The organism is Wenyingzhuangia sp. IMCC45533 (genome assembly GCF_054111225.1).
In genome coordinates this window covers 903186-960856 of sequence record NZ_CM134197.1, presented here as the reverse complement: position 1 = coordinate 960856, position 57671 = coordinate 903186, and the positions used below count along the sequence as shown (strand labels likewise).

At 33.8% G+C, this 57671-nt stretch carries 46 protein-coding genes and 5 tRNA genes (2 of these 51 cut by a window edge); 32 read left to right on the top strand and 19 right to left on the bottom strand.

Annotated features, from left to right (window positions below; all coding sequences use genetic code 11):
• The 5 genes from ACXGQW_RS04260 to lepA form a co-directional block, all read right to left on the bottom strand.
• Positions 1-2131: the 5' portion of a glycoside hydrolase family 31 protein gene (locus ACXGQW_RS04260; protein WP_457823857.1), read on the bottom strand. Its footprint begins 266 nt before the window's first position; only the first 2131 of its 2397 coding nucleotides appear in the window; it begins with the start codon at positions 2129-2131; its stop codon lies off the left edge, out of view.
• 201 nt (positions 2132-2332) lie between these two features.
• Positions 2333-4243 (bottom strand): 1,4-alpha-glucan branching protein GlgB, encoded by a 1911-nt coding sequence (gene glgB, locus ACXGQW_RS04255; RefSeq protein ID WP_457823856.1) that lies wholly within the window; start codon positions 4241-4243, stop codon positions 2333-2335.
• Positions 4244-4320: 77 nt separating this feature from the next.
• Complete coding sequence (locus tag ACXGQW_RS04250) at positions 4321-5592, bottom strand: glucose-1-phosphate adenylyltransferase (RefSeq protein ID WP_457823855.1); 1272 nt, start codon at positions 5590-5592, stop codon at positions 4321-4323.
• A gap of 25 nt (positions 5593-5617) precedes the next feature.
• Entirely contained in the window at positions 5618-7036 is a 1419-nt protein-coding gene (locus ACXGQW_RS04245) for a glycogen synthase (RefSeq protein WP_457823854.1), read from the bottom strand.
• 156 nt (positions 7037-7192) lie between these two features.
• Positions 7193-8989, bottom strand: coding sequence for a translation elongation factor 4 (gene lepA / locus ACXGQW_RS04240; protein WP_457823853.1), 1797 nt, complete (start codon positions 8987-8989; stop codon positions 7193-7195).
• 141 nt (positions 8990-9130) lie between these two features.
• On the opposite strand from lepA, the gene ACXGQW_RS04235 reads away from it, so the two are divergent.
• The 4 genes from ACXGQW_RS04235 (at position 9131) to ACXGQW_RS04220 (ending at position 15045) form a co-directional block, all read left to right on the top strand.
• Complete coding sequence (locus ACXGQW_RS04235) at positions 9131-9667, top strand: DUF2911 domain-containing protein (protein ID WP_457823852.1); 537 nt, start codon at positions 9131-9133, stop codon at positions 9665-9667.
• A 140-nt stretch (positions 9668-9807) separates the two neighbouring features.
• Entirely contained in the window at positions 9808-12618 is a 2811-nt protein-coding gene (gene leuS, locus ACXGQW_RS04230; protein WP_457823851.1) for a leucine--tRNA ligase, read from the top strand.
• Between the two features lie 176 nt (positions 12619-12794).
• The gene (locus tag ACXGQW_RS04225) at positions 12795-14237 is read left to right on the top strand and encodes a sensor histidine kinase (RefSeq protein ID WP_457823850.1); all 1443 of its coding nucleotides are present in this window, start codon (positions 12795-12797) and stop codon (positions 14235-14237) included.
• Positions 14238-14271: 34 nt separating this feature from the next.
• Positions 14272-15045: an enoyl-CoA hydratase/isomerase family protein gene (locus tag ACXGQW_RS04220; protein WP_457823849.1), complete on the top strand. Its 774-nt coding sequence runs from the start codon at positions 14272-14274 to the stop codon at positions 15043-15045.
• A 3-nt stretch (positions 15046-15048) separates the two neighbouring features.
• Here the strand turns inward: ACXGQW_RS04220 and ACXGQW_RS04215 are convergent, their stop codons facing one another.
• Positions 15049-15507 carry a T9SS type A sorting domain-containing protein gene (locus ACXGQW_RS04215; RefSeq protein WP_457823848.1) on the bottom strand — a complete coding sequence of 153 codons (459 nt, stop codon included), beginning with the start codon at positions 15505-15507 and terminating at the stop codon, positions 15049-15051.
• Positions 15508-15678: 171 nt separating this feature from the next.
• Between ACXGQW_RS04215 and ACXGQW_RS04210 the strand changes: the two genes are divergently transcribed.
• Positions 15679-15993 carry a DUF4286 family protein gene (locus ACXGQW_RS04210; protein WP_457823847.1) on the top strand — a complete coding sequence of 105 codons (315 nt, stop codon included), beginning with the start codon at positions 15679-15681 and terminating at the stop codon, positions 15991-15993.
• 149 nt (positions 15994-16142) lie between these two features.
• Here ACXGQW_RS04210 and ilvA read toward each other — a convergent pair whose 3' ends face one another.
• The 5 genes from ilvA to ilvD form a co-directional block, all read right to left on the bottom strand.
• On the bottom strand, positions 16143-17384 hold the full coding sequence (ilvA, locus tag ACXGQW_RS04205) for a threonine ammonia-lyase IlvA (protein ID WP_457823846.1): 1242 nt from the start codon (positions 17382-17384) through the stop codon (positions 16143-16145).
• Between the two features lie 214 nt (positions 17385-17598).
• The gene (ilvC, locus tag ACXGQW_RS04200; protein WP_457823845.1) at positions 17599-19071 is read right to left on the bottom strand and encodes a ketol-acid reductoisomerase; all 1473 of its coding nucleotides are present in this window, start codon (positions 19069-19071) and stop codon (positions 17599-17601) included.
• Between the two features lie 117 nt (positions 19072-19188).
• Positions 19189-19713: an acetolactate synthase small subunit gene (gene ilvN, locus ACXGQW_RS04195; RefSeq protein WP_457823844.1), complete on the bottom strand. Its 525-nt coding sequence runs from the start codon at positions 19711-19713 to the stop codon at positions 19189-19191.
• Between the two features lie 10 nt (positions 19714-19723).
• Positions 19724-21424, bottom strand: a complete 1701-nt coding sequence (ilvB, locus tag ACXGQW_RS04190) for a biosynthetic-type acetolactate synthase large subunit (RefSeq protein ID WP_457823843.1) — start codon at positions 21422-21424, stop codon at positions 19724-19726.
• A 98-nt stretch (positions 21425-21522) separates the two neighbouring features.
• Positions 21523-23202, bottom strand: a complete 1680-nt coding sequence (ilvD, locus tag ACXGQW_RS04185; RefSeq protein WP_457823842.1) for a dihydroxy-acid dehydratase — start codon at positions 23200-23202, stop codon at positions 21523-21525.
• 351 nt (positions 23203-23553) lie between these two features.
• On the opposite strand from ilvD, the gene ACXGQW_RS04180 reads away from it, so the two are divergent.
• On the top strand, positions 23554-24840 hold the full coding sequence (locus ACXGQW_RS04180) for a citrate synthase (RefSeq protein WP_457823841.1): 1287 nt from the start codon (positions 23554-23556) through the stop codon (positions 24838-24840).
• A gap of 428 nt (positions 24841-25268) precedes the next feature.
• On the opposite strand, the gene accD is transcribed toward ACXGQW_RS04180, so the two are convergent.
• The 3 genes from accD to tamL form a co-directional block, all read right to left on the bottom strand.
• Positions 25269-26138 (bottom strand): acetyl-CoA carboxylase, carboxyltransferase subunit beta, encoded by an 870-nt coding sequence (gene accD / locus ACXGQW_RS04175; protein ID WP_457823840.1) that lies wholly within the window; start codon positions 26136-26138, stop codon positions 25269-25271.
• 105 nt (positions 26139-26243) lie between these two features.
• Positions 26244-27311, bottom strand: a complete 1068-nt coding sequence (fbaA, locus tag ACXGQW_RS04170) for a class II fructose-bisphosphate aldolase (RefSeq protein WP_457823839.1) — start codon at positions 27309-27311, stop codon at positions 26244-26246.
• Between the two features lie 99 nt (positions 27312-27410).
• Positions 27411-29900: a translocation and assembly module lipoprotein TamL gene (gene tamL, locus ACXGQW_RS04165; protein ID WP_457823838.1), complete on the bottom strand. Its 2490-nt coding sequence runs from the start codon at positions 29898-29900 to the stop codon at positions 27411-27413.
• 97 nt (positions 29901-29997) lie between these two features.
• Here tamL and ACXGQW_RS04160 point away from each other — a divergent pair, with 97 nt between their 5' ends.
• Positions 29998-30741: a TrmH family RNA methyltransferase gene (locus ACXGQW_RS04160; RefSeq protein ID WP_457823837.1), complete on the top strand. Its 744-nt coding sequence runs from the start codon at positions 29998-30000 to the stop codon at positions 30739-30741.
• On the opposite strand, the gene porT is transcribed toward ACXGQW_RS04160, so the two are convergent.
• From porT to ACXGQW_RS04135, 5 genes are all read right to left on the bottom strand, one after another.
• A complete protein-coding gene (gene porT / locus ACXGQW_RS04155) occupies positions 30722-31381 on the bottom strand; it encodes a type IX secretion/gliding motility protein PorT/SprT (RefSeq protein WP_457823836.1) in 660 nt (219 codons plus the stop codon). The two genes, ACXGQW_RS04160 and porT, sit on opposite strands and share 20 nt — an antisense overlap.
• Positions 31381-32112: a bifunctional demethylmenaquinone methyltransferase/2-methoxy-6-polyprenyl-1,4-benzoquinol methylase UbiE gene (gene ubiE / locus ACXGQW_RS04150; RefSeq protein WP_457823835.1), complete on the bottom strand. Its 732-nt coding sequence runs from the start codon at positions 32110-32112 to the stop codon at positions 31381-31383. Before ubiE ends, porT begins: the two co-directional genes overlap by 1 nt.
• A gap of 10 nt (positions 32113-32122) precedes the next feature.
• Complete coding sequence (locus ACXGQW_RS04145) at positions 32123-33016, bottom strand: NifU family protein (protein ID WP_457823834.1); 894 nt, start codon at positions 33014-33016, stop codon at positions 32123-32125.
• Positions 33017-33112: 96 nt separating this feature from the next.
• Positions 33113-34600, bottom strand: coding sequence for an OmpP1/FadL family transporter (locus ACXGQW_RS04140; RefSeq protein ID WP_457823833.1), 1488 nt, complete (start codon positions 34598-34600; stop codon positions 33113-33115).
• An 11-nt stretch (positions 34601-34611) separates the two neighbouring features.
• Positions 34612-35466 carry a hypothetical protein gene (locus ACXGQW_RS04135; protein ID WP_457823832.1) on the bottom strand — a complete coding sequence of 285 codons (855 nt, stop codon included), beginning with the start codon at positions 35464-35466 and terminating at the stop codon, positions 34612-34614.
• Positions 35467-35578: 112 nt separating this feature from the next.
• Between ACXGQW_RS04135 and proS the strand changes: the two genes are divergently transcribed.
• From proS to ACXGQW_RS04010, 25 genes are all read left to right on the top strand, one after another.
• Complete coding sequence (proS, locus tag ACXGQW_RS04130) at positions 35579-37057, top strand: proline--tRNA ligase (protein WP_457823831.1); 1479 nt, start codon at positions 35579-35581, stop codon at positions 37055-37057.
• Positions 37058-37167: 110 nt separating this feature from the next.
• A tRNA-Glu gene (locus ACXGQW_RS04125) sits at positions 37168-37239 on the top strand.
• Between the two features lie 34 nt (positions 37240-37273).
• Positions 37274-37525 (top strand): 30S ribosomal protein S20, encoded by a 252-nt coding sequence (rpsT, locus tag ACXGQW_RS04120; RefSeq protein WP_457823830.1) that lies wholly within the window; start codon positions 37274-37276, stop codon positions 37523-37525.
• A 13-nt stretch (positions 37526-37538) separates the two neighbouring features.
• Positions 37539-37610, top strand: a tRNA-Glu gene (locus ACXGQW_RS04115).
• Positions 37611-37660: 50 nt separating this feature from the next.
• Positions 37661-38716 (top strand): anhydro-N-acetylmuramic acid kinase, encoded by a 1056-nt coding sequence (locus ACXGQW_RS04110; protein ID WP_457823829.1) that lies wholly within the window; start codon positions 37661-37663, stop codon positions 38714-38716.
• 123 nt (positions 38717-38839) lie between these two features.
• Complete coding sequence (gene nhaB / locus ACXGQW_RS04105) at positions 38840-40303, top strand: sodium/proton antiporter NhaB (RefSeq protein ID WP_457823828.1); 1464 nt, start codon at positions 38840-38842, stop codon at positions 40301-40303.
• A 113-nt stretch (positions 40304-40416) separates the two neighbouring features.
• Positions 40417-41100, top strand: a complete 684-nt coding sequence (locus ACXGQW_RS04100) for a MotA/TolQ/ExbB proton channel family protein (RefSeq protein WP_457823827.1) — start codon at positions 40417-40419, stop codon at positions 41098-41100.
• 3 nt (positions 41101-41103) lie between these two features.
• Complete coding sequence (locus ACXGQW_RS04095) at positions 41104-41493, top strand: ExbD/TolR family protein (RefSeq protein WP_457823826.1); 390 nt, start codon at positions 41104-41106, stop codon at positions 41491-41493.
• Positions 41494-41550: 57 nt separating this feature from the next.
• The gene (locus ACXGQW_RS04090) at positions 41551-42318 is read left to right on the top strand and encodes an energy transducer TonB (RefSeq protein WP_457823825.1); all 768 of its coding nucleotides are present in this window, start codon (positions 41551-41553) and stop codon (positions 42316-42318) included.
• A gap of 2 nt (positions 42319-42320) precedes the next feature.
• Complete coding sequence (locus ACXGQW_RS04085; RefSeq protein WP_457823824.1) at positions 42321-43553, top strand: bifunctional folylpolyglutamate synthase/dihydrofolate synthase; 1233 nt, start codon at positions 42321-42323, stop codon at positions 43551-43553.
• A 61-nt stretch (positions 43554-43614) separates the two neighbouring features.
• Positions 43615-44640, top strand: a complete 1026-nt coding sequence (locus ACXGQW_RS04080; RefSeq protein ID WP_457823823.1) for an NAD-dependent epimerase — start codon at positions 43615-43617, stop codon at positions 44638-44640.
• Positions 44641-44651: 11 nt separating this feature from the next.
• A complete protein-coding gene (locus ACXGQW_RS04075) occupies positions 44652-45674 on the top strand; it encodes a mannose-1-phosphate guanylyltransferase (RefSeq protein ID WP_457823822.1) in 1023 nt (340 codons plus the stop codon).
• A gap of 57 nt (positions 45675-45731) precedes the next feature.
• Positions 45732-45806 (top strand) — tRNA-Val (locus tag ACXGQW_RS04070).
• 31 nt (positions 45807-45837) lie between these two features.
• A tRNA-Val gene (locus ACXGQW_RS04065) sits at positions 45838-45912 on the top strand.
• Between the two features lie 16 nt (positions 45913-45928).
• Positions 45929-46003: transfer RNA gene (locus ACXGQW_RS04060), tRNA-Val, on the top strand.
• A gap of 103 nt (positions 46004-46106) precedes the next feature.
• Positions 46107-47075, top strand: coding sequence for a Gfo/Idh/MocA family protein (locus ACXGQW_RS04055; protein ID WP_457823821.1), 969 nt, complete (start codon positions 46107-46109; stop codon positions 47073-47075).
• Between the two features lie 68 nt (positions 47076-47143).
• Entirely contained in the window at positions 47144-48427 is a 1284-nt protein-coding gene (locus ACXGQW_RS04050) for a nucleotide sugar dehydrogenase (RefSeq protein WP_457823820.1), read from the top strand.
• Positions 48427-49752 (top strand): UDP-glucose dehydrogenase family protein, encoded by a 1326-nt coding sequence (locus ACXGQW_RS04045; RefSeq protein ID WP_457823819.1) that lies wholly within the window; start codon positions 48427-48429, stop codon positions 49750-49752. Before ACXGQW_RS04050 ends, ACXGQW_RS04045 begins: the two co-directional genes overlap by 1 nt.
• Before the next feature lie 147 nt (positions 49753-49899).
• The gene (locus ACXGQW_RS04040) at positions 49900-51309 is read left to right on the top strand and encodes a lipopolysaccharide biosynthesis protein (protein WP_457823818.1); all 1410 of its coding nucleotides are present in this window, start codon (positions 49900-49902) and stop codon (positions 51307-51309) included.
• Complete coding sequence (locus ACXGQW_RS04035; RefSeq protein ID WP_457823817.1) at positions 51306-52379, top strand: DegT/DnrJ/EryC1/StrS family aminotransferase; 1074 nt, start codon at positions 51306-51308, stop codon at positions 52377-52379. Before ACXGQW_RS04040 ends, ACXGQW_RS04035 begins: the two co-directional genes overlap by 4 nt.
• Before the next feature lie 3 nt (positions 52380-52382).
• Positions 52383-53015, top strand: a complete 633-nt coding sequence (locus ACXGQW_RS04030; RefSeq protein WP_457823816.1) for a NeuD/PglB/VioB family sugar acetyltransferase — start codon at positions 52383-52385, stop codon at positions 53013-53015.
• A gap of 955 nt (positions 53016-53970) precedes the next feature.
• Positions 53971-55104, top strand: a complete 1134-nt coding sequence (locus ACXGQW_RS04025) for a hypothetical protein (RefSeq protein ID WP_457823815.1) — start codon at positions 53971-53973, stop codon at positions 55102-55104.
• A gap of 12 nt (positions 55105-55116) precedes the next feature.
• Entirely contained in the window at positions 55117-56202 is a 1086-nt protein-coding gene (gene wecB / locus ACXGQW_RS04020; protein ID WP_457823814.1) for a non-hydrolyzing UDP-N-acetylglucosamine 2-epimerase, read from the top strand.
• Positions 56202-57311, top strand: coding sequence for a hypothetical protein (locus ACXGQW_RS04015; protein WP_457823813.1), 1110 nt, complete (start codon positions 56202-56204; stop codon positions 57309-57311). The genes wecB and ACXGQW_RS04015 overlap by 1 nt, the downstream gene beginning before the upstream one ends.
• Positions 57312-57322: 11 nt before the next feature.
• Positions 57323-57671 carry the 5' portion of a hypothetical protein gene (locus ACXGQW_RS04010; protein WP_457823812.1) on the top strand. Its footprint extends 890 nt past the window's final position, so only the first 349 of its 1239 coding nucleotides appear in the window; it begins with the start codon at positions 57323-57325; its stop codon lies beyond the right edge, outside the window.

Here is a 57671-nt window from a genome sequence, read left to right as displayed (position 1 = left end):
TAGCATCTTCAAAAACATCAGAAACCTCCTTACCTTCTTTGTAGTAAACATCTAAAGTTAGGTGTTCAATTTCTATCTCTCCAACATATTGCTGTACAGGGTAAATAGGAAGTATTGCCCCTTCTTTCACAAAAATAGGCATACTATCTAAATCAGCATCCACCCACTTTTCATCACCTCCTTTAACCAATTCATGAGTCCAGTAGTTGTACCAACTTCCGTTAGGGATATACATTCTACGTCCTTTAGAATTTGGTTCCCCAATAGGACAAGCTAAGATGTGCTCTCCAGCTAAAAATTCATCAGTTCTGTGATGTGTTTGAGGATCTTCCTGATCGTATAAAACCAAAGATTTTAACATTGGAATACCTTCTTCAATATACTTGTAAAAAGTAGTATATAAATACGGTAATAATTTATAACGCAGTTCAATAAATTTACGAACAACGTCCGTAATTTCTTGACCAAATGTCCATGGTTCTTGATCTCCGTGATCTCCAGATGAGTGAGTTCTACAAAACGGATGAAAGATTCCTAATTGTATCCATCTTGCGTATAGCTCTCCGTTGGGTTGCTCGGCAAATCCACCAATATCTGAACCTACAAAAGAAAATCCAGACATAGCCATACGTTGTGCTTGTACATTGGCAATCCATAAATGCTCCCAAGTTGCTACGTTATCCCCAAGCCAAGTAGAGGTATACCTTTGAGTACCAGAGTAAGCGGAACGAGTAATTACAAATGGTCTTAATGGGTAATTGTATTTTTTCAAACCTTGGTACGTAGCCTTAGCCATTTGTCCTCCATAAATATTATGTGCTTTTCTGTGAGAACAAGGATTTCCGTCATAATCATGTCTTACGTCATCTGGGAAAGATTTACCAGGAACATCCATGACAGCAGGTTCATTCATATCATTCCAAACACCTTGTACACCTGTATCTGCAATTAAACCTTTAAATAATCCGGCCCACCAGTCACGTACTTCTTCTCTAGTAAAGTCTGGAAAATAACACTCTCCAGGCCATACTTTACCTTTCATGTAAGGACCATCAGCACGCTTACAAAAATAATCTTTTTCCAAACCTTCACGGAATACGTCGTATTCCATGTCAATTTTAATTCCTGGGTCAATAATAACTACGGTTTTAAAACCATCTTCTTTTAATTCTTTGACCATTCTCTTAGGTTCAGGAAAATATTCCTTACTCCAAGTAAAACAACGGAATCCTTCCATGTAATCAATATCTAAGTAGATGGCATCACAAGGAATTTTTAAATCTCTAAATTTTTGAGTAATCTCTTTTACATTAGATTCTGGATAGTAAGACCATTTACACTGATGATAACCTAAAGCCCATAGTGGCGGTAATTCAGGAGTACCCGTTAAGTTGGTGTAAGATGCTACCACGTCCTGCATTTTTGGTCCGTAAATAAAATAATAGTTCATTTCACCACCCTCGGCCCAAAAACTAGTTACATTTCTTCTTTCAGAACAAAAATCAAAATGAGAACGGAAAGAATTGTCAAAAAATACTCCGTAAGATTTTTTGTTATGAATAGCGGTATAGAATGGGATAGCCTTGTATATAGGATCAGTATATCTACCGAAAGCATAGGAGTCAGTTGCCCAATTTTGGAATCTTCTCCCTTTTAAGTTTGTATGTTCGGGTTTGTCACCTAAACCATAAAAACTTTCTCCGTTAGGAGAACTTTTGGTCATTTTTACAATGTTACCTCCTAGTTCGTAACTTTCTTCCCAGTGAAAACCTAACTCATCTTCACTAATTAAAGTTTGGTCAACGGCATCGTAAATTCTAGTTCTTAAATCTGCTTTTGAAATATAGCAGATAAGTTTAGAAGTAGTGATGATATATTTTTCAAGGTCTTCAGTAATCTCTAACTTGTTATATCCTCTTGCAGAATCTTCTGAGATAGCATAAGAAAAATCGTTTTCAAATTTAGCACCAGTTGCATATCTAAAACGAAACATACTATCTCTTAAAATAGTCATTTGTAGAATAACACCATTTTCACAATTAAAATATAGTGTATCTACATCTTTACTAAAATCAACTATTTTATTGGGGAAAATATTTCCTTTTTGTTCTATTTGTTCGTTTAAAATCATAAATTTTAGCGGTTTGTTTTGTTTCTATCTCTCTAAAATAAAAAAAAATGTTTGGATAACCTTTGTTGGTTTTCTTTTTTATAAATTCCCCTTACTTCGAGTTTATTTTTGTTTAAATCTCAACGATTTGCTTGAATAACTAAGATTTAATCAATAAAAAAATGCTCTTAATTTACTTTGTTTTCAAGAGCATTGTGATGATTATTCTATTTTAAAAATAGTAATAGACAATGGAGGCAAATTAACTTCTGCCGAATGATTTTTCCAGTTCCAAGGTTTGTCACTAATTGTAATGGATTGACTGTTTTTTAGGTCACTACCACCATATTTTTCCAAATCAGAATTGAAAACCTCTTTTAGTGTTCCATTTCGGTGTACTCCAACTAAATAACTATGATGTGGAGTAGGGGTGTTATTACAAATAACAATCATATCATTCTTAGGTTCATGCCCTTTTCTGATATAGCTGATAATTGAGTTGTTGTCATCATTGTAGTCAATCCACTCAAAACCTTCAGGGGAAAAGCTTTTTTCGTATAAGGCGGGTGTTTCTTTTAAAAATGTATTCAGATCTTTCATATAAGTCTGCACAGATTTGTGCCCTTCATCTTCCAATAAATGCCAATCCAAACTTTTAGCGTAATCCCACTCTTTTTCCTGTCCAAATTCAGCTCCCATAAAGAGTAAATTGCTTCCAGGATGCGTGTACATACTTCCGTATAACAATCTCAAGTTGGCTAATTTTTGCCATTTGTCTCCAGGCATTCTTTCTATAATGGATCCTTTACCATATACAACCTCATCGTGAGATAGAGGTAGCATGAATCTTTCCGTAAAGGCATAAGCCAAACTAAACGTAATTTCGTTGTGATGGTGTTTTCTGTATAGAGGATCCCTTTTAAAATATCCCAAAGTGTCGTGCATCCAACCCATCATCCATTTCATACCAAATCCAAGTCCTCCGTGTTCAACAGATTTAGTAACACCAGAAAAAGCAGTAGATTCTTCAGCAATGGTTTGCACCCCTGGGAAACTTTCGTAAACCTCTTTATTAAAGTCTTGTAAGAAAGAGATGGCTTCTAGATTTTCATTTCCTCCGAACTCGTTGGGTTCCCATTCTCCATCCTCTCTAGAATAATCTAAGTACAGCATAGAAGCAACGGCATCTACTCTCAATCCATCTATATGATATTTGTCTAGCCAAAAGCAAGCGTTGGAAATTAGGAATGAACGGATTTCGTTTCTTCCGTAATTAAAAATTAAACTTTTCCAATCTTTGTGATATCCCTTTTTTTTATCTGGATGTTCGTATAAGTGAGATCCATCAAAAAAACCTAAACCATGATCGTCTGAAGGAAAATGAGAAGGAACCCAGTCTAATATAACACCAATGTCGTTTTTATGAAATTCATCGATTAAATTCATAAATTCTTTAGGGTGGCCAAATCTACAACTAGGAGCAAAGTAGCCTGTTAGTTGGTATCCCCATGATTGATCAAATGGATATTCCATAATAGGCATAAATTCAATATGAGTGAAGTTCATCTCTTTCACATACTTAACCAATTCTTGAGAAGCTTCCCAATAGCTAAGCGATCTATTTTCTTCTACTTTTTTCATCCAAGACTCAAAATGCACTTCGTAAACAGAATAGGGTTTGTCTAAACCGTTTTTATCTTTACGGTAATTCATCCATTCCTCATCTTGCCATTGATATCCTTCTAAATCGTAAGTAACGGAAGCAGTTTTGGGCGGATGTTCTGTGTGATACCCATAAGGATCACACTTTTCCGTAACGATACCGTTGTTGTTAGAGTGAATTTTATATTTGTAGACTTCTCCGCTTTTAATATTTGGTATAAATCCTTCCCAAATTCCAGAACTATCCCATCTAACATTTAAGACGTGTTCATTATCGTTCCAAAAATTAAAATCTCCTACTACAGAAACTCTATTGGCAGTAGGTGCCCAAACAGAGAAATACATCCCCTCTACATCATCAACTACAGCTGGGTGTGCACCAAATTTTTCGTAAAGCCTGTAATGTTTTCCTGATTTAAAAAGATAGATATCAAAGTCTGTAAATAGACTATAAGATTTTACATGGTTCATATGCAAATTATTGAGTTTTAAAACACCCAAGTGAAATAACTTGGGTGCCAATTTTTAGTGTGGTATGTATAAAAGTATTAAACAATGCTAGTTCCACTAGGAACAACTACTCCGTTCTTAATAACAACAATACCATTTCTAACGGTGTATAAGTCCGTTTCGGTGTCTTGTAAATGTTCTCCTCCATTAATTTTAACATCGTTACCAATAGAGGAATTTTTGTCAATAATACAGTTGTTGATATAGCAACGTTCGCCAATACCTCTTAAAGGAATATTGTTGTATTGCTTATGAGCAATTTCTTCAGCACTTTCATATTTATCGTTACCCATTAAGTAGCAATTAGAAACTGTGGTACCTACACCTACTCTAGATCTAATCCCAACAATAGATCTTTGAATTCTACTTGCATTGATAATTCCACCTTCTGCAATTAGTGTTTTTTCAAGTGTAGTTCCTGATATTTTAGTTGGAGGTAAGAAACGAGGACGAGTTAATACGTTATAATCATTGTCAAATAAGTCAAATTCAGGAATATCATCAGTCAATCCTAAGTTTGCATCAAAGAAAGAACCAATGGTACCAATATCTGTCCAATATCCGTGATACTGGTAACTTACAACTTTATTAGTCTTAATCGCTTCGGGTATAATTTCTCCCCCAAAATCCATAGTTTCTTTGTTAGACATTAAATCTTCCAAAAGACTTCTATTAAAAATGTAAATACCCATAGAAGCCAGGTATTCTTTTCCTTGAGATTTCATGTCATCCGCTACTTCCGATTTCCAATCAGGTAAATCGTCTAAAGAAGGTTTTTCGGTGAATGAAGTAATATTTTCTTCGTTATCGGTTTTTAATATTCCAAATCCAGTAGCATCGCTAGCATTTACAGGTAACGTAGCAATAGAGATTTCTGCTTTGCTTTTTTCGTGCGCTTTAACCATTTTGTTAAAGTCCATTTGATATAATTGATCTCCTGATAAAATTAAAGCATAATCCCAATCATATGCTAAGAAATGTTGCATGGATTGCCTAACAGCATCTGCGGTTCCTTGAAACCATCCATCATTTTCAGGAGTCTGCTCAGCGGCTAAAATATCCACAAACGCACCCGAGAAATTACCGAATGAGTAAGTGTTTTTTATATGTTTGTTTAAAGAAGCTGAGTTAAATTGTGTTAAAACAAAAATTCTGTTAATTCCAGAATGTAAACAGTTAGAAATCGGTATATCTACTAATCTATATTTACCAGCAATGGGAACTGCTGGTTTTGATCTAGTAGACGTTAAAGGTTTAAGTCTAGATCCTTGTCCTCCTCCAAGTATGATTCCTAATACTTTTTTTTTCATAATTATATGGTGTATGTTGAGTTATTTATTGAGAAATTAGGTCGTATAATTCGATATATTCTGCAGCTGAATTTTCCCAAGAATTGTCTATTTTCATAATTTCTTTTCTAATTCTCTTAAATTCAGAAGTATCGTTATACAGTTTGTTTGCACGCGTAATGGCCAATGCTACATCATCAACAGAAACGTGTTCGTGTCTAATACCAAAACCTCCTTTTTCTCCAATATCAGTAACGGTATCTTTTAGCCCACCAGTAGCTCTTACTACGGGAATTGTTCCATATCTCAACGCGTATAGTTGATTTAAACCACAAGGTTCAAATCTTGATGGCATGATTAGAAAGTCTGCACCAGCATATATTAAATGAGATAGAGCCTCATCGTACCCAATAAACGTGTTGTATCTACCAGGATATTTGTCTTTTAATTCGTTAAGTAGATACTCTGCGTGAGAATCTCCAGAACCTAATACCAATCCATTAATATCGTTTGCATCCATGGCTCTATCAAAAATACCAGCCATAATATCGGCACCTTTTTGGTAAACCAATCTACCAATAAAGGCTACTAACGGTTTGTCAGGATCTAAGTTAAATTTCTCACAGATTTCTGCCTTGTTGGCTTTTTTTCCAGCAGCTACTGTTTTTACGTTATAGTTTTTTGCAATCATGGTGTCTGTAGAAGGATTCCATACATCCGTATCAATACCATTTAGTATTCCTACTGATTTTTCTCTTTCCGTATCAAATAACCAGTCCAATCCAGTAGAGGCATGTGGTAGTTCGTTCATATAGTTTGGAGAAACGGTAGTGTATCTCCAACAAGCTTTAATAGCAGCTGCCATAGGATTGATAGCATAGTCCCATTCTAATATACCTGATTGTTCAAGATTGTATTCGGGTAAATAAGCTAATTTTTCAAAGGAAAATTCTCCTTGGTATTGTGCGTTGTGAATAGTAAAAATAGTCGGTATCCCTCTCAGAGATTCATATTTTACGCATTGGGTAAGCATAAAAGGAATTAAACCTGTATGATGATCGTGACAGTGGATTATTTTAGGAGCATTGATGAATTGCAAAATCCAATCTAACGTTACTTTTTGAAAAGCGATAAATCTTTCGGTATCATCCTCATAACCATAAACATTTTCTCTGTCTAATAGTTTTTCAATTTTTATCTGATACAAGTGGTATCCTAAATCTTTAAAACTATTCTTAACTTTAAGAACTTTGGCTTTAAAAGAGTTTTCAGCCAAGTCTACAGTAGATTCAAAGTCTGTAGTGTACTTTGCCGATTTAGAGTATTTGTTGTCATAAAATGGCATAACAACTGCTGCTTCATATCCTAAATTTGTTTGATATTTAGGTAGGGCACCCACAACGTCTGCAAGTCCACCCACCTTTGCTGCGGGGTAACCTTCAGCGCTAACATGTATTACTTTCATTTCGATTATTTTAATTCACCCTTAAACTTAGTAAAAAAAAACCGTTAACATATATTAATGCCGTGAGAAGTTGATAATAATCAATCTGGTATTTACCGGTAGCTAAATTCAAATATTAGCCACAAAAAAAGACCTTGTGTTACAAGGTCTTTACTGTTAGTCGTTTAGCTTTAAAACTGCCATAAATGCTTCTTGAGGTATTTCTACATTACCCACTTGTCTCATTCTCTTTTTTCCTTTCTTCTGCTTTTCTAAAAGTTTACGTTTTCTGGAGATATCTCCCCCATAGCATTTTGCAGTAACATCTTTACGCAATGCTTTGGTCGTTTCTCGAGAAATAATTTTGGCACCAATGGCTGCTTGAATAGGAATATCAAATTGTTGACGTGGGATTAGCTCTTTTAACTTCTCACACATTTTTTTTCCTATGTGATAAGCATTATCCGCATGTATTAACGCAGATAAAGCATCTACAGAATCTCCGTTTAGCAAAATATCTACTTTCACCAATTTAGAAGTTCTCATTCCAATAGGGTAGTAGTCAAAAGAAGCGTAGCCTTTAGATACCGTTTTTAAACGATCGTAAAAGTCAAAAACAATCTCTGCCAAAGGCATATCAAAAATTAACTCTACACGCTGGGGAGTTAAATAAGTTTGATTGACAATTTCTCCACGTTTTTCAATACACAAGCCCATGACTTGTCCCACAAAATCTGCTTTGGTAATGATAGAAGCTTTGATATAAGGTTCCTCAACCCTGTCCATACTAGAAGGATCTGGCAAATCAGTAGGGTTGTTAACTAGTATTTGCTCATCAGGATCTTTTTTGGTGTAAGCAAAGTATGATACGTTGGGTACGGTAGTAATTACCGTCATGTTGAATTCACGCTCCAAACGCTCTTGGATAATTTCCATGTGCAACATTCCCAAAAATCCACATCGAAAACCAAAGCCTAAAGCAGCCGAACTTTCTGGTTGAAAAACTAAAGAAGCATCGTTCAATTGCAGCTTTTCCATGGAAGCTCTCAATTCTTCATAATCTTCAGTATCCACAGGATAAATACCTGCGTAAACCATAGGTTTTACATCTTCAAAACCATCGATATTATCTGTAGTAGGATTTACAAAATCAGTAATGGTATCTCCCACCTTAACCTCAGAAGCTGTTTTAATTCCTGTAATTAAATATCCAACATCTCCTGTTTTTATTTCTTTTTTAGCTACTTGATTTAGCTTAAGAGTACCTACTTCATCAGCAAAGTAATCGTTACCCGTAGCCATAAATTTAATTTTCTGACCTTTTTTAATGGTACCATCTATAATTCTAAAATAGGTTTCTACTCCTCTGTATGAGTTGTAAACAGAATCAAAAATTAAAGCTTTTAGCGGGGCTTCGGGATTTCCTTTTGGGGCTGGAACTTTGTCTATAATTGCTTTTAAAATATTATCTACCCCAAAACCTGTTTTTCCACTTGCGTGTATAACGTCTTCAGGTTCACAACCTAATAAATCAACAATATCGTCAGTTACCTCTTCTGGATTGGCACTTGGCAAATCCACCTTATTTAATACAGGGATAATTTCTAAGTCGTTTTCTAACGCTAAATATAAGTTAGAAATGGTTTGCGCTTGTATACTTTGAGCAGCATCTACAATCAACAAAGCTCCTTCGCAAGCCGCAATAGATCTAGATACTTCATAAGAAAAATCAACGTGACCAGGAGTGTCAATTAAATTTAAAATGTATTCCTCTCCTTCGAAAGTATAGTCCATTTGGATGGCATGAGACTTAATGGTGATACCACGTTCTCGCTCTAAATCCATATTATCCAAAAGCTGAGCTTGTTCCTCTCTTTGCGATACAGTATCTGTAAAACTTAATAATCTATCGGCTAAAGTACTTTTACCGTGATCAATATGTGCAATAATGCAAAAGTTTCTTATGTTCTTCATCTATCCTTTTAATACTAGCGTGTTCATCGCACAAATATAGATGATTCAGTTGGGATATTAATCTCTTGCAAATAAATTAGTTGTTAAACGTAATTTTGATGATTTATTTAAGACTTTTATAAAAACATAAAAATTAGGAAGATGAAAAAACTACTATTTATACTATCCTTAGTACTGATTTGTATTGATGCAAATGCTCAAGAATTTAAAGGAATTGACAAAAGTCCATTAGACGTTATTTTGTTGAAACAGACAAGAAATGCAGAGGCATTGGTTAAAATTTATTACAGTAGGCCTCAAAAAAACGGAAGGGAACTATTTGGGGAGTTAGTTCCTTTTGATAAAGTGTGGAGATTGGGGGCAAACGAAGCAACAGAGATAAAAGTGACCAAAGATATTGCTTTTGGAAACAAGAAGTTACCAATAGGAAATTATACAATGTATGCAATTCCTTCTAACAACTATTGGACGGTGATTATCAACAAAAAAGTGGATACCTGGGGAGCTTACACTTACGATAAGAGTTTAGATGTTTTGAGAGTAAAAGTTCCTGTAGAAAAAACAGAAGCATCCGTAGAACATTTTTCTATGAAGTTCAGCAAAATTAATTCTAAAAAAGAAGCGAGTTTGGTAATGGCATGGGGAACTACAAAAATTACTGTACCCATTAAGCTATAAGTTTTACCATAGTGCATCTACAAAGGAACCCAGCTCGACTCATTGAGCTAGGTTCCTTTTTTTTGATAGAAGCAATTATTTAAAGTGAGCTTGGTTTCCTAATCTCAAAAAAGTTAAATTTGCCACTCAAAATTAATCAAATGGAATATAACTTTAACGAGATAGAAGCCAAGTGGCAAAAATACTGGGCAGAAAACCAAACCTTTAAAGCAGAAAATAATTCTGATAAACCAAAATTTTATGCTTTAGATATGTTTCCTTATCCTTCAGGGGCAGGTTTGCATGTTGGGCATCCGTTAGGGTATATTGCTTCGGATATTTTTTCTCGTTATAAACGTCATCAAGGATACAACGTATTGCACCCACAAGGATATGATTCATTTGGTTTACCCGCAGAGCAATACGCAATTCAAACAGGGCAACACCCCGCGGTAACTACGGAAACTAATATCAATACTTATAGAAAACAGTTAGATAAAATTGGCTTTTCTTTTGATTGGTCTCGTGAAATTAGAACTTCAACTCCAGAATATTACAAACATACACAGTGGATATTTACGCAGCTGTTCAACAGCTGGTACAATAGCACTGATGATAAAGCTCAAAAAATCGAAACCTTAATTGCGTTGTTTGAAGCTAATGGAACTACAAACGTAAAGGCAGTTTGCGATGAAGAGGCAACTGAGTTTACAGCAGCAGAGTGGAAATCTTATTCTGAAAAAGAACAAGAGCAAATTTTAGCAAAATATAGATTAACTTATTTGTCGGAAACAGAAGTGAATTGGTGTCCGGCATTAGGTACTGTTTTGGCAAACGATGAAATTATTAACGGATTATCAGAACGTGGAGGTCATCCTGTGGTTCGTAAAAGAATGATGCAATGGTCTATGCGTATTTCAGCCTATGCACAACGCTTGCTAGATGGTTTGAATACCATTGATTGGCCACAGCCTTTAAAAGATTCACAAACCAATTGGATTGGTCGTTCTCAAGGAGCGAGCGTGTTTTTTGATGTTGATGGTTTTGAAGATCAAATAGAAGTTTTTACGACTCGCCCCGATACTATTTTTGGCGTTACGTTTATGACGTTAGCTCCAGAACACGAATTGGTATCACAAATAGTGACTCCAGAGCAAAAAGAGATAGTTGATAATTACATTGAAGCGACAGCCAAACGTTCTGAAAGAGATAGGATGGCCGATGTAAAAACCATTTCTGGTGCTTTTACAGGAGCCTATGCAATTCACCCTTTTACGGGAGAAAAAATTCAGATATGGATTGGGGATTATGTACTGGCTAGCTACGGAACGGGAGCTGTCATGGCAGTACCGTGTGGAGATCAACGAGATTGGGATTTTGCCAATCATTTTGACATAGAAATTAAAAATATTTTTGAGGGTGTTGATGTTTCTGAAAAGGCTTGCGAAGATAAAACGGCGAAAATCACTAATTCTGATTTCTTATCAGGGTTAAATGTAAAAAAGGCAGCCAAGCTGGCTATTTATGAAATGGAGCAGCGCGGTTTTGGGCGAGGAAAAATTAATTACCGTTTGCGTGATGCTGTTTTTAGTCGTCAGCGTTACTGGGGAGAACCTTTTCCTGTGTACTATGTGGATGGAATGCCAAAAATGATTGAAGCTAAGCATCTACCAATATTATTACCAGAAGTAGAAAAATATTTACCTACAGAAGATGGGCAGCCACCGCTTGGAAATGCTGAGGTTTGGGCATGGTGTACAGAATCAAACTCAGTAGTAAGTAACGACAAAATTAACAATGAAACAGTGTTTCCTCTTGAATTGAATACCATGCCAGGTTGGGCTGGGTCTTCGTGGTACTTTAACCGTTATATGGATGCGAACAATCCAAACGAATTTGCTAGTAGAGAAGCGTTAGATTATTGGAAAGAAGTTGATTTATATTTGGGAGGTTCTGAGCATGCAACGGGACATTTGTTATATGCTCGTTTCTGGCAAAAGTTTTTGTTTGATTTAGAATATGTTCCTGTCGATGAGTTTGCTAAAAAACTAATCAACCAAGGAATGATTTTAGGAACTTCTGCTTTTGTGTATCGATTAGAGGGAACTCAAACTTATTTATCAAAAGGACTTATTGGAGATCAAAAGGTACAACCCATCCATGTAGATGTTTCTTTTGTAAATGCATCCAACGAATTAGATACTGAAGCTTTTAAAGTGTGGAGAGAAGAGTATAAGAATGCTGAGTTTATTTTAGAAGATGATAAATATATGGTGGGGCGTGAAGTGGAAAAAATGTCCAAATCTAAATTTAACGTCGTTAATCCCGATAGTATTTGTGAAGAGTACGGAGCAGATAGTTTGCGTTTATTCGAAATGTTCTTAGGGCCTTTAGAACAATCTAAGCCATGGAATACTGCTGGTATTTCCGGATCACATTCTTTCCTTAAAAAACTTTGGAGATTATATGCCAACGCAAATAATTTTAAAGGGGTGGAAGGAGAGCCGTCCAAAGAAGCATTAAAAGTGTTGCATAAAACCATAAAAAAAGTGCAAGAGGATATAGAGAATTTTTCTTTTAATACCTCCGTAAGTACTTTTATGATTGCGGTAAATGAGTTGTCCTCTTTAAAATGTAGTCATAAAGAAATATTAGAACCATTGTTAGTCTTAATATCTCCATACGCACCGCACATTACAGAAGAGTTGTGGGAGAAATTAGGACATACCCAGTCTATTTCTACAGCTCCTTTTCCAATTTTTGATGGAACTCATTTGGTGGAGAGTTCCAAAGAATATCCTGTTTCTTTCAATGGAAAAATGAGATTTAAGTTAGAGTTACCTTTAGATATGTCTAAAGAAGAGATAGAAAAAACAGTCATGGCTCATGAAAAAACCGAAGCTCAGTTGCAAGGAAGAACTCCTAAGAAAGTAATTATTGTGCCCGGTAAAATCATTAATATTGTAGGATAAATCATTAAGAAGTTAGATAATAAAAGGGAAATACATAATTGTATTTCCCTTTTATTGTTTAAAGAAGCTTTATTAGTTAAATTGGCTTAAGGTTTGATACTTGGGTAATTCATCAATAAATACTTTAAAGAGGTTGCGAATTTTCCTCTTGCTGGTACAATACATTAGAGATAAACATGAACAAAGTCTCCTTAAGAATTAGAATATTTTTAGCCATGCTTTTGTTGGTAGGATTAGCTTCAGTCCTAATTGCTGTGGTTACTGTAAAGCAATACAAAAAACAAACCAAGGAATATTATTATTCTAGATTTGATAGAAAGGAAAGAGCCGCACAAAAGAACATCAATTACGAATTAGAAAACACTATTTATCCAGCTGCACAGCAATTTTTAGGGTTTATTTTTAGAGAACGTATCTACGAGATTGCTACTGTTCATAAAATGAAAATGAGTATCTACGATTTAAATGGAAGACTTCAAATCAACTCCTACGAGCCGTGGTTCAGAGTTTTTCAAGAAAAAATATCTCAAGAAGTTCTAAATCAACTAAAAAGAGGGGAGAAGTATGAAGAGTCCACACCTCTAGAAAGTGGTAATATAGCTCAGTTGTCCTATTCCTATATCAACGATAGGCATATGAACAAAGTAGGGATTTTAAAAGTAGAATATGTACAAGACAATACCCAGGAACAAGAACAACTCTCTTTCTTTTTAAATAGATTGTTTTTAGTATATGGAATTATGTTTTTGTTGGCTATAGTGTTTGCCTATTTTTTATCCAGTTATATTACAAGTTCATTGCAATCCATCTCTAGTAAATTACAAAAAACCAAGCTACTAAAGAAAAATGAGAAAATTAATACAGAAGGTGTTACACCGGAGATAGCCTCTATCGTGGGAGCTTACAATTTAATGATAGATGAGCTGGAGGAGAGTGCGAATAAATTAGCTAAGAGCGAAAGAGAACAAGCGTGGAGAGAGATGGCAAAGCAAGTGGCTCATGAAATTAAAAACCCTTTGACTCCCATGAAGCTTACGGTACAAAGCTTTGAGAGAACTTTTGATCCCAACGAAGAAGGAATTAGGGAAAAAGTGAAAGACTATGCAGAAATGTTAACCCAACAAATTGATGTGATGTCATCCATAGCTACTTCTTTTTCTGATTTTGCTAGAATGCCACAAAAAAATATTGAGACTATTGAATTGATTAGTGTTGTGAAAAATGCTATTGATATTTTTTACGAAAAAGACATCAAGTTGACGACCAACGCAGATGAGGTCCTTATTGATTTGGATAAAAATCAAATGACCAGAGTTTTAAATAACTTAGTTAAAAATTCTATCCAAGCAACGGAATTTTCAACCTCTCCTGAAATAAAGGTTTCGGTAACCGATGAGGTAAGTCAAGTTATTATTACAGTTGAAGATAACGGAAAAGGAATTCAAGAAAAAGATAAAGAACACATATTTGAGCCTAAATTTACAACTAAGTCTAGCGGTATGGGACTCGGATTGCCGATGGTCAAAAATATAGTAGAAACTTACGGAGGAACTATTTCTTTTGAGTCGATTTTAAACAAAGGCACTATTTTTAAAATCAAGCTACCTAAGAACAGTTAATAGAATTTAATTCATACCAAAATTATATGAGACGATGAAAACATACGAATCTTTAACGGTAACCATTGAACACAAAATAGCACTCATTACTATTAATGCTCCTAAGACTTTAAATGCTTTAAATAGCAAAATAATAAAAGCTTTGCATGATGTTTTGTATGATTTTAAATACGATGATAACGTAAGAGTTGTCATAATCACAGGAGCAGGGGAAAAAGCTTTTGTGGCGGGTGCGGATATCAAAGAGTTTGCTAGTTTTTCTAAAAAGCAAGGAGAAGAACTTTCGCAAAAAGGCCATGACTTGCTATTTAATAAAATAGCTAAATATTCTAAACCCGTAATAGCTGCCGTGAATGGTTTTGCTTTGGGTGGTGGATTAGAACTAGCTATGGCATGTCATTTAAGGGTGATTTCTGATAGTGCAAATATGGGGCAGCCAGAAGTAAGTCTAGGTCTAATACCTGGGTATGGAGGCACGCAAAGATTAACTCAATTAGTAGGAAAAGGAAAAGCTTTTGAAATGATTTTAACTGGCCAAATGATTGGAGCCAATGAAGCATTGAGCTTAGGTTTAGCAAATTATGTGGTTTCTCAAGAAAAGTTGTTGAGTAAAGCTACTGATTTAGCTTACAAAATGATAGCCAACTCACCAAACGCAATAAAAAATAGCATAAAGGCCATCAATAATACCTACGGAAATATTGGTCTACAAAATGAAGTAGAATTATTTGGACAATGTTTCGGAACCAAAGATTTTGAAGAAGGTGTTGCTGCTTTTTTAGAAAAAAGAAAACCTAATTTTAATTAGTGCTTATTTAATTTCTAGTTTTTTTACAACAGTCTTAGTGTCCGGTTCGGCAATTGTAATGTAGTAAATACCTTTAATTAAATCTCTAGTATCAATATAGCTTTCACCAAAAGAGTTATTGTATGTTTTAATTACTTTACCACGCTTATTATAAATTTTGATTGTGGAGTTTGAGATTGTTTTGATACTAATATAATCTTCGGTAGTATCTGATTCAACAACCAAATGTTCGTTAAAGCACTTGTCTGAGTGTTTATTTTTGATAAGACTATGCGTTGTTTTATTTGAGTTTTGAGGACTCTTTTTTTCAGGGGTTGGGTTTGATATACCTTTAAGGAAGTTATTCGAGTATGTGTTCGGACTAACATTCATGTTGTCAGCAACAATCATCTTATTTTCTTGAGCATTAGAAATATGAAATAGAGAAAACAACAAAGGGGTAATTAAAAGAAGTTTTTTCATGGGGCAGTGATATTTATTCACCATAATTTACGTCTAAATTATGTATTATGAGTAATCATTTCAATTTTTTTTATTTTTTTATTCATATGTTAATAACATTTAGTTAATGTTAAATTAACGTATACAGATTGATTTTAAAGGCTATTTTTGCATTATTAAATTTATTAGAAAATGTACATATATAACGTAACAACAAATGTAGAAGTTGAAATAGAACAAGAATGGTTGAGTTACATTCAAGGTAATCAAATACCAGAAATGATTGCTACTGGTTGTTTTACTGGAGCAAAACTATCTAGAGTGATGGTTAATGAAGAAAAGGGTGGTAAAACTTACGCTATTCAATATTCGGTGCCAGACAAAGAAACATTCAAAGGTTATTATGTTGCCTATGCTGCTGATATGAATACCAGATTACAGAAAAAGTTTGCAGGAAAATTTGTTTCTTTCCAAACTGAATTAGAGGTGTTAGGAGATTTTTATTAAGAGCAATTTATGTATCAAAAGATAGTAGGCTATCCACTTTTATAGTTCCTAAAAGACTGCTCAATATATATCAAAAGGCATTTGACACTAAAACCAAGTTTCAATGAATATAATTACAAAGATTGGTCTCTTAGTAAATTCTTGCTTTTTTAAATAAGGTGATTAAACAACTCTGGTTTCTCATTTAGGTACTCACCAAAAAATCCTCTTTCCTTCATTCTGTTAATTAAGGGAATAAAATCATTTTTTTCTTTTAGTTCTATGCCCACTACGGCAGATGCTGTGCTTCTACTATTCTTTTTGGTATATTCAAAATGAACAATATCATCAGTGTCTGATAAAACATGACCAACAAATTCTTTTAGTGCACCAGCACGTTGCGGAAACTTTACAATAAAATAATGTTTTAAGCCTTCATATAACAAAGCTCTTTCCTTCATTTCCTCCATTCGGGTAATGTCGTTATTACCACCACTTAAAATACAAACTACATTTTTATCTTTGATTTCATCTTTGTAATGATCTAGAGCAGAAATCGCCAAAGCACCAGCGGGCTCTGCAACAATAGCGTTTTCGTTATAGAGTTTGAGAATTGTTTTACAAATGTGACCTTCATCAATTAAGGTAACTTCAAATAAGTAGTCTTTGCAGATTGGAAATGTGTGATCACCCATTTTCTGAACTGCAGCTCCATCAACAAATTTATTGATGTTTTCAATCTTGGTATTCACTCCTTTCTCTATAGATGTTTTAAGAGAAGGAGCTCCTTTAGGCTCTAAGCCTATAATTTTAGTATTTGGGCTCAAATTTTTAAACACAGTAATTACACCAGAGGCCAGTCCACCTCCACCCACGGGTAAAAATAAATAATCAATAGGTTGGTCAATAGCATCTAGTATTTCTAAGCCTACAGTACCTTGTCCAGACATTACGTCCCAGTCGTTAAAAGGATGAACGTAAATAGCATTGTTTTCTTTTTGATACTGCTCAGCCGCCAAAGAACTCTCATCAAAGGTATCGCCAACAAGTTCTATGCTAGTGTAATTTCCTCCAAACATTTTAACTTGGGAGATTTTTTGCTTGGGCGTAGTTACGGGCATAAATATAGTCCCGTTAACCTTTAAAGTATTACAAGCCAAAGCCACTCCTTGGGCATGATTACCGGCACTAGCACATACAACTCCATTTACTAGTTCATTTTTAGATAGATTCTTGATTCTATTGTAAGCACCTCTAATTTTATAAGAACGTACTTGTTGTAAATCTTCTCTTTTAAAATAGATATTGCTGTTATACTCTTTAGAGTAATTCTCTATGTAATTCAAAGGAGTTGTTTGTACAATTCCCTTAATATTCATTTGGGCTTTTAAAATGGATTCTAGACTTACCATAGTTAATTAGGCAAAAAAATTGAATCTATTAGTCAGTTTGAGTATTGAAGCCAGAAGATATAACGAGAACTTACTAGTAATAACTTCTCGATATAATTTTTCTTCGCTACCTCAGAAAAATCACTCGAAGAGACAATAGATGTGTTTATAAAATTAAAAAAGCCGTTACATTAAGATGCAACGGCTTTTAAATGTATTTAAATTTCGTTTGTAATTAAACGATTTTTTTCATTGCAGTCATTGCTTCACGTAATTCCTCACCAATAATTTCTACATCGTGCTCACGGATTACTTTGTTAACAGCAATTAACTCAGCGTTATCAACTCCGTTGTTTACGGCTCCAAATGGTTTACCAATTAAGTTGCTTGGTGCGTTTTTAACGTACTCAGCAATTAATGGCTTACAAGCGTGATCGAATAAGTAACATCCGTACTCAGCAGTATCAGAAATTACACGGTTCATTTCAGCTAACTTCATTCTTGCAATTGTATTTGCAATTAATGGAGTTTCGTGTAAAGATTCGTAGTATGCAGACTCGTCAATAATTCCAGAATCAACCATAGCTTCAAAAGCTAATTCAACACCAGCTTTCACCATCGCGACCATTAAGGTACCGTTGTCATAATATTCTTGCTCAGAAATTTCAAAATCTCCAGCAGGAGTTTTTTCAAAGTTAGTTTCTCCTGTAGCAGCTCTCCATGTTAATAAGTTGATATCGTCATTAGCCCAGTCTTCCATCATTGTTTTAGAGAAATGACCAGAGATGATATCATCCATATGCTTTTGGAATAAAGGTCTCATGATGTCTTTTAATTCCTCAGAAACTTTAAAAGCTTCAATCTTTGCTGGGTTAGACAATCTATCCATCATGTTTGTGATACCTCCGTATTTTAAACCTTCAGTAATAGTTTCCCATCCGTATTGAATTAATTTAGAAGCATACCCTGCATCAATTCCTTCAGCTACCATTTTATCGAAACATAAGATAGATCCAGTTTGTAACAATCCACATAAGATGGTTTGCTCTCCCATTAAATCAGACTTAACCTCGGCAACAAAAGAAGACTTTAATACACCAGCAGTGTGTCCTCCTGTACCTACAGCATAAGCTTTGGCATAATCCCATCCTTTACCTTGAGGATCATTCTCAGGGTGTACAGCAATTAAAGTTGGTACTCCAAATCCTCTCTTAAATTCTTCACGAACTTCAGAACCTGGTGACTTAGGAGCTACCATAATTACAGTTAAATCTTTACGAACTTGCATTCCTTCTTCTACAATGTTAAAACCGTGAGAATAAGATAAACAAGATCCTTCTTTCATTAATGGCATTACTGCATTTACAACATTAGTATGTTGCTTATCTGGAGTTAAGTTGATTAATAAATCAGCAGTAGGAATCATTTCTTCATAAGTTCCTACAGCAAAGTTATTTTCAGTAGCGTTTAAAAAAGATTGTCTTTTTTCTTCAATAGCAGCTGCTCTTAAAGTATAAGAAACATCTAATCCAGAGTCACGCATGTTTAAACCTTGGTTTAATCCTTGTGCACCACAACCTACGATTACGATTTTCTTTCCTTTTAAAGCTTCAACACCGTTGCTGAATTCGCTTCTGTCCATAAATTCACACTGTCCTAATTGCTCTAATTGCTCTCTTAAAGAAAGTGTGTTAAAATAATTTGCCATTTTGCTTTTATTTTGATTCTAATTTTTTACTTGTTATTTCGCTAAAAATGAGCTTGATGGAATGAATATCCGCCAAGCTCAAAATTTATTTTATTGCGTTGCCAAATTTAGGAAATTCTATTGAACTATCTCCCCTAAAATTTTACGAATATTCATTGCCTCTTTGGAGATAGCAATTCTACCAGATCTTACAAATTGAGCGATACCAAAAGGCTCAAAGGCTTTATATATGGCTTCTATTTCTGGTCTTCTTCCTGTTTTTTCTACCACAAAAAAGGTTCTGTTAACAGTGATGATATTCATGTTATGTTCTTTGATGATATTTTGAATTTGAGGATTCTCAAATAACAAATCTGACCTGAACTTGAACATGGCATTTTCTGTAAAAATCACCTCATCATCTGTATGATAATAAGCTTTGATTACTTCTACTTGCTTTTCTAACTGACCAATGATTTTTTTAACCGCAGTCTCAGTCATTTTTACAACAACAATAAACCTAGATACATCTTTAATTTCTGAAGCAGAAACCGTTAAGCTTTCTATATTGATATGTCTTTTTACAAAGATGGTTGAAATTCTGTTTAACAATCCTAAGTTGTTTTCAGAATAAACGGATATGGTATATAATTTTTCTTCCATGTCTTGTTTTTTAGCTTAATCTAACATCAGATACACTTGCACCTGTTGGTACCATTGGGAATACATTGTCTTCTTTTTCTACCATTACTTCTAAGAAGTACGAAGTTTCGCAAGCAATCATTTCATCAATAGCCCCTTGTAAATCGCCTCTTGCGCTTACTCTTTTTGCAGGGATGCTATAGGCTTCTGCTAGTTTTACAAAATCTGGATTGGTCATTTCTGTGGAAGCATATCTTCTATCGAAGAATAATTGCTGCCATTGACGTACCATTCCTAAGAATTCGTTATTTAACACCACAATTTTTACTGCGGTTCCTGTTTGTAAAATAGTTCCTAATTCTTGACAAGTCATTTGATAACCACCATCACCAATAATCGCCACAACGTGTCTTTCTGGAGCTCCCATTTTTGCCCCAATAGAGGCTGGTAGGGCAAATCCCATAGTTCCCAATCCTCCAGAAGTTACGTTACTTCTAGTATGCGTAAAATTAGCATAACGAACTGCCATCATCTGGTGTTGTCCTACATCAGAAACAATCACAGCATCATTATTAGTTGCTTTGTTGATTCCTTGTAAAACTTCTCCCATGGTTAAGCCCTCTTTGGTAGGGTTTAACTGTCCGTTAATTACTTTTTCGTATTCAATTTTATCAAAGTCTCTAAATTCTTGTAGCCAAGCACTGTGATCTTTTTCTTCTATAAACTCTAAAATTTTACCTAAAGTGTCTTTAGAGTCTCCCAATACAGCTACTTCCGTTTTAACATTTTTATCAATCTCGGCAGGATCAATATCAAAATGTACAACTTTTGCTTGTTTAGCGTATTTGCTCAAATCACCTGTAACACGATCGTCAAAACGCATTCCTACTGCAATTAAAACGTCACATTCATTGGTTAACTTGTTGGGTCCATAATGTCCGTGCATTCCAACCATACCAACATTTAAAGGGTGGTTAGTAGGTAACGCAGACAAACCTAAAACGGTCCATGCAGATGGAATTCCTGCCTTTTCAATAAAAGCTTTAAATTCTTGTTCTGCACCTCCTAAAATAACTCCTTGTCCCCAAACAATCATAGGCTTTTTTGCACTGTTGATTAATTCAGCAGCTTGTTTTACTTTGTTGATATCTGTTGGAGGAACGGGTTTGTAACTTCTAACATTCGTACATTTTTCGTAACTGTAGTCCAATTCAGATAATTGAGCATCTTTAGTGATGTCAATTAACACAGGACCTGGTCTTCCAGATTTTGCAATATAGAATGCCTTGGCAATAGCTTCAGGAATATCCTCAGCTTTGGTTACTTGAACGTTCCATTTGGTAATAGGAGAGGAGATGCTGATGACATCAGTTTCCTGAAAAGCATCTGTTCCTAATAAATGAGAAGCTACTTGTCCAGTGATACATACTATTGGAGTAGAATCAATTTGAGCATCTGCAATACCTGTAATAAGGTTGGTAGCTCCAGGACCAGAAGTTGCTAATGCAACTCCCACCTTACCAGAAGTTCTAGCGTAACCTTGGGCAGCATGAGTTGCTCCCTGCTCGTGACGAGTAAGAACATGATGCAATTGATCTTGATACTTATATAATTCATCATAAATTGGCATAATAGCACCCCCTGGATAACCATAAGCTACTTCAACCCCTTCTGCTAGCAAAGATCTAACAACGGCTTCAGCTCCAATAATTCTTTCTGTTTTCGTACTCATACTTTTATATCGTATTAAGTAATTAGTACAGAGTACAAAATATATTTTACTTTGTTAAAAGTTAAGATACTTTGTACTGAATACTTAGTACTGTTAAATTAATATTTATCTGTTACACATCCTTCAGAAGCAGAAGCTACTGATTTAGCGTATTTAAATAAGATTCCTTTATTGTGTTTTAATGCAGGTTGTTGCCATTTGGCTTTACGTTCTGCAATTTCTTCTTCGGAGACTTGTAACGTAATAGAGTTGTCTTCTGCGCTAATAGAAATGGTATCTCCTGTTTCTACCAGTCCAATTAAACCTCCGCTTTGTGCTTCAGGTGTAACGTGTCCTACAACAAAACCGTGTGTACCTCCAGAAAAACGTCCATCAGTAATTAAAGCAACAGACTTACCTAAACCAGCCCCCATAATTAATGAAGTAGGTTTTAACATTTCTGGCATTCCAGGTCCACCTCTAGGTCCTACATAACGAATTACTACTACATCACCTCTTTCTACATCCCCGTTAGAAATTCCGTCATTGGCAGCCTGCTCACCATTATAAACTACAGCCTTTCCTTCAAACTTTAAACCTTCGTTTCCGGATATTTTTGCTACAGCACCTTCTTCAGCAAGGTTACCGTACAATATTTGAATATTTCCAGAAGATTTTAAAGCTTTATCTGTAGGGAAAATAACGTCTTGATCTTCAAATTCCATAGCTTTAACCTCTGCTAAGTTTTCTGCCAGCGTTTTACCCGTAATTGTCATACAATCTCCGTGTAAGTATCCATTGTCTAGTAAATATTTCATAATGGCAGGAGTTCCTCCAATTCCGTGAACATCTTCCATTAAGTATTTACCAGAAGGTTTTAAATCAGCAATTAGAGGAGTTCTGTCAGAGACTCTTTGGAAATCTTCTAATGTAAATTCAATATCAGCAGCATAAGCAATTGCTAAAAAGTGTAATACAGCATTGGTAGAGCCCCCTAAAGCGTTTACTAATGCTACTGCGTTTTCGATAGATTTTTTAGTAACAATGTCCTTCGGCTTTAAATCTAATTCTAGCAAATTTTTCATTGCTTTAGCTGTACGCTCTGCTTCTGAAAGTTTGTTTGGATTTTCAGCTGGGATAGAAGAGTTGTAAGGTAATGCCATTCCCATACATTCTATAGAAGATGCCATAGTGTTAGCAGTATACATACCTCCACAAGCTCCAGCTCCAGGAATGGCTGCTTTGATGATTTCTCTGTATTCTTTTTCATCAATTTCACCTGCTACTTTCTGTCCTAATGCCTCAAAAGCAGATACGATGTTTAACTTACGTCCCTTGTATTTTCCAGAAGCTATACTTCCTCCGTAAACCATGATAGAAGGTCTGTTTAGACGTAACATAGCAATGATGGCACCTGGCATATTCTTATCACATCCAACCACTCCAATTAAACCATCGTAACTTTGAGCATTCACAACAGTTTCCATAGAATCAGCAATAATATCTCTGGAACACAGAGAGTAATTCATACCAGAAGTACCCATAGAAATTCCATCAGAAACACCAATGGTGTTGAATGTTAATCCAACTTGCTCATTTTGATTGGTGAATTTTTTAATTTCTTGCCCAATTTTATTTAAATGCATATTACAAGGGTTTCCATCATAACCTGTACTCGCAATACCAATTTGTGGTTTGTTCATATCTTCGTCAGTTAGTCCGACTGCATATAACATTGCTTGCGATGCTGGTTGAGATGGGTCTTGAGTAAGTCTTTTACTATGTTTATTTAATGCCATTTTTGTAGGTCTTTTTATCAGAAAAAATATTTATGACTAACAAAATTATAACAGAAATCCTTTTTAATAAAAAAATATAAAAAAACTTACGATACTCAGTATTTGTTTTTTGTTTTTAAAATATTGTAAATTAGTGTTTTAAGTTGTTTTTGTTTTTGTGTTTAGGGGTGTTTTTTTATACTAAAAAGATAAATTAAGATGAACGTAAATGATACGTAGGATTACTATATACAAATTAATCTATGTTTTTACGTATAAATACGTAGATAAATTAAGTATTAAATATTTTGAAAATACCTAATTATTTGTAGATTTGTGAAACTCATAAAAAATAAAGGAAATAACATATATATGTCAGATAAAGCAACATTAGAAATTAAAGGTCAAAAGTTTGAATTTCCAATTGAAAAAGGAACGGAAAACGAAGTAGCAATCGATATAAAGCAGTTAAGAGGATTAACACAAGGTGTTACTACTATTGATCCTGGTTTTAAAAATACAGGTTCTTGTAAAAGTGAAATTACTTTTTTGGATGGAGAAAAAGGAATTTTGAGGTACAGGGGTTATGCTATTGAAGATTTGGCTGCTGATGCTTCTTTTCTAGAGGTTTCCTATTTATTAATTTTTGGAGAACTTCCGAATCAAACTCAGTTAGACAAATTTGAGGCTGATATAAAAGCGGAGTCTTTGGTTGATGAGGATATCCATAAAATTTTAGATGCTTTTCCTAAAAATGCTCATCCTATGGGAGTTCTGTCTTCTTTAACAAGTGCGTTAACTGCTTTTAATCCAAAGTCTGTTGAAGTGGAGTCTGAAGAGGATATGTATCATGCCATTACCATGTTAATGGGTAAGTTTCCTGTATTGGTTTCTTGGTGTATGAGAAAAATGAAAGGATTGCCTTTAGATTTTGGAGATATTGACTTAGGATACGAGGAGAACTTTGCTAAGATGATGTTCAAGATGCCTAATCAAGAATACAAAGCTAATAAGATTGTTTTGGATGCTTTAGATAAATTATTAATTTTACACGCTGATCACGAGCAAAACTGTTCTACCTCTACGGTAAGAATCGTAGGATCTTCTCATGCTGGTTTATTTGCTTCCATCTCCGCAGGAATTTCTGCATTATGGGGGCCTTTACATGGTGGAGCTAACCAAGCAGTTATTGAAATGTTAGAGGCTATTAAAGCAGATGGTGGGGACTTTGAAAAGTATTTATCAAAAGCGAAAGATAAATCTGATCCTTTCCGTTTGATGGGATTTGGACACAGAGTTTACAAGAATTTTGATCCAAGAGCAAAAATTATTAAAGTTGCTGCTGAAGAGGTTTTGGCTGATTTAGGAATTCAAGATCCTGTTTTAGATATCGCAAGAGGGTTGTCTGAAGCGGCTTTAAATGATGAATATTTTAAAGCAAGAAACTTATATCCTAACGTAGATTTCTACTCAGGAATTATTTACAGAGCTTTAGGAATTCCTGTTGAAATGTTTACTGTATTATTTGCGATGGGACGTTTACCAGGGTGGATTGCTCAATGGAAGGAGATGAGAGAAAATAAAGAGCCTATTGGAAGACCACGTCAATTATACGTAGGTGAGCCTTTAAGAGATTATGTTTCTATCTCTAAGAGATAAAACCTCAAAACAAAATATTAAAAAAGTCCTTTAGAGTATTTCTTCTAAGGGACTTTTTTATTAAATCTTGCACTTAAATCCACAGGTAATGGTTGGTATACCATTTATCATTTCTGTCCAGCAAGTCCACTCACAATCAGGCCATTTAAAATCTTCTTTGTTCGCGTTTTCATTGAATATTACTTTACTAATAGTGCCTTCGAAATTATATTTTTTGGCAACTTCGTTGAGTTCTTCAAAAAACTGTTCTCCTTCTTTGTTGATGATTTTTGTGTTTTTTTCTAATATTTGACTGATTTTTTAGTTTGTAAACAAAATTTACAAAAAAAAACAATACGTTTAAGAGATTGGTTATCAAAACTATGTATAAAAAAAGGTCATTTTTGTAGTATACAAAAATGACCTTTTTAGCAAATATTAGCAAGAAATTATTCTTGAGCTTCAGTTCTAACTTCGTCGTTCAGAATCAAGTCAATGTATAAATTAATTTGTTTTTTTAAGGCTTTACGTTCGTAAATAGCATCTAAAAATCCGTGTTCTAGCAAGAACTCAGATCTTTGGAATCCTTCAGGTAAATCTTGACCAGTGGTGTCTCTTACTACACGAGGTCCTGCAAAGGCAACTAGTGCGTTAGGCTCTGCAATATTAATATCTCCTAACATAGCGAATGAGGCTGTAATCCCACCGGTGGTAGGGTCTGTGCATAATGATATGTAAGGAACTTTGGCTTCTGCTAATTGGGTCAATTTTGCAGATGTTTTAACCATTTGCATTAAAGATAACGGAGCTTCTTGCATACGAGCACCTCCCGATTTAGAAACCATTAAAAAAGGTATTTTATTTTCTCTAGCATAGTCTATTGCTCTAGCTATTTTTTCACCTACTACAGATCCCATAGAACCTCCAATATAAGAAAAGTCCATAGCAGCAATTACTAAAGGCTTTCCGTAAGAATTTCCTACTGCAGTTCTAACGGCATCTTTTAATTTTGTTTTTTTCTGAGCAGCTTTAATTCTTTCTGTGTAAGGCTTGGTGTCTTCAAAATCTAAAGAATCTACAGCGCTTAAACTTTCATTTAACTCAGTGTACTTATCGTCGAATAGTATTTCAAAGTATTCATTACTACCTATTCTTACGTGATAACCATCTTCTGGACTCACATATAAGTTGGCTTTTAATTCGTCAGTGTCTATAATTTTTCCACTAGGAGTTTTATACCAAAGACCTTTTGGTACGTCTTTTTTTGCTTCTGTAGGGGTTTGAATTCCTTTATCACTTCTTTTAAACCAAGCTGTCATAATTATTCATTTTAATAGGGCAGCAATTTACTAAAAAAAATAGAGAAACTGTATATAAACAGTTTCTCTATTTGAGTATAAATCTTAAATATAACCTATGTTATATTATAAAGTATTAACGTTGTTTAAGTCAGTAAAAGCCTGCTTTAAACGAGCTTTTAAAGTCTCTTCACCTTTACGTAACCAAACTCTTGGATCGTAGTATTTTTTGTTAGGTGAGTCAGCTCCAGAAGGGTTACCAATTTGAGAAGCTAAATAATCAGCATTTGCTGCAAAGTAATCTCTGATTCCCTCCATAAAAGCATACTGTAAATCAGTATCGATATTCATCTTGATAGCTCCGTAACCAATTGCTTCTCTAATTTCTTCAACAGAAGATCCAGAACCACCGTGGAATACAAAATCAATAGGGTTGTGTCCTAAACCGTGCTTTTCTTCGATAAACTTTTGAGAGTTATCTAAAATTTTTGGAGTTAATTTAACGTTTCCTGGTTTGTATACCCCGTGAACGTTACCAAAAGCAGCAGCTACTGTAAATCTTGGAGAAACTTGAATTAATTCTTCGTAAGAATAATTTACTTCTTCGGGTTGTGTGTATAATTTAGACTCATCAACATCAGAGTTGTCTACACCATCTTCTTCACCTCCAGTAATTCCTAATTCAATCTCTAAAGTCATTCCCATTTTATCCATACGCTTTAAGTATTCTTTACAAATAGCGATATTTTCTTCTAATGGCTCTTCAGATAAATCAATCATGTGAGAAGAGAATAATGGAGCTCCAGTTTCTGCAAAGTGCTTTTCAGAAGCATCTAATAGTCCATCAATCCAAGGTAATAATTTCTTAGCAGCGTGGTCTGTATGTAAAATAACTGGCACTCCGTAAGCTACAGCTAATTCGTGTACGTGCTTAGCTCCGGCAACAGCTCCAGCAATAGCACCTTTTTGGTCGGTATTGTCTAATCCTTTTCCAGCGTTAAAGACTGCTCCTCCGTTAGAAAATTGAATAATTACTGGTGAGTTTAATTCTTTAGCAGTTTCTAAAACTGTGTTAATTGTATTATTACCTGTAACGTTTACTGCTGGTAATGCAAATTGTTTTTCTTTTGCTAATTTGAAAATCTCTTGAACTGCATCTCCTGTAGCAACTCCTGGTTTAATATTGTAACTCATTTTATAATTAGTTTAATTGAATTAATCAGAACAAAAATACTCATTTTTATATGAAATAAGGGGTTGGTTTGTATGATATTATACGAAAACGATATCGTACTAAAAAGGATAGTTGATACCGATGTTAAGCACTGAACTGCGCAGGTCGTAATTAGAAAACCATTTATTGGATTCTAAGTAGGGTTCAAATGTTTTAAATGCCAAATCTAGTCTTAAAACCAAAAAATTAAAATCGTATCTTATTCCAAAACCACTACCTATGGCAATGTTTTCAAGGGATTCAAATCCACTAAAAATTTCTTCGTCAGTTGCGGCGGTGGAGCTCGGTAAGTTCCAAATATTTCCAGCATCTATAAACACAGCTCCGTGAATACTGTTAATCATTTTAAATCTGTATTCTAAATTAGACAACAGTTTTAAATTACCAATGTTAAACTCTAAACCTGTATTGGAATTACCAGGTCCAAGTTCGTAAGTTTTCCATGCCCTGATGTCGTTAGATCCTCCTGCAAAATAACTTGTAATAAATGGAATATCTTTGTTTTTTCCGGTAGGAACAGCTACCCCTACAAAGGTTCTGAAAGCCAAAGAATGGTTGATAGATCTACTCCAAAATTTTCTAAAATCTACATCCAACTTTACAAATTGAGATACCGAAATATCTCTAAATGTTTTTTGCCCATCTACTTCTTTTAGAAAGAAAGTGTTTAGATTTCCTGCCGAACTTATTCTAGTTCTAAAATAATTGTAGCGAGTATCACTGAGGCCTTTTCGACTGTTGTGTTCAAAACTGTAAGAAAAAGAGGGAATGATATTGTTGCTTGTAATAATATCTTCTCTTTTGCCTATGTTTTGTATTGAAGTGAATTCTTCTGGGTTCGTAGATCGAAAACTAAGAGGGACACTCCTTATAAATTCGTCTGCATTTTGGGGAGTAAGATTAAAAGTAGGGTCTACTAAAGGTTGGATTTCTCTAATTTTTCGAAATTCAGAATTGTAAATATTGTAATACGATTCTGGATTTAAGTTGTTAATAAACTGCAGGTTAATCAACTCTATTACGTGTGAGTTTTTTGAAGAAGATTTCCAATTGTAATTCACAATTCCGCTCAAGTTTTGTTTGTCTAATCCTATATTTCTCTGAAAACTAGTACCCACAGTAATTTTAGTTCTAGGGGTCATTTCTCTTGGGAGGACGTTTGAAAGAAAGGGGAAAATAACTCTAGGAAACTCCAAGGAAGCATCTACACTTAATTCAAAGGCATCAAATTCGTTTCTCTCATCTCCTGCAATGTTCGTCGCTGTATCAAAAATACTTCCTTGGAAAGACAATTGAAAAATTTCTGCACCTTTAAATAGATTTCTATTGATGAAACTAAATCCACCAGAGAGTCCTATTTGCTTTATGTTGGAGTGAATCAATTCTGTATTAACACCAACACCATATTTTTTTAAAGGGGTTAATATAATATTGGTGTTTAGTTGATTGTTAGGGAGTTCTTTGTGATTGATCCTAATAGACTTAAAGTTTTTTAAAGATCTCAAATGATTTCTCGTAAGCTCTACTTTTTTATCGCTATAAACTTTATTAGGTTCGATAAATATGGAGTTTGCTAGAGTTTTGGTTCTATGTTTTATTTTAGAATGGGCGAAGAATGATATTTTATTTTGTTCCCTTAGCACATCATACTTAATGTTTCTTCTATTATAAGTGTAATCTGTATAAACGTTTATATTTTTTATAGTTTGAACGTTTAAAGGTATTTCAGTAATTTTTTTTCCTCGTTGAGTTTTTAGGTTTTCAACAACAAGCTTTACGGGAGTCGTATTGTCTGTGGCAAGGGTATCAATGTCTCTAAAACTAATAAGACTTTCATTAAAGTGGTAAAATCCATTGTTTCTGAGTAGGTTACTTATTTTAGAAACGGTTTTTTTAAATTTTTTGATATTGTATTGATCCCCTTTTCTTAGCGCAAAAATATGTTTGTTTTTTTGTATCAAACTGTCCGCACTTTTAGATTTTATATCATAACTAATGTCTCCAATATAAAAGGGTTTGTTTTTAGTAACATTATAGGTTACTGTTGCTTTTTCTACATTATTTAAAACTGTAATTTTGGTAGTAGCATTAAAATAACCTTGATTGAAATATAGGTTTCTTAAATTGCTTGCGCTTTTATTTGTTTTATCAGTATCAATAATTACTGGTGCTTCTCCCTTGTTTAAAAACCAACGATTAACACTATTTCTTTTGTTGATAATATTAAGGGTTTGCTTTTTTGATAATAATTTATCGAAAAAGTTGTTTCGGTCTTTAAATGCTATCAACTTGCGTTGATGAATGGAGTCATAATTTTCGTCTCCAATATTGTATAACATTAATCCTAACGGTATCCCCAATAGCTTGGTGTTAGGTCTTTGAATGATGTATGAGTTTAACTCCTGATCTGAATTTTTTTCGCCATCAATGTTTATAATATTCTGCTCAAGAAGTTGTTCGTTCTCTTTTACATACTTGGTGGTGTTACAAGATGTAAAAGAAAAAATGACAACGATAAAGATTAAGAAATAATTAATAACTGTTTTCAAGAAAGTATTAAAATTTGCATCAAAAATAAGCATAATATACCTTACTTAGTAGCGCTTGAAGATTTTAATATTAAATTTGAAATCAAATTCAGAAAACATGCCTTTTTCCAAAAATCAAATTAAAAATGTTAATAGTTTACAGATAAAAAAAAACAGGTACAAAACAGGGTGTTTTGTAGCCGAGGGGATTAAAGTAGTGGATGAATTTTTAGATTCGGGTACTGGGTTAGAAGCGATTTATTGTACAGAAGATGTTGTATACAAATATGACAAATTGAATCCAACCGTCATAACAGAACAGGAATTAACAAAAGTGAGTTCTTTTAAAAATCCTAATAAAGTGCTGGCTGTTTTCAAAATGTTTACTTCAAAACTTCCGAAATCCAAGGGATTAAAAGTTGTTTTAGACGATATAAATGACCCAGGTAATTTGGGAACGATTATAAGACTATGTGATTGGTTTGGGGTGGAAGAATTAGTTTGCAGCAAGAATACTGTGGACTGTTACAATTCTAAGGTTGTTCAATCCACCATGGGGTCTTTAAGTAGAGTTTCAGTTAATTATACAAATCTCATAGAATTTTTAAAAGCTACAGACCAGCCCATTTATGTTGCAGATATGGATGGAAAAAACATTTACGCTACCACTTTGCCAGAGAATGGCGTTATTATTATGGGTAATGAGGCTAATGGGGTTTCTAAAGAAATAAAAGAGTTGATAGATCACAAAATTTCTATCCCAAGGTTTGGTACATTGCAACAAACCGAGAGTTTGAACGTGGCAACAGCAACTTCTATTATATTAAGTGAATTTAGAAGAATTATTGGAAAGTTAAGGTAAGAAATACACCTCTAGACTTCAAGCTTGATACGTTTTCTTTCGCATTGTTACCCAAACCTTCAAACTCATTGTTAAATCCATAAACCCCTTTGAATGATGGGGAGAACTTAAAGTATGGGAAGTAAAAATTTGCACCAATAGATATTTCTCCCCAAAAGTTATGCTTAGTTAGTAGAAAATCATTGGGATCTGCTCCATTATCTCCTTTGTTTTTATCACTAGAAAAATTGTAGTTGTAAGAAGCCCCTGCTTGTACAAAAGCCCTCACATTGTTAACTCTTTCTGTTTTTAGTTTGATAGATATAGGTAGGTGAAAATGTGTTGTAGACATATCAAATTCCTCTCCATCGTCTATAAATACAATAGCGTTAGAAGTACTAACAACCCCAGGCTCAGTAATAATACTGAAATGTTCGCTTAGATTTAGGTCGGCCAATACTCCTAGTTGAAATCCATATCCTTGGGAAACTTTAGCTGATGAATTCTCTCTGAGTTCGTAACCTCTGTTATGCAGCCCTAGGTAGTAACCATACCTTAATGATTTGTCAAAGTTATTAAGTTGAAGGATTTTTTTTCTTTGTCCATAACTATTAGTTAAGGAGCAAACTATCAATAATAAAATAATAACTTTTAGCTTCATTACTTTGTTGCTTTATAAATGGTAGATACTCCAAACGTAACGGGTATATCTTCCACAGTATTAAATCCGTTTTTTCTGAGAATAGCATTAAATTTTTCTCCATATGGAAAAGAATTAGCTGATTCTGAAAGGTAAGAATACGCAATTTTATCTTTAGAAAAAAGTTTTCCTACGAGTGGTAAAATTATTTTGCTATGAAACTGATATCCTTGTTTGAAAGGGAATTTGGTAGGTACAGAAGTCTCTAGTACCACAAATATTCCATCAGGTTTAAGAACTCTTCTAATTTCTTGCAAACCTTTATCTAAGTTTTCAAAATTTCTTACTCCATAAGAAACGGTAATGGCATCAAAAAAATTGTCTTGGTAAGGAATGTTTTCCGAGTCTCCCAAAACCATTTCAATTTTGTCTGATAACTTTAATGACTTAATTTTTTCTTTTCCAACTTCGAGCATACCAGCAGAAATGTCTAAACCAACAATACTTGCATTGGGAATTGCGTTACTCTCCATAATAGCCAAATCACCCGTACCAGTAGCAATATCTAAAATGTTTTTTGGAGAGGTGGCTTTTACGATATCAACTACTTTTTTTCTCCATTTTACATCTATACCAAAAGTAATCACCCTATTCAATCCATCGTAGTTTTCGGAGATGTTATCAAACATATCGGCTACTTGCGTTTTTTTAGCAGCGGTTGAATCTTTATAAGGCTTTATTGTTTTAGACATGTTGTTTTGATTATCCGTTAGCAGCAATTACGTTGTTTATTTTGTTAGGTAACATTTCTTTTAACATAGTCTCAATACCATTTTTTAAAGTGATGGTTGATGATGGGCATCCGCTACAAGCTCCTTGTAATATTACATGAACATCTTTAGTTGCTTCATCATATGCCTGAAATACAATATTACCTCCATCGTTTGCAACGGCAGGTTTTACGTGTTCATCTAATATTTTTGCGATTTCTAAAGAAACTCCTTCGAGATTTTCTATGGGTGCAGCTTCTATTTCTACTTTAGGTTTTTCTATGGAAGTATCTATAATAGTTTTACCGGATTGAATATATTCTTTTAAAAAGCTTCTCAATTGTGTATTTACTTCTAACCATTCAATCATATCATTTTTAGTGATAGAAACGTAGTTCTCAGAGATGTAAACTTCTTTAACAAAAGGAAATTCAAATAGAACTTGAGCTAAGGGTGAGTTTTTGGTGTCTTCCGCAGATTTGTATTCGTGGTCATCTGGAGTTAACATTTTGTTACATCCGAATTTCATTACACTTGGGTTAGGAGTACTTTCTGCGTAAATTTCTATAGCCACTTTTCTAGTCTCAGCCTTGTCTGTTACAATCGTATTCCCTTCGTTAAGGTAAATTTCAATAAGCTCTCTAATATCGTTTTGAATGTCACTCCATTCAACAATATCATACTTTTCAATAGCGATAAAGTTGGCACTGATAAAAATTTTGCTTACGAATGGGAGTTTAAAAAGTTCTTGAGATACAGGGGATTCTTTAGCGTCATCAATATTGTTAAATTGATAGCTTCCTCCTTTAATAATTTGCTCGTTACTAACAAACTTAATAATTGAAGGATTATTAGTTCCTTCTATACTTATATGATGCGTACTCATTTCTCAAAAAATTTGTACAAAAATAAGCTATTTATATTTAATTAAGGCCGAATTTGAATAGGATGGTTTAAGGGATAATTGTTCTAAATACGGTAATTAAAATATGTAAGAATAGGTAAAACTAACATCATTTCGCTTTAAAGTTAAATCCACAGGATCTATTTGATTAAATCCATCAAAAAAATCGTAGGTGTTGTTTTGTTGTGAATAGTTGTAACTTATATCAAACTTATGATTTTCTATTCTTAAACCAGCACCTAGTGAAGCACCGTATTTGTTTCCCAATTCAAGGGTGGTAATATCTAGTTTATCAGCATCTTTAAACGGACTTTGTTCAAAACTCAGTCCACCTCTTAGTGTAAAATTATCCAATTTTAACTCTGCACCACCACGTATATTATGGGTGTTATTAAGTACATTGTTAAAATAATCATTTTCTACAGAAAAATCATCCTTAGACAAATTGATGCCGTTAACATTATGATAAGAGTAGTCTAGAGAAATAAGCCCAAAATTGTTAAGAACAATAGCTGTGCTCAAACCAAATTTATTAGCCGTTCTGACTGCATATTCAAATAAACTTAAATCATTATTCACAAATACACCATTGGTGTCTGTAAATAGTGGAGCTAATTGAAAACTCCCTGCAATTTCTGTAGGGCTGTTGTTCTCTGCGTTTGGATTTAAATCACCATCTCTACCATTTCCAGGTGCTCTACCAAAATTACGGTTTTCTCTACCATCAAACACATTGTTTTCATTTACAATGTCGTAATACCAAATAGGAGATTGGTACGAAGCACCAAGTCTAAATTGCTCTGTTACTTTGTAAATAAATCCTGCGTTTATAGATAAACCATCAGCATTGTGATTGTCTTCTTGAGAGAAATCTGCTTCCAATACCAAATCTTCGGGATCTACAATATTGTCATTACCATCTACATTTGTTTCTGCAATTTGAATGAGTTGTGAATAACTAAGGTTGTGGACGTTTACAGAAGCTCCTAAATAAAATTTGTCTTTGTATTGAGAAGCCAAACCTAAATTAAAAACAGAAGAAAATCCTGAAGTTTCGTTAGATAGTGTTTGACTTACACCATTAACAAAGCTGTCGTTAAATACAGGTTCTGGATGGGTTTGAAAAGTGGCAAAGCCGCTGTTTCCTGTAATTCTATAAAAATTATCAAAATTATTGGTTCTTTGGTAATTAATGGCAAAAACGGTTTTGTTCCAATCTCCATCTCTTTCAAAAACAAAAGCAAGCCCTACTTGTCGTAAGTTAAAATCAAATTCAGTTTGGTTGCTATTGCTTCCGTAATAAGAAGCATCGGTACTTTTTGTATTAGAACCTGCTGAAATCGTAAAATCATTATAATTTAAAACTCCCAAACCTGCAGGGTTATTTGCAATGGCACTAATATCACCACCCAAAGCACCCATAGCTCCGCTTAAACCTTTGTATCTGGCTGTTCCACTCAGTTCTTGTTGATTAAACGCAACACCAACATCCGAAAAACGCTGTATTTGTCCAAAGGAGTATTGACCGACTAATATACTGGTGACAATAAAAAATATTTTTTTCATAAGATGTTGTTTTATCTTCTACCCCTTCTATAAGTTCTTCCCGTAGACCCACCAGAGTAAGATCGATTATTACTAGATGAGCTACGGCTGTTATAACTTCTGTTGTTAGAAGAAGCGCTGCTAGATGGGGAGGTGTATCTAGAGGTGTTACTACTTCGCTTGTTTTGATAATATTGAGTACTACTTCTGTTGTTGCTAGAAGCATTTGAGTTACTGTAATTTCTTACAGAAGAGTTTTTGCTGTTACTGCTACTGGTAGTATTTTGATTGTATTGTCTGTTATTAGAAGCGCTTTTGGTATTAGAGTATTGTACCCTAGAAGTTCTTCTATTGTTAAAACGTCCATTGGCTTGTACAATTACAGGGTTGTAAAAATTGTAGCCACCATAAAAAGGTTGTCCAAACCCAAAAGCGTTACCGTAGTAAAAATTATTAAAACCATAAGGATTTCCCCATCTGTTCCATCCCAAATACCCAACACCTAAGCCAGTGCCCACAGCCCATCTGTTGTTCCATCCCCAGCCATTGTTAAAAAACGGATCGTTCCAGTTGTTGTTAGGGTAATTGCTATCAACATATATATTGGTAACGTTGTTGCCTTGCTGACTTGTAATAGCAGGATTTGGATTTTTGTTTGGGGTCGAAATGGAATAATTGTCATTTTTGGTTCCTAATCCTACTACGTTTTGAGGGTTTTCTACGTAATATTTAAGCATTTGTTCAGAAAAAACACTATTGGGTTCGTTTTTAGGATTTTTGTATATACCATCGTAATAAGTAAAATCTTTTTGAGTAACACAAGAGGTAAGCGCTAATAAAATAGCCATAAAACCAAGCGTTTTGTAGGGAGTATATACGGTCTTCATAATCTTAGGTTTTTATTGTTGAACAAGGCAAAAAATAGTAGTTTTGCCAACTAATCATTACCGATGATTAGATCATAGTAAAATTTACAATTTTTGTGCCAAATAAATAGTTATGGGATCTAAGTTAACAAGTAGGAGTACAGATTACTCAAAATGGTATAACGAGTTGGTTGTAAAAGCCGATTTGGCCGAGAATTCGGCTGTTAGGGGATGTATGGTTATTAAACCATACGGTTATGCTATTTGGGAAAAAATGCAGAATGAGCTAGATAGAATGTTTAAGGAAACAGGTCATGAGAATGCCTACTTTCCATTATTTGTGCCTAAAAGTTTGTTTGAGGCAGAAGAAAAAAATGCTGAAGGTTTTGCTAAAGAATGTGCTGTAGTTACTCATTACAGATTAAAAACAGATCCTGAGAACGAAGGAAAGTTAATTGTGGATCCTAATGCTAAGTTAGAAGAAGAGTTGGTAGTAAGACCTACAAGCGAGGCTATTATTTGGAATACCTACAAAGGATGGATTCAATCTTATAGAGATCTGCCTATAAAAGTTAACCAATGGGCTAATGTAGTTCGTTGGGAGATGAGAACAAGGTTGTTTTTAAGAACAGCTGAGTTTTTATGGCAAGAGGGGCATACAGCGCACAGTACAAAAAAAGAAGCATTAGAGGAGACATTACAGATGCAAGAAGTCTATGCTGATTTTGCAGAAAATTTTATGGCGATGCCTGTTGTAAAAGGAGTGAAGTCTGAAAGCGAAAGATTTGCAGGGGCTGATGATACTTACACTATAGAGGCTTTAATGCAAGATGGAAAGGCATTACAGGCAGGGACATCTCATTTTTTAGGTCAGAATTTTGCCAAAGCATTTGACGTAAAGTATACTTCTAAAGAAGGAAAGCAAGAACACGTATGGTCTACGTCTTGGGGAGTTTCAACCCGTTTAATAGGTGGGTTAATTATGACTCATTCGGATGACTTCGGTTTGGTGCTACCTCCAAAATTGGCTCCTATACAGGTAGCAATTGTGCCTATTTATAAAACAGATGAACAATTAGCTGCTATTACTGATAAGGTAAACGAAATTAGTTCGGAATTAAAGTCCAAAGGTGTTTCCGTCAAATTCGATAACAGAGATACTCACAAACCAGGTTGGAAATTTGCAGAATATGAACTAAAAGGAGTTCCTGTAAGAGTTGCAATTGGAGCGAGAGATTTAGAGAATGGAACTTTAGAAATTGCAAGAAGAGATACTTTACAAAAACAAAGTTATCAGCAGTCAGAGGCTGTAGGTATAATAGAAAATTTGCTTCACGAAATTCAACAGAATTTGTTAAACAAGGCTTTAGATTACAGAAAGGAACACACCACTTACGTAAATACCTTTGAAGAGTTTAAGGATGCCATAGAAAATAAAGGAGGTTTTGTAGCAGCTCATTGGGATGGTACAGAAGAGACTGAAGACAAGATAAAAGACATCACAAAAGCAACAATTAGATGTATTCCTTTAGAATTTACAGAGGAAGATGGAGTCTGCGTGTTTTCGGGAAAACCATCAAGAAAAAGAGTTTTATTTGCAAAAGCATACTAGGTCTAAAAAATTGAAAAAAGTTTAAAAAAAAGTTTGCAGTATTTCCAAATGTGTGTATATTTGCAACCGCTAATACAAAAAGCAATAAGCTTTTTAAATGAGTGAATAATGGTCCGTTCGTCTAGGGGTTAGGACGCCAGGTTTTCATCCTGGTAACAGGGGTTCGATTCCCCTACGGACTACAAGATTTTGAATTAAGATAACAAAGATAATAAGATGGCAAATCACAAGTCAGCATTAAAAAGAATAAGAAGTAACAGCGCTAAGCAGGTAAGAAACAAATACCAGCACAAGACAACGAGAAACGCTGTTAAGGCTTTACGTAATATGACAGATAAGACAGAGGCTCAAGGGCAATTGTCTAAAGTTGTAGCGATGTTACAAAAATTAGCTAAAAACAATATTATTCACAAGAATAAAGCTGCTAATTTACAATCTAAATTAACTAAGCACGTAGCTTCTTTATAATAGAAAAATTAATGGTCCGTTCGTCTAGGGGTTAGGACGCCAGGTTTTCATCCTGGTAACAGGGGTTCGATTCCCCTACGGACTACAAAAATCCTTACTGTGTTACAGTAAGGATTTTTTCGCTACCCGTAATTTATGTCAAAAAGTGTTTTGAATACAATTGGTTTGATGTCAGGAACTTCGCTAGACGGAGTGGATTTAGTTTTAGTTGAATTTTCGAAAGATAATTCTTTTAAAATTTTGAATTGTAAAACCATCATGTATAATGATTACTGGTTAAAATCTCTTAAGAATGTATCTAAAATCAGTAAAGAAAGTTTGCTCTTAAGTGATATAGACACAGATTTAGGAAAATATTTTTCAAAATTAATTATTGACTTTGTAAAAGAATGTGACGTTGACCAAATAGACTTGATTGCCTCACATGGACACACGGTGCACCATCAACCTAATAAAGGATATACTTTACAGATAGGTTGTGGTGAGCAAATCCGAAAATTAACAGGTATCAAAACTATTTACAATTTTAGAAGTCAAGATGTTTTGTTGGGAGGACAAGGAGCTCCTCTGGTACCCATAGGTGATGAAATGCTATTCTCTGAGTATGATTACTGTTTAAATTTAGGAGGTTTTTCAAATATATCTTACAATGAAAAGGGGGTTAGAAGAGCTTTTGATATATGTCCAGTAAACACAGTACTTAATTTTTTTTCACAAAAGCTAGGACAAGATTACGATAAAAATGGTTCGTTGGCAAAGTCGGGGAATGTAAATCAAAATTTGTTGGCAGAATTGAATGCTATCAATTATTACCATCTGCCTATTCCAAAGTCTCTAGGAGTAGAGTTTTTAGAAACCTACATATATCCAATTTTTTTCAAATACGAATTGTCGCATAAAGACTTTTTAAGAACTTTTGTAGAGCATATTGCACATCAAATTTGCAAAAATATAAGAAAAGGCACTGTTTTGGTCACGGGAGGAGGTGCGTTTAATGTGTTTTTAATGGAAAGACTTAAAAGAAACGCATCACAAGTTAAGTTTGTAATCCCATCAAATAAAATTGTAGAATTTAAAGAAGCTTTGGTTTTTGCTTTGTTGGGAAAGTTGAGGTTAGAGGGTAAAGTAAATTGTTTGTCTAGCGTAACGGGAGCTATTAAAGATCATTCTTCGGGTGTTATCATTGATTAAGGCTTCATCATTCTTAACAGAAAAGACTATTGTGTTTGATTCCTAAAAATAAACGAATCTATATTGTTAAAGAAAATATGATTATGTTATTTTAGCTTCCGAAATTTTTTAAAATTAGAAACAATGAAATATTTTTTAGGTTCCAGTCCTAAGTGGTTTAAACTTGTGATGATATTTTTCTTATTGATTAATATTCCAATTTCAATATTTGCTCCTCACGTTGGTGCTTGGTTGTTTATTGCTGAGTTTATTTTTACGCTAGCAATGGCATTAAAATGTTATCCGTTACAATCGGGTGGTTTATTAGCTATCGAAATCATCGCATTAAATTTAACCACTCCAGAAAATGCTTATCACGAAGTAGATCAGAATTTAGAGGTCGTATTGCTTTTAGTTTTTATGGTTGCGGGTATTTATTTTATGAAACCTTTATTGATGTACATTTTTAGTAAGATTTTTACTAAAATAAAATCAAAAGTAATCTTATCTCTTTTGTTTGTTTTTTTATCAGCAGTTTTATCGGCTTTCTTAGATGCGTTAACTGTAACAGCAGTTTTAATTAGCGTTGCAGTTGGGTTTTATGGGATATATCATAAAATACATTCTAGTGCGATGGATTTAAACAGCGATGGAGTTTTAGATAGAAACCAGCTAACAGGAGAAACGTTAGAACAATTCAGAAGTTTTCTGAGAAGTCTAATTATGCATGGTGTAGTAGGTACGGCTTTAGGAGGGGTGTGTACTTTGGTTGGAGAACCTCAGAATTTATTGATAGGAGAAAGAATGGGGTGGGATTTTATCGAATTCTTTGTAATGATGAGTCCTATAACAATACCAGTATTAGTTTGTGGATTGTTAACTACTATTGTGTTAGAGTTAACAGGAACTTTTGGTTTTGGGGCTAAATTACCAGCAGTTGCTGATCAAATAATTCAGTCTTATACAAACGAAGAAGATGAAAGAAGAACAGCTAAAGAAAAGTATGCTTTAAAAGTTCAAGGAATAGCAGCCTTAATGCTAATTGCAGGTTTAGCTTTGCATTTAGCTCCCGTAGGTTTTATCGGATTGGCTTTAATTATATTGCAAACAGCATTCATGGGAATTACCGAAGAGCACCAATTGGGACATGCTTTTGAAGAAGCACTGCCGTTCACAGGTTTATTAGTAGTTTTCTTTGTGGTTGTGGCTATGATTCACGATCAGCACTTGTTTTCACCAATTATTCATTGGGCATTGGAACAAAGCCCAGAAAGTCAACCAGGTTTATTTTACATAGCCAACGGATTGTTGTCTGCTATTAGCGATAACGTATTTGTAGCGACTGTTTATATTGGAGAGGTTCAGCAAGCTTTTAAAAGTGGAGCTATTAGTAGAGAGCATTATGAGAATTTAGCAATAGCAATTAACACGGGTACAAATCTACCAAGTGTAGCTACACCTAATGGTCAGGCAGCATTTTTATTTTTGCTAACATCAGCGTTGGCACCTTTAATTAATCTTTCCTACGGAACTATGGTAAAAATGGCATTGCCTTACACGATTGTTTTAGGAGGAGTTGGATATGTAATGGTTAGAATGATGTTGTAACAAGACTATCCATACAGATTTACAAAAAGGAACCTTAATTTAAGGTTCCTTTTTTGTTGATGGAGATGCAATAATAAATTGTATTTTCGTTTTTTAAAATAAGTAAGATTATTATGAATGAAAATCCCGATGCTATTGCACCTGTAATAGAAGAAAGTCAAGAAAAAACGATATCGATCATCCAACTCATATTGGATGGTGGTTTAGGAGGTCAAATCATTATGAGTATCTTGTTTTTGTTGTTGATAATTTCTGTCTACATATACATTGAACGTTTTTTAGCAATCAACGCAGCCAATCATATTGATGAAAATTTCATGAATCAGATAAAAGAACAAATCAGTATAGGTAATTTAGATGCTGCTAAAACATTGTGTAGTGAGATAGACACTCCTGTAGCCAATTTGATAGAAAAGGGAGTGAGGAGAATTGGCAAACCTTTAGATGATATCAACACGGCTATAGAGAATGCTGGTAAGTTAGAAATATACAAGCTAGAGAAAAACGTGAGCATTTTGGCAACTATCTCTGGAGCGGCTCCAATGATTGGTTTTTTAGGAACCGTGATAGGTATGATTGTTTCTATTCACGAGATAGCAAACGCAGGAGGTCAAATAGATATTAAAATGTTATCTGATGGATTGTATACTGCTATGACAACTACCGTTGGAGGTTTGATAGTTGGGATTATATCTTACATCGCTTACAATCATTTGGTAGTTAAAACAGATAAAGTTGTTTATCAGATGGAAGCAAAATCAGTAGAGTTTTTAGATTTGTTAAACGAACCTGTCTAAAAAATGGCTAAAGGAAGAAATAAAGTAAGTGCTGAGTTTAATATGTCGTCTATGACAGACATTGTTTTTCTATTGTTAATTTTTTTTATGCTTGCCTCTACTTTAGTTACAGTTAATGCTATTGATGTGCTTTTACCTAAAGCTGGTGGTAAAACTGAGAATAAAGGGGTAATATCTGTATCAATTACTAGTGATGGGACTTATTATGTTGATGCCGATAAAGTGGATTTTGTTCAGTTAGAAAACATCCTGCTAACAAAGCTTTCTGGAGATAAAAGTGGAACGCTAGTAATTAGAGGTGATCAAAAATCTGCCTACAAAAATATTATGAATGTGATAGATATTGCAAATCGTAATAAGATTAAAATGATTTTAGCGGTAAAAGGTCAGTAACCCATGATTTTAAAAACATCACACCAAAGAAAATCTACGGTCATTACATTTTTGTTGATGACATTTATTGCCTTTCTGATGTTTTATTGTGGGTTGAGATATTTAGATCCTCCAGAGGAATACGGAATTGCAATAAACTTTGGGACTTCTGATGTTGGTTCAGGACAGCCAAAATTGAATAAAAAAATACAATCGGATTTGAAACAAAAACCAGTTTCAGAAGATGCATTGCCTAAAAATAGTCCAAGAAACGAATCAAAGGACGATGTTCTAAGTCAAGACATTGAAGAGGCTCCTGTCTTAAAAAAAGAAAAAAATAAACAACCTAAGAAAAATGAGGTTGTTGATGTAGATGAAGCAACAAAGCAGGCTAAAGAAGCGCAAAAACCAACCCAAGCAACACAAAATGTTTTAAGCAATTTGTTTGGTGAAAAATCCGAAGCAGCGGACAGTAATAGCGAGGGAGATGATGATGAGGTAGGAGTCAAAGGGGCTTTAGACGGAATTCCTGATAGCGATAAGTATTATGGCAATAGTGGTTCTGGAGGAGATGGAAATTATTTACTTAAGGGAAGAAAAACGCTTTCTAAACCCAAGAAAAAACCAAATTGTAACGAAGAGGGCGTAGTGGTGGTAAAAATTGAGGTTGATAATCAAGGAAACGTAATCAATGCAATCCCAGGCGTAAAGGGTACCACCAATCCCAATCCCTGTCTGTTGGAGCCAGCCAAAAAAGCAGCATTGTCTACCAAGTGGAATGCGGATGGAAATGCACCTCAAAGGCAAGTGGGTTTTATACGTTATAAATTTATCCTTTCGGAATAAGTATGAACTATCAAGAAACTTTAGATTGGCTGTACAATCAATTACCGATGTATCAAAATCAAGGTGCAAAGGCATACAAAAAAGATTTATCTAACACTATTTTGTTAATGGATTACCTAGGGAATCCAGAAAAAAACATCAAAGCAATACATATAGCAGGTACAAATGGCAAAGGCTCGACTAGTCATATGTTAGCTTCAATTTTACATGAAGAAGGGTACAAAGTTGGGTTGTATACTTCTCCTCATTTGGTTGATTTTAGAGAGAGAATTAAAATCAACGGAGAAGAAATACCGAAAGAATATATTATTGAATTTTTTAGAACTCACAAAGGTTTCTTTGAAGAAAATGCTCTTTCTTTTTTTGAGATGACTGTTGGGTTATCTTTTCAATATTTTAAAGATACTAGTGTAGATTATGTTGTTTTAGAAACAGGTTTAGGAGGTAGATTAGATTCTACCAACGTTGTGATGCCTTTGGTTTCTGTAATTACCAATATTGGTTTGGATCACACTCAGTTTTTAGGGGATACGTTGCCTTTAATCGCTAAGGAAAAAGCAGGAATTATAAAAGATGATATTCCTGTTGTTATTGGAGAATATCATCAAGAAACATTTAATGTTTTTAACGACGTTGCATCATTCAAACAATCAAAATTATTTAAGGCATACGAATTAACTGATTTGAATTACGATTGTGATTTAAAAGGAAGTTATCAAAAGAAAAACCTGAAAACAGCGTACAAAACTATTCAGGTTTTGAACGAGATGGGGGTAGTAGTTTCTGAAAAATCGATAATCAACGGTTTTTTAAAAGTGGTGGAAAATACAGGTTTGTTAGGGCGATATCAAATAACACAAGAAAACCCAAAAATTGTTTGCGACACGGGCCATAATAAAGAAGGAGTTTCCTTGGTTTTAGATCAAATAACATCAGAGGCTTATCATCATTTACATATTGTATTGGGAGTCGTGGATGATAAGGATTTAAACTCCATATTACCATTATTTCCTAAGGAGGCAAAATACTATTTTACAAAACCATCTGTGGCACGTGGGTTGTCAGAGGTAAAACTAAAAGAAGAAGCTCTTAGGTATCAATTATTGGGAGATTCATATTCTTCCGTAAAAATAGCTACTGAACATGCATTGCAATCATCAGAAAAGAATGATTTGATATATGTTGGGGGGAGTACATTCATTGTTGCGGATTATTTGCTTAATAAAGTTAGTTAGACCAAATAACCTGTCTATAAAATAATATATTTGTCAAAAAATAAAACTACAAACATCTAGTATGAAAATTTTAGTTACGGGAGCTGCAGGATTCATTGGGTTTCATTTGTCTTCGTTATTGTTAAGTAGGGGGCATGATGTTGTCGGGATTGATAATATCAATGATTATTATGATATCAATCTAAAATTTGCAAGGCTAGAAGAATTAGGAGTGAAAAGAGAGAAGACAGAGAAATTTGGCAACCAGACCCGTTCATCTATACACAGTAATTTTTCATTCTTGAGAATTAATTTGGAGGACAAACAAGCAATTGACAAGCTTTTTGAAAATGAAGCGTTTGGCGTTGTGTGTAATTTAGCAGCACAAGCAGGGGTTAGATATAGTATAGAAAATCCACAGGCTTATGTCGATAGTAATATTGTGGGCTACGTAAACTTACTTGAAGCTTGTAGGAACAACAATGTAAAGCATTTGGTTTATGCAAGTAGTTCTAGCGTTTATGGGCTGAATTCCAAAATTCCTTTTTCTACAAAGGATACTGTTGATACTCCTATTAGTCTTTATGCAGCTTCTAAGAAGAGTAATGAATTGATGGCTCATACTTATTCTCATTTGTTTGGTTTTGCGACTACAGGTTTAAGATTTTTTACCGTTTACGGACCATGGGGAAGACCCGATATGGCAGCATATTTATTTGCAGAAGGGATTAGAAATGATAAACCTATTAAGGTTTTTAACCATGGAAATATGGAGAGAGATTTTACCTATGTAGGTGATATCGTAGAAGGAGTAATGAGGATTATAGAAGGAGAGGTAGAGACTAGAAAATCTAAGAAAGAGCTGTACAAAGTATATAATATAGGTAACAATAATTCTGTTAAACTAACCGATTACATAGCAAATATTGAGAAAAATTTAGGTAAAGAAGCTCAAAAAATAATGATGGATATGCAACCAGGTGACGTAGCCAAAACTTGGGCGGATGTTAGTGATTTGATTAAAGATTATGATTACCAACCTAACACTCCTATAGACATAGGTGTAAAGAAATTTATAGATTGGTATAAAGTGTATAACAATTTGTAAAATTCACATTAATGGGTAGAGTTGTAAATGTTGTTTTAAGTGGGGGAGTGGGATCTAGACTATGGCCACTGTCTAGAAAAAAAAGTCCTAAGCAATTTTTGAAAATTTTTGAAGGAAAGTCATTGTTTCAATATACGGTTTTGAGAAATCGAAATATTGTAGATGATTATATGCTGGTGACTAACAAGGTTCAATTGAAGATGGCAGAAGAACAGTCACTAGAATTAGATTTAAATATAAATAAAAAAATTGTAGAGCCTGTTGGTAGAAATACAGCACCAGCGATAGCACTGGCTGCTCTTAGCTTGTCAGAAGACGATGTTATGTTTATTACTCCGTCTGACCATATGATTAGAGATGAGGCTGAGTATGAGTCCTCTGTGAACAAAGCTATTAATTTGGCTAAAGAAGGTCATATAGTTACATTCGGAATACAACCCTTAAAGCCTGAGACAGGTTATGGCTATATAGAATATAAAGGAGAAGATGTAAAGTCTTTTAGGGAAAAACCTAATCAAGATTTAGCTATTAAATATATAAGATCTGGTAACTTTTGTTGGAATAGTGGGATGTTTTGCTTTAAAGCTTCCGCTTTTTTGGGTGAATTAAAAAAATATCAACCAGAAATATACCAAGCATGTGTAACAGCATACGATAATAGTGAGGATGGACTCATCAATAAACTGGATATGGAAAAAATACCAGAAGACAGTATTGATTTTGCAGTTTTAGAAAAATCAAATATTATCAAAATGGTAAAATCCAATTTTATCTGGACAGATTTAGGTTCTTTTGATTCTCTAATTGGTTATGCAAAAGATTTTCAGAATGATGATTTGTTTGAAATGATTAAAGGAGAGAACATTGTGAATTCTTATGCGTTAGCTTCTAAACCAGTTTATGCTACAAGAGGGATAGATCATATTGTCTTAATTGAATCTGACGATTGTATCATGTTAGTTACTAAGGATAAAACTGAAGAAGTTAAGCAGGTTAGAGAGTATGCAGGAAAAATAGATAAAAAATTATTGTGATTTTTTATCGATACATATTGTAGGTGTTAATATAAGTACTATATTTGCACCCGCTAAGGGCAATTAGCTCAGTTGGTTCAGAGCACCTCGTTTACACCGAGGGGGTCGGGGGTTCGAATCCCTCATTGCCCACAAAAGGTTTACTTATTTACCTCAAAAATAAGGGCGATTAGCTCAGTTGGTTCAGAGCACCTCGTTTACACCGAGGGGGTCGGGGGTTCGAATCCCTCATCGCCCACAAAAAACCCCTAAAAGGGCAATTAGCTCAGTTGGTTCAGAGCACCTCGTTTACACCGAGGGGGTCGGGGGTTCGAATCCCTCATTGCCCACGAAAAAAAACCTACTTTCCATAGTAGGTTTTTTTGTTTCCTAATGGTTTTATTTATGCTACCGTTTTCTCTATATTTGAATCTTATGTTTTAAAATTCAGGTATGAAAAATTTTGCTTTGATTGGTGCTGCTGGATATATTGCTCCTAGACATTTAAAGGCTATAAAGGATACCTCCAATAATTTGTTAGCTGCTCTTGATAAGAATGATAGCGTTGGTGTAATAGATTCGTATTTCCCAGAAGCTTCTTTTTTTGTGGAATTTGAGCGTTTTGATCGCCATATAGAAAAATTAAGGAGAGAGAAGGATAAAAAATTAGATTTTGTTAGTATTTGCACTCCTAATTATTTGCACGATTCACACATAAGAATGGCTCTGAGGTCTGGTGCCAACGCAATATGTGAAAAACCTTTGGTATTAAATCCCTGGAATATAGAGGCTCTTAAGTCTATTGAAAAAGAAACAGGTAATAGAATATACACGATACTACAACTACGTTTGCATCCTTCTATTATCGCTTTAAAAAATAAAGTTGAAAACTCGTCGTCTGACAAAATTTACGATGTTGATTTGACTTATCTTACTTCCAGAGGAAAATGGTATTATGCCTCGTGGAAAGGGGATGTGTCTAAATCAGGAGGTATTGCATCCAACATAGGAGTGCATTTTTTTGATATGTTATCTTGGGTTTTCGGAGGGTTAAAGACAAATATTGTATACGAACATAATCATGATAGGGCTACGGGATACTTGGAGTTTGAAAAGGCAAGGGTAAAATGGTTTTTATCAATAAACTATGATTTAATTCCTAAAAAAATTAAGGACAAAGGACAAAGGACTTATAGGTCAATTAAAATTGATGGAGAAGAGATAGAATTTAGTAGCGGTTTTACAGAACTACATACAAAGAGTTATGAAAAAATATTAGTTGGAGAGGGTTTTGGTATAGACGATGCAGCCAACTCAATTGAAATTGTTCATAAAATACGCAATTCCAAAATAGTAGAACCCATTAAAAATAGTGTCCATACTATGTACTATGAACCGAAAGTAAAACACCCGTTTAAATGAAAAAGTTTGTACGCTGGAATACATGTTTAAGAGTATTTAATATATATTTGTCACTTTAAAAGAAGCAAATGAAAATAGGAGTAATAGGGTTGGGATATGTAGGGTTACCACTAGCAAGGCTTTTCGGAACCAAGTATACAACCATAGGCTTTGATATAAACACGAATAGAATTAAGGAGTTAAACAATGGTGTAGATTCCACTTTAGAATTAGACAACGAAACTTTATCTAGTGTGTTATTGGATAGTGATGCAGTTTCCCAAAATAAAAACGGTTTGTATTGCACAAACAATATAGAGCAATTGAAAAGTTGTAATATATACATCATTACTGTTCCCACTCCTGTTGATAAAAATAATAGGCCCGTTTTAACCCCTTTAATTAGAGCTAGTGAAACCGTTGGTACGGTTTTAAGCGAGAACAACATTGTTGTGTACGAGTCTACGGTGTACCCTGGGGCGACAGAAGAGGATTGCATACCTGTTCTTGAAAGAGTATCAGGACTGAAATATAACAAAGACTTTTTTGCAGGATATTCGCCAGAAAGAATCAACCCAGGTGATAAATTACACACTGTTGATAAAATTTTAAAAGTAACCTCTGGTTCTACTCCTGAAGTTGGGGTGAAAATTGATCAAATATATAAATCAGTAATATCCGCAGGAACTCATTTGGCTCCTACTATCAAGGTCGCTGAGGCAGCTAAGGTGATAGAGAATTCACAGAGAGATATCAACATAGCTTTTGTAAACGAGCTATCTAAAATTTTTAATCTGATGAACATCAATACAGACGATGTTTTAAAAGCGGCTGCAACCAAATGGAATTTTTTGCCTTTTAAGCCAGGCCTAGTGGGCGGGCACTGTATTGGAGTAGATCCATATTACTTAGCTCAAAAAGCACAAGAGTTTGGTTATCATCCAGAAATTATACTAGCAGGAAGAAGAATGAATGATAGTATGGGAGAGTACGTTGCTTCTCAAGTTGCTAAATTGATGATAAAGAACGACCTCAAAGTCAAAGGAGCTGATGTTTTAGTGTTGGGAATTACCTTTAAAGAAAACTGTCCTGATGTAAGGAATACTAAAGTTGTAGATGTTGTTAGCGAATTAACAGACTACGGGATTAATGTGGATGTGTATGATCCACAAGCTAATTCTGCTGAGGTAAAGTATGAATATGGAATAGAGATATTAAATAACCTATCTGGTAAAAAATATAAAGCTCTTGTTTTGGCTGTTGCTCACAATGAATTTTTATCATTAGATATAGAAAGTTTGAAAGAAAATAATGCAATAGTGTACGACGTTAAAGGAGTGTTAGATAATCAATTAATAGACGGTAAATTATAATGAATATTACAGTTGTAGGTACAGGTTATGTAGGATTAGTAACTGGAACTTGTTTTTCAGAGATGGGGAACAAAGTAACCTGTATAGATATAGATCAAAAAAAAGTAGACCATTTAAAAAATGGAATTATCCCAATTTATGAACCGGGTTTGGAGCCACTAGTGCGAAAAAATTTTGAACTAGGAAATTTGACATTTAGTACTCAAATAGCCGAAGGACTTAAAGGTTCTGAAGTGGCATTTATAGCTGTAGGAACACCAATGGGAGACGACGGTTCTGCGGATTTACAATATGTATTGGCGGTGGCAAGCGATATCGGAAAAAATATGAGTGGTCCTTTGGTTGTTGTGGATAAATCTACTGTTCCTATCGGTACAGCTGATAAAGTGAAAGCTACAATTCAAAAAGAACTAGATAAGAGAGGAGTAAATATAGAATTTCATGTAGTTTCTAACCCTGAGTTTTTAAAAGAAGGAGCTGCAGTTGCTGACTTTATGAAACCTGATAGGGTTGTGATTGGGGCAGAATCTGACGAAGCTTTTAAAGTGATGAAGAAATTGTATGCTACTTTTACTCACAATCATGATCGTTTGATAGAAATGGATATTCGTTCAGCAGAAATGACTAAGTACGCGGCCAATGCTATGCTAGCTACCAAAATTTCATTTATGAACGAGATTGCCAATATTTGCGAAAAAGTAGGTGCGGATGCCAATAAGGTTAGAATTGGTATAGGTTCTGATAACCGTATAGGTTATAGTTTTATATATCCAGGAGCAGGTTATGGAGGCTCTTGTTTTCCCAAAGATGTTAAAGCCTTAAAGAAAATAGCTGAAGAGAATGGTTACGAAGCAAAGTTAATTACTTCTGTAGAAGATGTAAATGATGCTCAAAAGTTTGTGATATCTAACAAGGTTGTTGATAAATACGGAGAGAATCTAAAAGGTTTAACTTTTGGTGTCTGGGGGTTATCTTTCAAGCCTGGAACTGATGATATGAGGGAAGCACCAGCTATCTATGTGATTAACGAATTGGTGAAAAGAGGTGCCAACGTAAAAGCATATGATCCAAAAGCAATGCATGAGGCTCAGGAATGTTATTTAAAAGGAGTTAAAAATATAGGGTATGTAGATTCTAAGTACAAAGCATTAGAAGGGGCAGATGCTATGATTCTTTTAACAGAATGGAAAGAGTTTAGATCCCCTGATTTTATGGAAATTAAATCTTTATTAAAATCACCTGTAATATTTGATGGTAGAAATCAATACAGTGTTTTTGAAATAGAAAAAGAAGGCTTTGACTATTATCAAATAGGTAAGTCATAAAACCAAATTGTGTAGAAACAATTATACTTTTAAATAAAAACTTAAAAAGGTGTTGCTTTAATTAAAAGTAACGCCTTTTTAAATGATGTACATTACTAATTAATACAATAGAATAAAGTGTCACTACAAAAACAAACATTATCAGGAATGATATGGACATTTATGGAGTTGTTTAGTAAACAAATAATAGGCTTTTTAGTGTCTGTTGTATTGGCGAGATTACTGTTGCCTGAAGAGTTTGGTATTATAGGGATGTTGTCCATTTTTATGGCCGTTGGTAGAACTTTGATAAATAGTGGTCTAGCAACGTCTCTGATAAGAACTCCTGATGCTAATCAAGAAGATTTTTCAACAGTATTTTTCTTTAATCTACTAGGAAGTATCATAATCTATTTTGTACTATTTCTCGCAAGTCCTTTGATTGCTGACTTTTTTGGCCAATCTATATTAATCTCAATAACTCGTGTTTATGGGTTGATATTTATTATAGATGCATTCTCTACTGTTCAAAAAACTAGATTAACTCAACAACTGAACTTCAAAACTCAAATGAGAGTAGCTTTACCATCTCTAATTGGTGGTAGCTTGGTAGGAGTTTTGCTTGCATATAAAGGATATGGTGTTTGGAGTTTGGTTTGGATGTATTTGTTACAATCTGTTTTAAGCTCAGTCCAATTATGGATAGTTACCAGATGGTCACCATCGTTTATTTTCAATTATGAGAAGTTTAAATATCACTTTAATTTTGGTTACAAACTATTGTTGTCGGGTTTATTGAATGCCCTTTTTTCAAATAGTTATACCTTAATTATTGGAAAGTTTTTTCTGCCAGCACAACTAGGGTATTATACTAGGGCTAATTCAGTTGTCCAGTTACCAGTCAATAATATATCAAAAGCTCTAAGTAAAGTGACTTATCCAATGTTTGCAAGTATTAAAGACGATGATGTACGTTTGAAAAAAGTATATCAAAAAATATTGAAAATGGTAACATTTGTAATTGCTCCAATACTAGTCTTTTTGGCAGTGTTAGCAACTCCAACATTTCGTTTTTTGTTTACGGAAAAATGGCTGCCAGCAGTTCCTTACTTTCAGGTACTATGTGTGTCAGGTATCTTATATCCATTTCACTCATACAATTTAAATATACTAAACGTTAAGGGTAGAAGTGACTTGTTTTTAAAATTAGAACTTTACAAAAAAATAATCGATGTTATAACTATTGCGTCTGCAATACCATTTGGAGTGATGGGATTATTGTGGGGAAGAGTCATTTCATCGCTACTTGGATTGTTTATAAATACTTATTATTCAGGTAGATTTATCAATTATACGGGACTTGAGCAGTTAAAAGATGTATTGCATATACTATTTGTTACGATTTTTGCTGGCATAGTAATATTGTGTCTTGATAATTTTTTAATCGGCAATCAAGTGTTAGATTTGTTAAGAATATTGATAGGAATGAGTGTAGGTTTAATAGTCTATTTATTATTGTCTTACAGTTTTAAAATTTCATCATTTGATGATCTAAAAAAAATTATACTTAAAAGATGATTCCAGTAACAAAACCATTTTTGCCACCTGCGGAAGAGTACAAAGAAATGATTAACTCTATTTGGGAAAGAGGCTGGTTAACCAATATGGGACCTCTCGCAAATACGCTTGAAGCTAAATTAAAAAAATATCTAAAAGTAGAGAATTTATTATATGTGACTAATGGTACAATCGCACTACAGATGGCTATAAAAGCACTCGATTTATCAGGGGAAATTATAACAACCCCTTTTTCATTTGTAGCTACGACAAGCAGTATTGTTTGGGAGGGATGTAAGCCTATTTTTGCAGACATAGATAAAGATTCACTTAATATAGACCCGAGTAGAATAGAAAGTTTAATAACTAAGGAAACATCAGCTATATTAGCAACTCATGTATACGGCAATCCATGTGATGTGTTAGCAATAGAAAAAATAGCAAAAAAGCACAATCTAAAAATAATTTATGATGGAGCCCATGCATTTGGTGTCGAATTACACGGCAAATCTATCTTTGAGTATGGTGATATATCTACCTGTAGTCTACATGCCACCAAATTGTATCATTCTACAGAAGGAGGTTTTATAGTAACCAATAATAATGAACTTAACCATAAAATGTTTAAGGCTAGGAATTTTGGTTTTAATGGACCAGAAAATTTTTCAACTTTAGGAGTAAACGGTAAAAACTCTGAGTTCCATGCAGCAATGGGATTGGTGAATTATAATTACATAGAATCAATTCATCAAAAAAGAAAAGAATTAACGGAATTATATCTGTCAAAACTAGAGAAAACTGAACTTAGAATACCTTTATGGATGGAATCGGCTAGTAAGAATTATTCATACTTTCCTGTTGTTTTTCCAACAGAACAAGATTTGTTAAAGTGCAAAATTAGATTAGAGGAAAATAAAGTGTTTTCTAGAAGATATTTTTACCCATCATTAGGTAGTTCATTACCATATACCAATCATGTTAATTTAGAGATTACAGATTGTGTTTCTAAAAGGGTCTTGTGTTTACCTTTGTATTATGATTTATCCTTAGAAGATGTCAATTCGATATGTGAATTAATAATAGAGAATTAAAGAATGGAGGAAGTTTTTGTATTTGGAATAGGTAACTATTCTGAGCCCATTATAGAACTAATACACGATTGTGGTTATGAAATAGCTGGTTTGTATCATTATAACAATTCGAAGAGAGGAACGTTTGTAATGGACTACGAAATTTTAGGTGATTATCAAGATTTTTTTGATCAATATAAAACAGGTAAAGTTGTAGTAGCTGTTGGCGATAATGGTATTCGAGAAGAGAAGCTTGACTTACTAAAAAACAAAGGATACGAGATTATAAATTTGATTCATCCAAATGCTTTCATATCTCCAAGTGCTAAAATAGGTTCAGGTGTATATCTTCATGCGGATAGTTTTGTATGGACAAAATGTAGAATAGGTGATTATTCAATATTAAGTCCTAAAGCTATACTGAGCCATCACGTAACCATAGGTAAAGCTTGTTTGGTTAGTACAAAGTCAATGGTAGGAGCTTATGTTTTACTAAAGGATAGAGTATTAGTGGGTAATAATGCAGGTATTATTGCAAAAAAAATAGAAATAGGGTCCGATACTATTATAGGGGCAAATTCATTTGTAACAAAATCGTTCTCTCACAATTCAGTTTTAGTAGGTTCACCAGCTCGATTTATAAAGAGTAATGCATAGAAGCCATTAGTTATATGTCGTAAATGTCTCAAGTGGATAAAGGAAGCTATTAATATCAAGTTGTGTAAAATCTAAAAAAAAGATGCAGACTATATTACTCTACGATTGTTTTTGTTTTACAAAAACGGGATTTCAATTATTCTAAATTATTGCATAAAAATAATATGTAAGTAATTATATCTATCTTTGATCTAAGTGTATATAAGCTTTCTCATCTTATAAATGTCTGTAAGAAAAACTAGATTATTTCAAATATATCAAATTGTTAAAAAAGTAATAACAAACCTAAATTCTATAAATCTCCTACGAAAAAAGATAGCAGAACTTAAAACGTCTATTGTATGAGAAGATACTTTAGAAGTGATAAAAGATTAACCTATCAATAACTTTGAAACATTTGTGTGTGTATAGCCTTATTAGAGGGATTCATTCAGCTGAAGAAGAAGTTAAACCAGAATTCTAAGTGTAAATGTGTTGGATAGATTTCTGAAAATTTTATAAAAAAAGATGAAATAAGCTTTTAGGAGTGTAGTAATTCATCTAGGGAGTATCATAACCTACGTTATAAGTTTGTACTTGAGTCGATTTGTAGTAAAGAGGTGAATATATTTGCCTTTTAGAAATGGAAATATATTAAAAAGAATAAATAAATAAAGAGAAAATTATATCATTGTTGCAGTTTTAGGATATATCTCAACTAATATTAAAAGAATATTAGGGATAGAATTATGTTATCTGCGCACCGTACAATTCAAAATAATTAAATATGTATTGAAATGAATTGTATATTTTATGAACAGTGTCTAGTTTTAACCATGGAGTAGCTGATTTAAGCAGTCGTATAATTAAATGAATAAAAGTGGTAGAAATGAATCAGCCATTATTTAAATAGGAAGAGGGAGTTCTATTACTTAAAAACTAAATCCTCATATATTGAAATATTATAAAACCTTGAATGGAGAACAAAATAGTAATACATATACATACTGATAAGAAGTTTGTAAAAGATAGTTATAGGTTTGAAAAGGGTGAATTTAAGAATACTACTATTTTTTTAGGTAATGCTTTTACTGATGAAATAGATATAGAGGGAGAAATTATTTTCTTTACAAAAAAAGAAACATCGAAAATAATAGAAATATGTAAAGCAGCACATTTGGTAGTGTTATATGATTTAGATGTTACAAAAAGTAAGATAGCTCTTAAGTTACCTAAAAGCGTAAAAATCGCCTGGAGATTTTTTGGATATGAATTGTATTCGAAAAAAAAAGAACTTTTCTTGAGTAATAAAACAAAACCATATATAACAAACAAAAGTGAAAATTGTATAGTACGCATCCTCCAGAATATTAAAAGTCTTTTTATATTTAAAACTTTGTATAAAAACATTTTTTGGAAGGCAGTAAAAAGATGTGATTTAATGTTAATTCTCTGTATTGAGGAGCATCAGTATTTGGAGAGCATATTTGGAAATCTACCTACTCCCATAAAGCTATCAAACAAGAAACCCGTAGTGGGTAATGTTGAAAAATTGGTGAATAGACGAAATTCTGATTTTCAAAAATTGATAGTTCTAGGGAATAATAGAAGTGTCTATAATAATCACCTAGAGCTTATCGACAAAGTAAAAAAGTTTGTGGATAATGAGTCTTACAGTTTTTCTATATTATTTAATTATGGTCCAAAATCAAGTTACTATTATGATGTTTTGAATCAAGCAAAGAACTATAATATAAATGTTGTAACAGATTTTATGACTTTATCAGAATTTAATAAGTTTTATAAGAGTATATCAGCATTGTGTATTAACGGTTACAGACAAATGGCAGTTGCAAATATAGTGACAGCTATTGCATTGGGCGTTAAGGTTTATTTACACAAAAAAAATGTCTATTCAGAATGGTTAGTTAATGAAGGTTTTAAGATATTTACCGTTGAGGATTTTGAAAAAGATTTAAAAGAAAATAATATTAATTTAAGCTTGGAAGATGCTATTTATAATGTTAAAATGTTAGATGACTTGTCAAGTAAATATAATGTGGGTAGATTTCAAAAAGAGGTTTTAGAAAAATTATCATTACTAAAATAAAAAGAAACAGAAATGAGAATTACAATTATAGCTGGTGCTAGACCAAACTTTATGAAAATAGCCCCTATCATTCATGCAATTGACAGTGTAAAAGAAAAAGGAGAGGATATTGGATTTAGATTAGTTCATACGGGTCAGCATTACGATAAAAAAATGAGTGACACTTTTTTTGAAGAGTTAAACATTCCTCATCCAGATGTTAATTTAGAGTGTGGTGGTGGTTCTCAAGCAGAACAGACAGCTGCAATTTTAATTAATTTTGAAAAAGAATTACTAACTAATCCTGCAGATTTGGTGTTGGTAGTTGGAGATGTTACCTCTACTATGGCTTGTGCGATAGTTGCTAAAAAATTAAATACCAAAGTAGCTCATGTAGAAGCAGGTATAAGGTCTTTTGATATAAGCATGCCTGAAGAAATAAATAGAATGGTAACGGATAGTATAACCGATTATTTTTTTACAACTTCGGAGGTTGCCAATACGAACTTGCGAAAGGAAGGAGTAAAAGAAAATCAAATATTTTATGTTGGGAACGTAATGATAGATACTTTGTTAAAAAATGAACCTCGATTTACAAAACCTGCTGTTTTTGATGAATTAAATTTACAAAACAAAAACTATTTTGTGCTAACAATGCATAGACCAGCAAATGTTGATCAGGCAAACAAGTTAAAACATTTGATGGATGAAATTGTAAACAATACTAATAACTTGCCAATTGTTTTTCCGATACACCCACGCACGGCTAAAATATTTTCTGATTTAGGAATAGCAGCTCCAAATTTAAAAATAGTAGAGCCTTTAGGGTATTTAGAGTTTAACTATTTAGTAAAAAATGCCAAAGCTGTAATTACTGACTCTGGAGGAATTACTGAAGAGACAACCGTAATGGGAGTACCTTGCTTGACATTAAGAGATAATACCGAAAGACCAGAAACCATAACGGTTGGTACTAATGAATTAATAGGGACTGATCCCAAAAATATTAAACCAGCTCTAGAACTTTTGTTTGCTGGAAAATGGAAAAAAGGAGCGATTCCAAATCTATGGGATGGAAATACAGCAGAAAGGATTGTGTATCAAATTTTAAAATGGTAATGGAAAAAAAGAGAATTTTATTGATTACAAAATCTTTTTACCCAGTATCTGGTCCACGCTCTACGAGAGCAACGGAACTGGTGAAATCTCTAGCAAGTGAAGGTCACGCAGTAAAAGTACTAACTCCATATAATAGTCAAGCCCACCCAGATTTTGCAAAGGGATACAATGTAGAAATTGAAAACTTAGGAACTCATTTTTTTAACGAGCCAAGAAAAAGCAAGGTGTCTACGTTGGGAGTTAAGGCTGTTTTAAAAATGTTAGATATATTAAAACTAGCCAATAGACATAATTTGCCAGATGTGTTTTTTAAGGAATTAACCTATCAAAAAATAAAGAATGAAACCAATTGGGATTTGCTTATTTCTATAGCTAAACCACATTCTATTCATTGGGGAGTTGCAAAAGCATTACAAAAAAATAAAAGTATTACAAAAAAATGGATAGCCGATTGCGGGGATCCATTTATGGGAAATCCTTTCTACACACCGGCAAATAAATTTATAAAAGAAGAAAAATTATTTTGTGAATTGGCAGATGTAATTTCTGTACCAATTCCAGAAGCTATAAATTCATATTATGAAGAATATCAGCATAAAGTTAAAGTAATTCCGCAAGGATTCAATTTTAAGATAGATAATCAAAAAACAGGTGTTTATAAAAAAAATAATATACCAACTTTTTGTTATTCGGGTGTTTTTTATAAGAACAAAAGAGATCCAAGAAAGTTGCTGGAGTATTTAATAAGTCTAAAGGAGCCGTTTAAGTTTATAATTTATACATCAAGTGCTAAATTAATCCGAACATACATAGATAAATCTGATGGTAGAATTGAAGTAAGAAATTACATACCTAGACATGATTTATTAAAAAAGCTATCTGAGATGGATTTTTTGATTAATATAAATAATATATCAAATGTTCAATCTCCAAGTAAATTAGTAGATTACTATTTATCCAGCAGGCCTGTTTTATCTCTAGCAAACAATGAAGTACCCAAGGAGTTTATAAAACAATTTTTTAAGGGTGATTACACAAATAGATATCCATTTCAAAATATGGAACGTTACAATATAGAAGAAGTAACGGAACAGTTTTTAAATGCGTAATATAAAAACATATGGCTAAGAGTAATAATTTTGCAGCTGCGGGTCTAGCAGTATTTTTAATATCTCCCTTATTGGCTTATGTGGTTGCGCTAAAAAATTTACGATTTTCATGGTCTAAAAACATTATTTGGTTTTTCTGTGGTTTTGTAGGGTATACATTGCAAATTCCGCCTAATAGTGCTTTTGATGCTGCTTCATATAAAAGGCATTTCTTAGAATATAGAACAAATGGTGAAAATTTCACAAGTCTTATAAATTCAATGTTTACTAACAGTAATCACTTGGAGTTTGTCGAAAAATCAATTTCTATAACTGTAGGGCAGGTGACAAGTAATTACCATATTTTATTTTTGGCTTATG

Coding starts and splice junctions, on each gene's coding strand:
- nhaB (WP_457823828.1), top strand. CDS start 38,840: ATGAAATATTTTTTAGGTTCCAGTCCTAAGTGGTTTAAACTTGTGATG.
- ACXGQW_RS04050 (WP_457823820.1), top strand. CDS start 47,144: ATGAAAATAGGAGTAATAGGGTTGGGATATGTAGGGTTACCACTAGCA.
- ilvN (WP_457823844.1), bottom strand. CDS start 19,713: ATGGAAGAAAAATTATATACCATATCCGTTTATTCTGAAAACAACTTA.
- ACXGQW_RS04090 (WP_457823825.1), top strand. CDS start 41,551: ATGACATTTATTGCCTTTCTGATGTTTTATTGTGGGTTGAGATATTTA.
- ACXGQW_RS04160 (WP_457823837.1), top strand. CDS start 29,998: ATGCCTTTTTCCAAAAATCAAATTAAAAATGTTAATAGTTTACAGATA.
- ilvB (WP_457823843.1), bottom strand. CDS start 21,424: ATGAGTACGAAAACAGAAAGAATTATTGGAGCTGAAGCCGTTGTTAGA.
- ilvC (WP_457823845.1), bottom strand. CDS start 19,071: ATGGCAAATTATTTTAACACACTTTCTTTAAGAGAGCAATTAGAGCAA.
- ACXGQW_RS04110 (WP_457823829.1), top strand. CDS start 37,661: ATGTCAAAAAGTGTTTTGAATACAATTGGTTTGATGTCAGGAACTTCG.
- ACXGQW_RS04140 (WP_457823833.1), bottom strand. CDS start 34,600: ATGAAAAAAATATTTTTTATTGTCACCAGTATATTAGTCGGTCAATAC.
- ACXGQW_RS04095 (WP_457823826.1), top strand. CDS start 41,104: ATGGCTAAAGGAAGAAATAAAGTAAGTGCTGAGTTTAATATGTCGTCT.
- ACXGQW_RS04210 (WP_457823847.1), top strand. CDS start 15,679: ATGTACATATATAACGTAACAACAAATGTAGAAGTTGAAATAGAACAA.
- ACXGQW_RS04055 (WP_457823821.1), top strand. CDS start 46,107: ATGAAAAATTTTGCTTTGATTGGTGCTGCTGGATATATTGCTCCTAGA.
- ACXGQW_RS04075 (WP_457823822.1), top strand. CDS start 44,652: ATGGGTAGAGTTGTAAATGTTGTTTTAAGTGGGGGAGTGGGATCTAGA.
- ACXGQW_RS04135 (WP_457823832.1), bottom strand. CDS start 35,466: ATGAAGACCGTATATACTCCCTACAAAACGCTTGGTTTTATGGCTATT.
- ACXGQW_RS04245 (WP_457823854.1), bottom strand. CDS start 7,036: ATGAAAGTAATACATGTTAGCGCTGAAGGTTACCCCGCAGCAAAGGTG.
- ACXGQW_RS04225 (WP_457823850.1), top strand. CDS start 12,795: ATGAACAAAGTCTCCTTAAGAATTAGAATATTTTTAGCCATGCTTTTG.
- ilvA (WP_457823846.1), bottom strand. CDS start 17,384: ATGGTAAGTCTAGAATCCATTTTAAAAGCCCAAATGAATATTAAGGGA.
- ACXGQW_RS04100 (WP_457823827.1), top strand. CDS start 40,417: ATGAATGAAAATCCCGATGCTATTGCACCTGTAATAGAAGAAAGTCAA.
- wecB (WP_457823814.1), top strand. CDS start 55,117: ATGAGAATTACAATTATAGCTGGTGCTAGACCAAACTTTATGAAAATA.
- ACXGQW_RS04045 (WP_457823819.1), top strand. CDS start 48,427: ATGAATATTACAGTTGTAGGTACAGGTTATGTAGGATTAGTAACTGGA.
- ACXGQW_RS04180 (WP_457823841.1), top strand. CDS start 23,554: ATGTCAGATAAAGCAACATTAGAAATTAAAGGTCAAAAGTTTGAATTT.
- ACXGQW_RS04220 (WP_457823849.1), top strand. CDS start 14,272: ATGAAAACATACGAATCTTTAACGGTAACCATTGAACACAAAATAGCA.
- ubiE (WP_457823835.1), bottom strand. CDS start 32,112: ATGTCTAAAACAATAAAGCCTTATAAAGATTCAACCGCTGCTAAAAAA.
- ACXGQW_RS04030 (WP_457823816.1), top strand. CDS start 52,383: ATGGAGGAAGTTTTTGTATTTGGAATAGGTAACTATTCTGAGCCCATT.
- leuS (WP_457823851.1), top strand. CDS start 9,808: ATGGAATATAACTTTAACGAGATAGAAGCCAAGTGGCAAAAATACTGG.
- ACXGQW_RS04040 (WP_457823818.1), top strand. CDS start 49,900: ATGATATGGACATTTATGGAGTTGTTTAGTAAACAAATAATAGGCTTT.
- rpsT (WP_457823830.1), top strand. CDS start 37,274: ATGGCAAATCACAAGTCAGCATTAAAAAGAATAAGAAGTAACAGCGCT.
- ACXGQW_RS04145 (WP_457823834.1), bottom strand. CDS start 33,016: ATGAGTACGCATCATATAAGTATAGAAGGAACTAATAATCCTTCAATT.
- ACXGQW_RS04085 (WP_457823824.1), top strand. CDS start 42,321: ATGAACTATCAAGAAACTTTAGATTGGCTGTACAATCAATTACCGATG.
- glgB (WP_457823856.1), bottom strand. CDS start 4,243: ATGAACCATGTAAAATCTTATAGTCTATTTACAGACTTTGATATCTAT.
- ilvD (WP_457823842.1), bottom strand. CDS start 23,202: ATGGCATTAAATAAACATAGTAAAAGACTTACTCAAGACCCATCTCAA.
- ACXGQW_RS04080 (WP_457823823.1), top strand. CDS start 43,615: ATGAAAATTTTAGTTACGGGAGCTGCAGGATTCATTGGGTTTCATTTG.
- proS (WP_457823831.1), top strand. CDS start 35,579: ATGGGATCTAAGTTAACAAGTAGGAGTACAGATTACTCAAAATGGTAT.
- ACXGQW_RS04235 (WP_457823852.1), top strand. CDS start 9,131: ATGAAAAAACTACTATTTATACTATCCTTAGTACTGATTTGTATTGAT.
- porT (WP_457823836.1), bottom strand. CDS start 31,381: ATGAAGCTAAAAGTTATTATTTTATTATTGATAGTTTGCTCCTTAACT.
- ACXGQW_RS04015 (WP_457823813.1), top strand. CDS start 56,202: ATGGAAAAAAAGAGAATTTTATTGATTACAAAATCTTTTTACCCAGTA.
- accD (WP_457823840.1), bottom strand. CDS start 26,138: ATGACAGCTTGGTTTAAAAGAAGTGATAAAGGAATTCAAACCCCTACA.
- ACXGQW_RS04215 (WP_457823848.1), bottom strand. CDS start 15,507: ATGAAAAAACTTCTTTTAATTACCCCTTTGTTGTTTTCTCTATTTCAT.
- fbaA (WP_457823839.1), bottom strand. CDS start 27,311: ATGAGTTACAATATTAAACCAGGAGTTGCTACAGGAGATGCAGTTCAA.
- ACXGQW_RS04250 (WP_457823855.1), bottom strand. CDS start 5,592: ATGAAAAAAAAAGTATTAGGAATCATACTTGGAGGAGGACAAGGATCT.
- ACXGQW_RS04035 (WP_457823817.1), top strand. CDS start 51,306: ATGATTCCAGTAACAAAACCATTTTTGCCACCTGCGGAAGAGTACAAA.
- lepA (WP_457823853.1), bottom strand. CDS start 8,989: ATGAAGAACATAAGAAACTTTTGCATTATTGCACATATTGATCACGGT.
- ACXGQW_RS04025 (WP_457823815.1), top strand. CDS start 53,971: ATGGAGAACAAAATAGTAATACATATACATACTGATAAGAAGTTTGTA.